This is a genomic window from Streptomyces atratus (genome assembly GCF_014648655.1).
GTDB classification, from domain to species: Bacteria; Actinomycetota; Actinomycetes; order Streptomycetales; family Streptomycetaceae; genus Streptomyces; species Streptomyces atratus.
The window spans coordinates 437,484-494,187 of sequence record NZ_BMRN01000002.1; the positions used below are offsets into that span (position 1 = coordinate 437,484).

A 56,704-nucleotide genomic window follows, 5' to 3' on the forward strand; every position below is an offset into this window, starting at 1 on the left:
CGTCAAGCCCCTCTCGTCGCCGGAACGTCGTGCCATTCACAATTTCCTCGACGGCGCGGTCGACCTCGACGATGTCGTGGGCCGCACCGTACGGCTGCTCGCGCAGCTGACCCGGCAGGTCGCCGTCGTGCAGTACCCCTCGCTGACCCGGTCGACGGTTCGGCATGTGGAGCTGCTGTCACTGGCGGCCGCCCGGCTGATGCTCGTGCTGATCACGGACACCGGCCGGGTCGAGCAGCGCATGATCGACTGCCCAGCTCCGTTCGGTGAGACCTCTCTCGCCGATCTGCGGGCCCGGCTCAACAGCCGGGTCGTCGGACGCCGTTTCGCGGATGTCCCGCAGTTGGTGCAGGATCTGCCGGATTCCTTCGAGAGCGAGGACCGGGGAACCGTGTCCACCGTGCTCTCCACCCTGCTCGAAACCCTCGTCGAGGAGACGGAGGAGCGGCTGATGATCGGCGGCACCTCCAACCTCACCCGCTTCGGGCACGACTTCCCTGTGATGATCCGGCCGGTGCTGGAGGCATTGGAGGAGCAGGTCGTGCTGCTGAAGCTGCTCGGCGAGGCCAAGGACTCGGGCATGACCGTACGGATCGGGCACGAGAACGCCCACGAGGGGCTCAACTCCACGTCCGTCGTCGCGGTCGGCTACGGTTCGGGCGACGAGGCAGTCGCCAAACTCGGCGTGGTCGGACCGACCCGCATGGACTACCCCGGAACGATGGGAGCGGTACGCGCAGTGGCACGTTACGTCGGACAGATCCTGGCGGAGTCGTAAGTGGCCACGGACTACTACGCCGTACTCGGCGTGCGCCGCGACGCATCTCAGGACGAGATCAAGAAGGCATTCCGTCGGCTCGCTCGTGAGCTGCATCCGGATGTGAACCCCGATCCGAAGACCCAGGAGCGGTTCAAGGAGATCAACGCCGCCTACGAGGTGTTGTCGGACCCGCAGAAGAAGCAGGTCTACGACCTCGGCGGCGACCCGCTGTCCGCCTCCGGCGGCGGTGGCGCGGGCGGATTCGGACAGGGTGGCTTCGGCAACTTCTCCGACATCATGGACGCGTTCTTCGGTGCGTCGTCGCAGCGTGGACCCCGTTCACGCACCCGGCGCGGCCAGGACGCGATGATCCGGCTGGAGATCGATCTCGCCGAGGCCGCGTTCGGCACCACCAAGGACATCCAGGTCGACACGGCCGTCGTCTGTACGACCTGCAGCGGCGAGGGCGCCGCACCCGGCACCTCCGCGCAGACCTGTGACATGTGCCGCGGCCGCGGCGAGGTCTCCCAGGTCACCCGGTCGTTCCTCGGCCAGGTCATGACCTCGCGGCCCTGCCCGCAGTGCCAGGGCTTCGGTACGGTCGTGCCGACCCCGTGCCCGGAGTGCGCCGGCGACGGCCGTATCCGGTCGAGGCGCACGCTCACCGTGAAGATCCCCGCCGGTGTCGACAACGGCACCCGCATCCAGCTCGCGGGCGAGGGCGAGGTCGGCCCCGGCGGCGGCCCGGCCGGCGACCTGTACGTCGAGATCCATGAGCTGGCGCACTCGGTGTTCCAACGACGCGGCGACGATCTGCACTGCACGGTCACCATCCCCATGACGGCGGGCGCGCTCGGCACGAAGGTGCCGCTGGAGACGCTCGACGGCCTGGAGGAGGTCGACATCCGGCCCGGCACCCAGTCCGGCCAGTCGGTCCCGCTGCACGGCCGCGGGATCACGCATCTGCGGGGCGGCGGACGCGGCGACCTGATCGTGCACGTCGAGGTGACGACCCCGTCGAAGCTGGACCCGGAGCAGGAGCGACTGCTGCGGGAGCTGGCGAAGCTGCGTGGCGAGGAGCGGCCCACCGGTCAGTTCCAGCCAGGGCAGCAGGGGCTGTTCTCCCGGCTGAAGGACGCCTTCAACGGGCGCTGACGGCCCCCGCACACCGTTCCCTGCCGCCGGACGGGCTCGCCTGACGAGCCCGTCCGGCGTTTGAGGACAAAGTGGACTGCAGGCCGCGCACGCCGAGGCATGCAGGACGTGACACGATGCGGTCATGTCATCCGTGTTGACCGATCTCTGCCGGTATCCGGTCGTGCAGGCCCCGATGGCGGGTGGTGCGTCCTGTCCGCAGCTCGTCGCGGCCGTCGCCGAAGCGGGCGGGCTGGGCTTCCTCGCCGCCGGGTACAAGACGGCGGACGGCATGTACAACGAGATCAAACAACTGCGCGGGCTGACCGGTCAGCCTTTCGGCGTCAATCTCTTCATGCCGCAGCCGGGTCTCGCCGACCCGAGCGCCGTCGAGGTGTACCGGCATCAGCTGGCCGGTGAGGCCGCCTGGTACGAGACCCCGCTCGGTGACCCGGACTCCAGCGGCGGCGACGACGGCTACGAGGCCAAGCTCGCCATCCTTCTGGAGGACCCGGTCCCGGCAGTCTCGTTCACCTTCGGCTGCCCGACACGCGACACCCTCGACGCGTTCGCCGGCGTCGGCACGTGCACCGTCGTGACGGTCACCACGCCCGAGGAGGCCCAGGCCGCCCAGTGGGCGGGGGCCGACGCGGTCTGTGTCCAGGGCATAGAGGCGGGCGGCCACCAGTCGACCCACCGCGACGACCCGCAGACCGACGGCACCGGGATCGGCCTGCTCTCTCTGGTCTCCCAGGTCCGCGAGACCGTACACGTGCCGATCATCGCCACGGGCGGGCTGATGCGCGGGTCCCAGATCGCCGCGGTGCTCGCCGCGGGCGCGGAGGCGGCGCAGCTCGGCACAGCGTTCCTCGTCTGCCCCGAGTCCGGGGCGAATCTGCTGCACAAGCAGGCACTGACCAACCCGCTGTTCGTACGGACCGCCCTGACCCGGGCGTTCTCCGGCCGCCCGGCCCGCGGCCTGGTCAACCGCTTCATGCGCGAGCACGGCCCGTACGCCCCCGCCGCCTATCCACAGGTCCACTATCTGACTGCCGGGCTGCGCACGGCGGCGGCAAAGGCCGGGGACGCCCAGGGCATGGCACTGTGGGCGGGGCAGGGGCACCGGATGGCACGCGAGCTGCCCGCCGGCCGGCTGATCGGACTGCTCGCCGAAGAACTGGACGCCGCACGGGCGGCAGTGAGCACAGGGAGTACGCAGTGACCGCACCGGTCTTCGTCGTCGAACAGGTCCCCGATGGGCCCGAGTTCGTCCTGGAAGGACCCGAGGGTCGACACGCCGTGTCGGTGAAGCGGCTGCACGCCGGTGAGGACGTCGTGCTGACGGACGGCCACGGCCGTTGGACGGAAGGCGTCGTCAGGGCCGCCGAGGGCAAGGACCGGCTCGTGGTCGCCGGCCTGGCGACGATTCATGAGGAGCCCTGGCCCGCACCCCGTATCACCGTCGTGCAGGCCCTGCCCAAGGGGGACCGCGGCGAGGTCGCCGTCGAGACGATGACGGAGACCGGTGTCGACGCGATCGTGCCCTGGCAGGCGTCGCGCTGCATCACGCAGTGGAAGGGCGACCGCGGCCTCAAGGCCCTCGCGAAATGGCGCAACACCGCCCGGGAAGCGGGCAAGCAGTCGCGCCGGGTGCGCTTCCCCGAGGTGGCGGACGCACTGACGACCAAACAGGTTGCCGCACTTCTGGCCACGGCGGACTTCGCCGCCGTCCTGCACGAGGACCGGGGCTACGACAGTGAGCCGCTGGCCACCGTCCAGCTCCCCACCCAGGGCGAGATCGTGCTGGTCGTCGGCCCCGAGGGCGGGGTGTCGCCGGACGAGCTGGCGGCCTTCGCCGCGGCGGGCGCCCGGACCTGCCGGCTCGGAACGTCCGTCCTGCGCACCTCGACGGCCGGCACGGCGGCGACGGCATTGCTGCTGGGGCGCACCGGCCGCTGGGCGTAAGCCCCCATCGGTGCGCCTGAGCCGCCCCATTGTGGCCGCAAGCCGTCTACCGCGTCACGGGGGAACGGTGGGAAGCTGCCCGTATGGGGACATCAAGGGCATGGGGTCAGGGAAGAACCCGTCGCTTTCTGGCCGCGTCCGCACTCGCGGGCGCGGCGGTCGCAGGTGTCGTGGCCTGTGAGCCGACGGGCAGCCTGAACTCCACATCCATCGCCGTGACCACCGACCTGACCGGCACCAGCGCCCTGGAGCGCAACGGGGTCGATGTGCGGTGGCTGAACTGCACGGCCGACGTCGTCGGGGACCGGCTCCAGGGTGCGTCGCCCTCCGCCTCCGCGCGTCGGATCGCGGACGTCGACTGCACCGGAAAGACGGGGAGCGGCAAGGACATCAAGATCACCGGCAAGGTGACCCAGGCTCTCGACGGGCGGTGTGTGCGGGGCGACCTGACCGCCAGGACCGGCGGGAAGGCCGTCTTCCGGGCAGATGTGCTCGGCAACTGCAACGCCGCCCCTTCGGCCGTCGGGGCGAATCCGCCCCGGGGCGGCAGCGGCGGCGCGCGGCCGACGGTCACCGTGACGGTCACGGTGACCGAATCGCCCGTGGGTAAGTGAGTGTGTCCGGCACCGGACCACCCGGCGGACTCCGGCCAACCCAGTTCCGTGGAGCACGCCAGCGGCCTAGGGTGATCCGTGTGACGCAGCCTGCCTACCTCCGATACCCCCATGTCCAGGGCGATTTGGTCGCCTTCACCGCCGAGGACGATGTCTGGCTGGCGCCGCTGGACGGCGGCCGAGCCTGGCGCGTCAGCGCCGACAACCGACCTGTCACCAACCCGCGGATATCTCCCGACGGAACCCGCGTCGCCTGGACGTCCACCCGGGACGGGGTGCCCGAGGTACACGTCGCACCGGTCGACGGCGGCCCCTCCACGCGGCTCACGTACTGGGGCGACGCGCGGACCTCCGTACGCGGCTGGACGCCCGAGGGCGACGTCCTGGTCATCAGCACCCAGGGGCAGGCGTCGCTGCGGCGCAGCTGGGCCAGGGCCGTCCCGGTCGACGGCGGGCCCGCGCGGACCCTGCCGTACGGGCCGGTCGGCTCCCTCGCTTTCGGGCCCGGCGGACGGGTCCTGCTGCTCTCGGCCACCATGGGGCGCGAGGCCGCCGCCTGGAAGCGCTACCGGGGCGGCACCGCGGGCAAGTTGTGGATCGCGGAGGCGGGCGCGACCGACGGCCCGGCGGAGTTCGTACGGCTGCACGAGGACCTCGACGGGAACATCGAATCCCCGATGTGGGTGGGTGACCGCGTCGCCTTCCTTTCCGATCACGAAGGCGTGGGCGCGCTCTACTCCTCGCTCCCCGACGGCTCGGATCTGCGTCGGCACACCGGCATCGAGGGGTTCTACGCCCGCCACGCGACCACCGACGGAACCCGCGTCGGCTACTCCTCGGCGGGTGAACTCTGGCTGCTGGACGATCTCGAAGGCTCCGAGCCCCGTCGTGTGGACATCCGGCTCGGCGGCCAGCGCGCCGACCTCCAGCCCCACTCGGTGCACGCCGGCAGTCACCTCGACTCCGCGTACCCGGACCGTACGGGCCGCGGCAGTGCCGTAGGGACGCGCGGCGCCGTCCACTGGGTCACCCACCGCGAGGGCCCGGCCCGGGCGCTCGCCGTCGAACCGGGCGTACGGGCCAGGATGCCCCGCACCTTCCAGGCCGACGGCGACCAGCACGTCGTCTGGGTCACCGACGCCGAGGGCGACGACGCCCTGGAGTGCGCACCCGCCACCGGCACCGCGCCGGGCGCCGTACCGCGCCGCCTCGCCGCGGGCCGTATCGGCAGGGTCCTCGACCTGGAGGCGGCCCCGGACGGCAGCCGGTTCGCCGTCGCCGCGCACGACGGGCGGGTACTGATCGTCGAGCGGGAGAGCGGCGAGGTCCACGAGGTGGACCGAAGCGAGCACGGCGACGCCTCAGGCCTTGTCTTCTCGCCCGACTCCTCCTGGCTCGCCTGGTCGCACCCCGGGCCCGATCCGCTCAGGCAGCTCAAGCTCGCGCACCTCGCCGATCTGTCGGTCGCCGAGGCCACCCCGCTGCGCTTCCGGGACTTCGCCCCCGCGTTCACCACCGACGGCAAGCACCTCGCGTTCCTCTCCGAGCGGTCCTTCGACCCGGTCTACGACGCCCATGTCTTCGACCTGGCTTTCATCGGCGCCTGCCGTCCGCATCTGCTGACGCTCGCCGCCACCACACCCTCCCCGTTCGGGCCGCAGCGCCACGGCCGCCCGACCGAGAAGGAGAAGGGCGGCGGCGAGGGCGAGGACAACCCGACCGCGCTGCCCGTCACCCGGATCGACCTCGACGGACTCGCCGACCGGATCGTGCCGCTGCCCGTCGAGGCCGCCAGCTACTCCACGCTGCGCGCCGCGAAGGACGGGCTGCTGTGGCTGAGCCACCCGGTGACCGGGGTGCTCGGTACGAGCGGCGCCACGCCCGACGCCCGCCGGCCCGAGACAGTCCTGGAACGGTACGACCTGGAGAAGCTGCGCTGCGAGGAACTCGCCTCGGACGTCGACGGCTTCGCGGTCAGCGGCGACGGCAAGCGGATCGTCCTGCACACGCGGGGCAAGCTGCGCGTCGTACCGTCCGACAGCCGTGTCCCGGCCGGCGACGACGACCACGACGGGGGCGGCGACAGCGTCACCGTCGACCTCTCCCGGATTCGCCGGACCCTCGACCCGGCCGCCGAGTGGCGTCAGATGTACGACGAGGCCGGGCGCATCATGCGGGACAATTTCTGGCGTCCCGACATGGGCGGCATCGACTGGGACGGAGTCCTGGAGCGCTACCGCCCGGTGCTGGAGCGCGTCGCCACCCATGACGACCTGATCGACCTGCTGTGGGAGGTGCAGGGCGAGCTCGGCACCTCGCACGCCTATGTGACGCCGCCCGGCGGATGGTGCGACGACTCGGCCCGGCAGGGACTGCTCGGTGCGGACATCTCCCGTACGGACGAGGGCAGTTGGCGCATCGACCGGATCCTGCCGTCGGAGACCTCCGACCCGGCGGCCCGCTCGCCGCTCGCCGCACCCGGGGTGGCGGTGCGCGTCGGGGACGCGATCCTCGCCGTCGACGGGCACCCGGTCGACCCGGTGGCCGGGCCCGGACCGCTGCTCACCGGCTCGGCCGGCAAACCGGTCGAGCTGACCGTCTCACCGGTGGACGGCGGTGACCCGCGCCATGTCGTCGTCGTACCGGTCGCCGACGAGGAGGCGCTGCGCTACCACGCGTGGGTCGCCGACCGGCGGGCCTACGTCCACGAGCACTCCGGCGGACGCCTCGGCTACCTCCATGTCCCCGACATGGTCGGCTCGGGCTGGGCACAGCTCCACCGCGACCTGCGGATCGAAGTGGCCCGCGAGGGGCTGGTGGTGGACGTCCGGGAGAACCGGGGCGGCCACACCTCGCAGCTGATCGTGGAGAAGCTCGCCCGGCGCATCGTCGGCTGGGACCTGCCGCGCGGGATGCAGCCGTGCAGCTACCCGGAGGACGCACCGCGCGGCCCCGTGGTGGCCGTCGCCAACGAGTTCTCCGGCTCGGACGGCGACATCGTGAACGCCGCGATCAAGGCGCTGCGCATCGGGCCGGTGGTCGGCACTCGTACCTGGGGCGGGGTGGTCGGCATCGACAGCCGGTACAAGCTCGTGGACGGGACGTCGGTCACCCAGCCCAAGTACGCGTTCTGGTTCGAGGGTTACGGCTGGGGTGTGGAGAACCACGGTGTCGATCCCGATGTCGAGGTCGTGATGGCGCCGCAGGACCATGCCGCGGGGCGCGATCCGCAGCTGGACGAGGCGATCCGGATCGCGCTCGCGTCGCTGGCCCGGACGCCGGCGAAGCGGGCACCGGAGCGGCCGGGGGCGTAGCGGGCGGGTGCGCCTGCGGCGGGCCCTGTCCCCAGCCGAGCGAGCCCGCCGCAGGCGTCCCGATACCATGCCGTACAACGATCACCATCGACCGAGGAGCCGACTCCATGGCGGGAGAACCGCAGCCCGACTGCCTGTTCTGCAAGATCGTCTCGGGTGACATCCCGGCAACCATCGTCCGGGAGACCGAAACCACCGTCGCCTTCAGGGACATAAACCCGCAGGCCCCCACGCACGTACTCGTCATTCCCCGCGTCCACCACCCGGACGCCGCCGCCCTCGCCGCCGCCGAGCCGGGGATCGCCGCCGACATACTGCGCGAGGCCGGACACGTCGCCGCCGACGAGAAGATCGTGGACAGCGGCTACCGGGTCGTCTTCAACACCGGCTCCGGCGCCGGCCAGACCGTCTTCCACGCGCACGCCCACGTCCTGGGCGGCCGCGGACTGCAGTGGCCCCCCGGCTAGAACGGTCGATCGCACACCGTGTCCGTACGCGAACTCGTGGTCCTCGGCACCGCCAGCCAGGTCCCGACCAGGCACCGTAATCACAACGGCTATCTGCTCCGCTGGGACGGCGAGGGCATCCTCTTCGACCCGGGTGAGGGCACTCAGCGCCAGATGCTGCGGGCCGGCGTCGCCGCGCACGACATCAACCGGATCTGCGTCACGCACTTCCACGGCGACCACTCGCTCGGCCTGGCCGGGGTGATCCAGCGGATCAACCTCGACCAGGTCCCGCACCCGGTCACCGCGCACTACCCGGCGAGCGGACAGCACTTCTTCGAGCGGCTGCGGTACGCGACCGCCTACCGCGAGTTCGTCGAACTGACCGAGGCCCCGGTCGCCACCGACGGGGTGCTCGCCGCCACGGACGCGTACACGCTCAGCAGCCACCGGCTCTCGCACCCCGTCGAGTCGTACGGCTACCGGCTCGTCGAGCCCGACGGGCGCCGCATGCTGCCCGCGAAGCTCGCCGAGCACGGCATCAAGGGGCCGGACGTCGGCCGGATCCAGCGGGAGGGCTCCCTCGGCGGCGTCACGCTCGACGACGTCTCCGAGCGCAGGCGCGGGCAGCGGTTCGCGTTCATCATGGACACAAGGCTCTGCGACGGCGTGCACGTGCTCGCCGAGGGATGCGACCTGCTGGTCATCGAGTCGACCTTCCTCGACGAGGACGAACGACTCGCCACCGACCACGGCCATCTGACCGCCGGCCAGGCGGCCCGGGTGGCCCGGGACGCGGGCGTACGGCACCTCGTGCTGACGCACTTCTCGCAGCGGTACGAGGACCCGGCCGTCTTCGAGGCCCAGGCCCGCGCCGCAGGGTTCGAGGGCGAGCTGACCGTCGCCCGGGATCTCGGCCGGGTCGCCGTGCCCACCCGGCACCTCTGAAACACATCAGCACCACCATTTGTGAGCGTGAAAAACCCGTGCACCTCCCCAAAGCCGAACTCCACCTCCACATCGAAGGAACCCTCGAACCCGAGCTGGCCTTCGCGCTCGCCGAACGCAACGGCGTGCAGCTGCCGTACGCGAACACCGAAGAGCTCCGCACCGCCTATCTCTTCGACGATCTGCAGACCTTCCTCGATCTGTACTACGCCCTGATGGCGGTGCTCCGGACCGAGGAGGACTTCGAGGAACTCGCCGACGCGTATCTCACCCGCGCCGCCGCCCAGGGCGTCCGGCACGCGGAGATCTTCTTCGACCCGCAGGCACACACCGCCCGCGGCGTCCCGATCGGCACCGTCGTCGACGGGCTCGGCCGGGCGCTGGACCGCAGCGAGGAGAAGCACGGCATCTCCACCCAGCTGATCATGTGCTTCCTGCGCGACCAGTCCGCCGAGTCGGCGCTGGAGACCCTGGAGGCCGCGAAGCCGTATCTGCACCGGATCAGCGCGGTCGGCCTCGACTCGGCGGAGGTCGGGCACCCGCCCGTCAAGTTCCGTGAGGTGTACGAGGTGGCCGGGGCGCTCGGGCTGCGCAAGGTCGCCCACGCAGGCGAGGAGGGCCCGCCCGAGTACATCCGGGAGGCCCTGGACGTCCTCGGGGTCGAGCGCATCGACCACGGGCTGCGCTGCATGGAGGACGCGGACCTGGTGAAGCGGCTCGTCGCCGAGCGGATGCCGCTCACGCTCTGCCCGCTGTCCAACGTACGGCTGCGCGCCGTCGACACCCTGGAGGACCACCCGCTGCGGGCCATGCTGGACGCCGGGCTGCTCTGCACGGTGAACTCCGACGACCCCGCCTACTTCGGCGGATACGTCGGAGACACCTTCCACGCCGTCCACGAGGCGCTCGGCCTGGAGCGTGAGCAACTGCGCACGCTGGCCCGCAACTCCTTCGAGGCGGCCTTCCTCGACCACGACGAGGAGCGCAGGGCGCGCTATCTGGCCGAGGTCGAGGCGTACGAGTTCGACTGACCGGCACCGCCCGACGGGCCGGCGGTCCGGAACGCGTTCCTGACCGGACGCCTGCGACGCAGCGCGGGCAGGCTGATCTCCGTGACGGCCTGCTCGGGCGCGCCCAGCTTGGGCACGGCACCGGGCACCGCTCCGGTGGTGACGGCGAGCAGTGCGGCCGGTGCGCCGCCCCTGCGGCGCACCGATCCCGGCACCAGCGGACGGCCGCCGGTGTGCAAAGCGACAGCCGTGACCGGGGCCGCGACCAGGAGCGTGACGGCGCCCAGGACCAGGCCCATGACCGGGTAGCCGGCCTGCTCGGACAGCACGCTGCCGAGGACCGGTCCGCAGGCCACTCCGACGGATGACGCGGAGCCCGCGAGCACCGCCCAGCGACCGCGTACGTCCAGGGAAGCGGCCAGGCCGATCAGATACGACAGGACCACCGGGTAGACGGTGTTCCACAGGATCTCGCCGGTCGCGAACGAACCGAGATCCCCCGCCGACGAACTGAGCACGATGCTCACCGCGATGATCACGGTGCCCAGGCCGATCGGCACCGCACGGCCGAGCCTGGCGCCCAGCACTCCGGCGCCCATCACCCCGAGCAGACCCGCGCCGAGCGCGGCGGCGAACACCGCACCGACGGTGACCTCGGAGAGCCCGACCTGGACCACACCGATCCGGCCGCTGACGCCCCACAGCGCGTTCTGCGCCATGGACCAGACGAGCATTCCGCCCGCCAGCACCAGACCGGAACGGCGGTGCGGCAGCCGGCCGGCGACGGGGGCGGCGGGACCGCTGGGCGCGGCACCGCCGAGCCGCGCGGTGGCGGGCCAGACGAGCAGGGCGGCCAGGGCGATCGAGGCGAACGGCAGCCGGTGGCCGCCGCCGAGGTGCGGGATCGTCAGATAGAGGGCGCCCGCCGTCGCGGAGACGCTGAGCAGACCGAGCGACGAGGTCCGGTGCGGATCGCGCTGGGCGGCGATGCCCGCCGCGGCCACCGCGGTCGCCGTACCGGAGCCGAAGCCGCCGATCATCGCGCCCATGACCACCAGCGGCACGGAGCCCGCCAGCGCTGCGCAGCCGTATCCCACCATGGCCAGCACCAGTCCGGTCCGGGCCGCCCTTCGCGGTCCGTACGTCTCGACCCGGCCCGCCAGCGTGAACCCGGCGGTGGCCGAGCTCAGCAGCAGGGCGCTGCCCACCAGACCGGCCTGGGCCGTACTGAGGCCCAGACAGACGGAGAGCCGCCCGACGATGGTGGGGAGCAGATAGGCGGCGAGGTAACCGGCGGTGAACACGGCGACCAGGGGCCACGCGGCGCGAGGGCGCGAGGACATGGGCGTTCCTGAAGACATGCCGAAGGAGGCAGAGAAGGCAGGGGAGGGCAATGCGGGAAATACGGGGGAGGCGGGGCACGCGGCGGCGACTGTTGCCGACGGGGCTCGCGGGCCAATTTGTATCAACTGCTTCAGGGTGACCGAAAGGCGCCCCTGTGTGATCTGGGCCACGCATGCGTTTACCCTTCGAGCGTCCGGGTAGCAGCTGTCGTTTATGCAGGTCAGCGTCTGTGTGTGCGGGGTCGTCGCCGACCCTCCGGAAGCGGCGGCGCGGACCCTCCGGTTACGGGGGTGAATCGGGCACACTGGCCAGATCTGCCACGACCGGGGAGTGCAAGGTGAGCACAGACATTCCAGGCATCGACCCACTGGACGGGCTGCGCGCCCCGCAGGACCCGGACTGCGACGTCTTCCTCACCGGCACGGTCTTCCTCGACATCATCTTCACCGGCCTGGACAGCGCCCCGGTGCGCGGCACCGAGTCCTGGGCGCGCGGCATGGGCTCCAGCCCCGGCGGGGTCGCCAACATGGCCACCGCGCTGGCCCGGCTGGGACTGCACACCTCGCTGGCCGCGGCGTTCGGCGACGACCACTACGGGGAGTACTGCTGGGACGCCCTGGAGCAGGGCGAGGGCATCGATCTGTCGATGTCGCACACCGTCCCCGGCTGGCACTCGCCGGTGACCGTCTCGATGGCGTACGAGGGCGAGCGGACGATGGTCTCGCACGGCCACGAGGCCCCGGGCCCCGCGGGTGCCCCCGGCGTCGCGATTCCCGCCGAGGAGCCCGCGTTCCCGAGCTGCCCGCCCCGTGCCCGGGCCGCCATTGCCTCGCTCGTCCCCGGCCGCAGCGAGCCCTGGGTCGCCAAGGCGGCCAGGAACGGCGCCCGGATCTTCGCCGACGTCGGCTGGGACGAGACCGGCCACTGGGACCTGGACGCCCTCGTCGACCTGGAGCACTGCCAGGCCTTCCTGCCCAACGCCGAGGAGGCGATGCGCTACACCCGCACCGACTGTCCGCGCGCCGCCGCCCACGCCCTGGCCGAGCGGGTGCCGCTCGCCGTGGTCACCCTGGGCGCGAAGGGCGCGTACGCGGTGGACGCGGCGACCGGGGCGAGCGCTGAGGTGCCCGCGATCGAGGTCGAGGCGCTGGACCCGACCGGGGCGGGCGATGTCTTCGTCGCCGGATTCGTCACCGGCACCCTGGCGGACTGGCCGCTGGCCGACCGGCTGGCCTTCGCCGGACTCACCGCGGCGCTCTCGGTGCAGGAATTCGGCGGATCGCTGTCGGCGCCGGACTGGGAGGAGATCGCCGCCTGGTGGCAGCAGGTCCGCACCTTCGCCGACCAGGACCCGGCGGCGCTCCAGCGATACGCGTTCCTGGAGGAACTGCTGCCCGCCGCCGCCCGGCCGTGGCCGCTGCGCCGGGCCGTCCCGACGATCGGCTTCCGCCGACCGGCGTAACCCCGGGCACATCTGTTCGCAGCGTGTGCGAAAAAGCCCTCGGTGTTGTCAGCGCGGAGTCGTACGCTTGGTAATCCAGAGGTTGTCGATCGGCGAGAACCTTGCAACGGGAGGTATGTGCAGGCCACAGAGCCGGCCCATGACTCAGACATCCACAGCCCAGACCCCCGCGCCGGGGCAGGCACGAGCTCAGTTCACCGTTCCGGCCAAGCATCCGATGGTGACCGTTCTGGGCTCAGGTGACGCCCTGCTGCGCGTGATCGAGACGGCCTTCCCGGCGGCCGACATCCATGTCCGGGGAAACGAGGTCAGCGCCGCCGGAGACGCGACGGAAGTCGCCCTGATCCAGCGCCTGTTCGACGAGATGATGCTGGTGCTCCGCACCGGTCAGCCGATGACGGAGGACGCAGTGGAACGCTCGATCGCCATGCTGAGGGCGACGGAGAGCGGCGAGGGGGACGGCCCGGAGACACCGGCCGAGGTGCTCACCCAGAACATCCTCTCCAGCCGCGGTCGCACGATCCGCCCCAAGACGCTCAACCAGAAGCGGTACGTCGACGCCATCGACAAGCACACGGTCGTCTTCGGTATCGGTCCCGCAGGCACCGGCAAGACCTATCTCGCCATGGCGAAGGCGGTCCAGGCCCTGCAGTCCAAGCAGGTCAACCGGATCATCCTGACCCGCCCCGCCGTCGAGGCGGGCGAGCGGCTCGGCTTCCTGCCGGGCACGCTCTACGAGAAGATCGACCCGTATCTGCGCCCGCTCTACGACGCGCTCCACGACATGCTCGACCCCGACTCGATCCCGCGGCTGATGGCGGCGGGCACGATCGAGGTGGCGCCCCTGGCGTACATGCGCGGCCGCACGCTCAATGACGCGTTCATCATTCTCGACGAGGCGCAGAACACCAGCGCCGAGCAGATGAAGATGTTCCTGACCCGGCTCGGCTTCGACTCGAAGATCGTCGTCACCGGTGACGTCACCCAGGTCGACCTGCCGAACGGGACCAAGAGCGGTCTGCGTCAGGTCCAGGACATCCTGGACGGCGTCGAGGACGTGCACTTCTCCCGGCTCACCTCCCAGGATGTCGTCCGGCACAAGCTGGTCGGCCGTATCGTCGACGCGTACGAAAAGTACGACAGCCGAGACAGTCACAACGGGAAGTAGTCGCAGCGCACCATGTCGATCGATGTCAACAACGAGTCCGGAACCGAGGTCGACGAGCGGGCGATCCTCGACATCGCCCGCTACGCGCTCGCGCGGATGCGGATCCACCCGCTCTCCGAACTCTCGGTGATCGTGGTGGACACCGACGCCATGGAGCAGCTCCACATCCAGTGGATGGACCTGCCGGGACCCACGGATGTCATGTCCTTCCCGATGGACGAACTCCGTCCGCCGTCCAAGGACGACGAGGAGCCCCCGCAGGGGCTCCTCGGTGACATCGTGCTCTGCCCGGAGGTCGCCAAGAAGCAGGGCGAGGACGCGGAGACACAGCACTCCATGGACGAGGAGCTCCAGCTCCTCACCGTCCACGGGGTGCTGCATCTCCTCGGGTACGACCACGAGGAGCCGGACGAGAAGGCCGAGATGTTCGGTCTCCAGGCCGCGATCGTCGACGGCTGGCGCGCCGAGCACGGTCTGACCGGCCCGTCGCCCGCGCCCACCGTGTCGTGAGCGTTCCCCTCGTCCTGGGTGCCGTCCTGCTGGTCGTCGTCGGCTGGCTGGCGGCCTGTGCGGAGGCGGGCATCGCCCGTACGTCCAGCTTCCGGGCCGCCGAGGCAGTCCGTTCCGGCCGGCGTGGCAGCCAGAAGCTGGAACAGGTCGCGGCGGATCCGACCCGTTATCTCAATGTCGCGCTGCTGGTGCGGGTCGCCTGCGAGATGTCGGCCGGTGTGCTCGTCACGTACGCCTGTCTGAAGGAGTTCCCGGAGACCTGGGAGGCCCTGGCCGTCGCCATGGCCGTGATGGTCCTCGTGTCCTACGTCGCCATCGGTGTGTCGCCGCGCACCATCGGCCGCCAGCACCCGCTGAACACGGCCACGGCAGCGGCGTACGTCCTGCTGCCGCTGGCCCGGGTCATGGGCCCCATCCCGCAGCTGCTGATCCTCATCGGCAACGCGCTGACGCCGGGCAAGGGGTTCCGCAAGGGACCGTTCGCCAGCGAGGCCGAACTGCGGGCGATGGTCGACCTCGCCGAGCAGGAGTCGCTGATCGAGGACGAGGAGCGCCGCATGGTGCACTCGGTCTTCGAGCTCGGTGACACGCTCGTACGCGAGGTCATGGTGCCGCGGACCGACCTGGTCTGCATCGAGCGCTACAAGACGATCCGGCAGGCGCTGACCCTGGCGCTGCGCTCCGGTTTCTCGCGGATACCCGTCACCGGGGAGAACGAGGACGACATCGTCGGCATCGTGTACCTCAAGGACCTGGTCCGCAAGACGCACATCAACCGCGAGTCGGAGGCCGATCCGGTCTCCACGGCGATGCGGCCGGCGGCGTTCGTGCCCGACACGAAGAACGCCGGCGATCTGCTGCGCGAGATGCAGCAGGACCGCAGCCATGTCGCCGTCGTGATCGACGAGTACGGCGGCACGGCGGGCATCGTCACCATCGAGGACATCCTCGAAGAGATCGTCGGCGAGATCACCGACGAGTACGACCGCGAACTCCCGCCCGTCCAGGAGCTGGAGAACGGCTGCTTCCGGGTGACCGCGCGCCTCGACATCGGCGACCTCGGGGATCTGTTCGGACTCGACGAGTACGACGACGAGGATGTGGAGACGGTCGGTGGACTGCTCGCGAAGGCGCTTGGCCGGGTGCCGATCGCCGGGGCGTCGTCGGTCGTCGACCTGCCGGACGGCCGCCGGCTGCGGCTGACCGCGGAGTCCCCGGCGGGCCGCCGGAACAAGATCGTCACGGTGCTGGTGGAGCCCGTGGGGCCCCAGGGGGTGGACGCGGGGTGACTCCGCAGCAGCTGAGGGCGTTCTGCCTGGAGTTCAACGCGAGCGTCGAGGAGTTCCCGTTCGGGCCGGAGACGTCCGTCTTCAAGGTGCTCGGCAAGATGTTCGCGCTCACCGCGCCGGATGCGCGACCGCTGACGGTGAACCTCAAGTGCGATCCGGACGAGGCGGTGCGGCTGAGGGAGGAGTACGACGCGGTCGTGCCGGGCTGGCACATGAACAAGCGGCACTGGAACACGGTGACGGTGTCCGGGGTGCCGGACCGGGTGCTCCGTGAGCTGATCGAGGACTCCTACGACCTGGTGGTGGCGGGGCTGCCGAAGGCGGAACGGCTGCGGCTGGACCGGGCGTAGGTCCCCGCGAAGGTGGGGCGGGGCGGGAAACGAGCCTCCCGGTTCGTATGCTCGGCACATGACTGAGAGCACCGACCTCGGCCCCGAGGACCGCAAGATCGTCACGCTGGCGCGCAGCGCCCGCGCCCGCAACGGCGTCCCGGAGGGCGCGGCCGTACGGGACGAGACCGGGCGTACGTACGTCGCGGGCACCGTGCAGCTGGAGTCGCTGAAGCTCAGTGCACTGCAGACCGCCGTGGCGATGGCCGTGGCCAGCGGCGCCACCTCGCTGGAGGCGGCCGCGGTCGTCTCCGAGGCGCAGACCCCGTCGGACGCGGACCGCGCCGCGGTACGGGACCTGGGCGGCCCGGACACGCCGGTACTGCTCGCCGGACCTGACGGCACGCTGCGGGGCAGCGTGATGGCGGGCTGACGCCGACAGAATCCACACACCGTGTACGAACGCCCCGCACCCCACCGGCGCGGGGCGTTCGCACACCATGTGAGGGGAATGGGGATCTTGACAGCATCTGATGGCCCATCAGTCGGTGCATTTCGCTTCCATTGACTTCTTTTCGGCCGGAGTCGTCAATGGGCCCCCTGTCGGCGCAGAAGAGCCGCTGCGCCGCATCCGGCAGGAGGGGGCTCCATGCGTCCGACCGTTCGAAGAATCAGCCTGCGTAGACCCGATTCCCGAAAACGTCCTGTGCGCGGCCGCCGCTGGGCCGCCGTGCTGGGCGTGGGCGCGCTCGTCGTCGCCGGGGGAGGGGGACTCGCAGGCCCCGCGCAGGCCATGGCGACGGCCTCCGTACCGGTGGACTTCCCCACCCACTGCATTCCGCCGGCCATCGCGGGCATCCCGCCGATCGACGGGACCACGAAGGCCGAGATCACCGTCGACAACGCCGCCCCGAAGGTGGGTGACACGGTCACGGTCACGTACACCGTCGTCAAACCGGCCGCGAGCAACCCGGTCGATCTGGCGCTGCCCGCCGACATCATGACGCCGACCGGCAAGGTCACCGTCGGCGGTGCGCAGTCCGCGAGCGTCACCGTCGCGGGCCCGAAGAAGAACGACCCCGTACCCGGCAAGGGCGACTTCCCGTCGTTCTCGATGACCGGCACCTTCACGGTCACCGCACCCGGTCAGATCACGCTGTCGCCCGGCGAATACAACATCCACACCAGCTACATCATGGAGCTGGACACCCCCTGCACGGTGACGAACCCGCCCGCTCCCGTCTCCGGGACGATCATCGCGACGGACGGCGGCGGCCAGGTCAACGAGCGTGCCATCCAGCTCGGGACCGCATCCGGCAAGGCGGGCGATCCGGTCACCGTGACCGGATCGAAGTTCACCGCGGGCGCGGACATCACGCTCGCGGGCCGGGCCGGTGACACCCGGACCGCCGACACGGTCACCGTCAAGGCGGACGGCTCCGGCGGCTTCAGCGGCCGGCTCACCGTCAACGATCCCGCGACCACCGGCATCGTCGCCTACGAGGGCGGCAGCTGGGACGCGGCCAAGGGCGCGGGGCCGCAGGCCTACACCGTCACCGGTGGCGGCGGCGAGATCCCGGACGGCAGTCAACAGCTCAACTCGTCCGTCAAGGCGGGCACGCTGTCCATGGTCCAGGCCGGGGACACCGTCGAGATGTCGGCGGTCGACTTCGGGAGGGGCGGTGCCTCCCGCGGCTCCCTCCAGACGGTGACGGTCGAGGACTACCGCGGCGGCCCCGCCGGCTGGTCCCTGACCGGAAAGGTCACCGACTTCAAGGGTCCCGGCGGCGCGACGATCGGCGCATCCGCACTCCGCTGGACCCCGGTCTGCGCGACGAAGGCCGGCAGCCCCAGCACCTGTGCGGCCGGTTCCGAGGGACCGGTCGGCAGCGCGGGCGCCACGCTGGCGTCCACGCCGAACGGGAACTTCACCGGCGGCGAGTTCACCGTCGACGCCCGGCTCGCGCTGAACGTACCGGCGTACACCGCCCCCGGCGCGTACTCCGGCGTGCTCACCCTCACCCTCACGTGACCGAGCAGCCCCGATCAACCGGTGGACCGGGCGCGCACCCGCCCGGACCGTCCCGGACCGAGACCGACCGACCGACCCGGAGGCCTTGCACCGTGCGCAAGCTGTACGTACTCCTCGTGGCCGGCGCCCTCATGCTGATCGGAGCCCCCGCGGTCCACGCCGCGGACAACGGCAGCTGGTCGGTCTACCCGGCCACCACACAGGCCGGTCAGCGCCCCTACTTCTACCTCTCCGCCGACCCCGGCGCCACGCTCGACGACAAGGTCACCGTCACCAACAAGACGGACCGGCCGCAGACCTTCCGGCTGTACGCGGCCGACGCCTACAACACCGCACGCGACGGCGGATTCGCCGTCCGCGCCCAGAACGAGAAACAGCGCTCGATCGGCGCCTGGGCGAGGACCGACCGCGAACGGGTCACCGTGCGCCCGCACGGCTCGGTCACCGTCCCGGTCACCATCACCGTCCCGAAGGATGCCGAGCCGGGCGACCACCCCGGCGCACTCGTCGCCCTCGACGAACGCATCGACCCCGCCGACGCGGGAGCCGTCGCCGTCGGCATCCAGAAGGCGGTGGGTGCCCGGATCTATCTGCGGATCAACGGACCGACCATGCCCGCGCTCTCCGTCGACGACGTCGAGGTCGAGCACACCCAGCCGCTGGTCCCGGGTACCGGCAGAAGCCGGGCCGTCATCTCGTACACGCTCCACAACCGGGGCAATGTCACCCTCAACCCCAAGGTCGCTCTCAAGGCCGAGGGCCTCTTCGGCCGCACCCTGCTCGCCCGGGATCTCAAGAAGATCCCCTCCGAACTGCTGCCCCGCCAGCAGGTCAGGCTGACCGAACAGTGGGCCGACGCGCCCCAGCTGGAATGGGGCGAGATAGAGCTGACCGCGAGCGCCCGCGACACCCGCGAGTCCGCCGCCGTCTCCTACTTCGCACTGCCCTGGCTGGTGGCCGGGGTCCTGCTGGTGATCGTCGGCGGGGGTACGGGGATGTGGATTCGGGCCCGTCGGAATCGTATCCGCAGGGCCTGAGACGACACGCGACAGGGCGCGCCGGGCCCTTGGTGCGATGGGGCCGCCAGGATCGGGGACAATAGGCGCCATGAGCGTTCGACCTGACACAGAAGCCGCTGCACAGCAGGCTGCGAACAACGCCCCCCACCGGGCCGGCTTCGCCTGCTTCGTGGGCCGCCCCAACGCGGGCAAGTCCACCCTCACGAACGCTCTGGTCGGCCAGAAGGTGGCGATCACCTCCAACCGGCCCCAGACCACCCGGCACACCGTGCGCGGCATCGTGCACCGCGAGGACGCGCAGCTGATCCTCGTCGACACCCCCGGCCTCCACAAGCCGCGCACGCTGCTGGGCGAGCGTCTCAACGACGTCGTGCGGACCACCTGGGCCGAGGTCGACGTCATCGGCTTCTGCCTGCCCGCCGACCAGAAGCTCGGCCCGGGCGACAAGTACATCGTCAAGGAACTCGCGGGCATCAAGAAGACCCCGAAGATCGCCGTCATCACCAAGACCGACCTGGTCGACTCCAAGCAGCTCGCCGAACAGCTGCTCGCCGTCTCCCGCCTCGGTGAGGAGCTCGGCTTCGAGTGGGCGGAGATCGTCCCGGTCTCCGCGGTCAAGGCGGAGCAGGAGGCGGGACGCGCTCCCGTGAACAAGGGTGGTGGCGGGAGAGGGGCCGGCCAGGTCGGCCTGCTGGCCGATCTGATCGCCCCGCTGCTCCCGGAGAGCCCGCCGCTCTACCCGGAGGGTGACCTCACCGACGAGCCCGAGATGGTCATGGTCGCGGAGCTGATCCGCGAGGCCGCGCTCGAAGGCGTACGGGACGAGCTGCCGCACTCCATCGCGGTCGTCGTCGAGGAGATGCTGCCGCGCGAGAACCGCCCGGCGGACAAGCCGCTGCTCGACATCCACGCCAACGTCTACATCGAGCGCCCCAGCCAGAAGGGCATCATCATCGGCCCGAAGGGCAAGCGGCTGAAGGACGTCGGCACGAAGTCGCGCAAGCACATCGAGGCACTGCTCGGCACGCCGGTCTTCCTGGACCTGCATGTGAAGGTCGCCAAGGACTGGCAGCGCGATCCGAAGCAGCTGCGGAAACTGGGGTTCTGACCGCTGCCCGAGTCTGCCGGCCGGCGCCGCTGCTCGAAGCCGCCGAGGCCCCGGGGGCCGAGGGGCCGAGGGGCGCGAGGGCGGCCGTGTGGATGGGGCCCGAAGCAGCTGCGGAAGCCGGGGTTCTGACCGCCGCCTCGGTGGATTCAGCGGTACGCCCGTCTCACGCGCCCTCCTTCAGGACGCGTGAGACCAGTGCGCGCTGGGCTTCGGTCAATTTCGGGTCCGCGCAGTGGACCGTCCGGTCGCCGACCGTGATCCGGTAGCGGAAACCGTCCGGTACGCCCTGGGGCGGGGTGGGGTGGCCCGCGGCGAGCGCCGATTCGGCCAGGGCCTCCCACTCCGAGGCGTCGGCCCGTCCGGTGGTGTCGACCTCGCGGTGGCGTGCGATGCCGGCGAAGCCGCCGGTCCTGCTGACCTGAATCCGCATACGGTGTCCTCCATCGCCGGACGGGCCGGAACTGTTCTACGCGGTCGGGACGCCCACCTCCGACCATGCCTTCAGGACCGCCTCCGCCTCGTCGCCCTCCCCGAAGCGGCTGCGGGCCGCGGCCACCGTGAGCCGGGCGAAGGACGCGAAGTCCGCGTCCACGGCCAGTTGACCACCTGTGAGCACATCGAACCAGAGCTGACCGGCCCGCTCCCACGCATTGCCGCCGAGCGCCGTCGCCAGCAGATAGAACGCGCGGTTCGGGATGCCCGAGTTGAGGTGCACTCCGCCGTTGTCCTCGCTGGTGTGGACGTAGTCCTCCATCGACGCGGGCTGCGGGTCCTTGCCGAGTACATCGTCGTCGTACGCGGTTCCCGGCGCCTTCATCGAGCGCAGGGCGTCGCCCTGGACCCGGGGCGCCAGCAGCCCGGCGCCGATCAGCCAGTCGGCCTGGTCGGCGCTCTGGCCCAGCGAGTACTGCTTGACCAGGGAGCCGAAGACGTCGGACACCGATTCGTTGAGTGCGCCGGACTGGCCGTAGTAGCTCAGATTGGCGGTGTGCTGGGTCAGGCCGTGCGCCAGCTCATGGGCGATCACATCGATGGCGACGGTGAAGTCCAGGAAGATCTCCCCGTCCCCGTCGCCGAAGACCATCTGCTCGCCGTCGAAGAAGGCGTTGTTGTACTTCTCGTCGTAGTGCACGGAACCGATCAGCGGCAGCCCGTTGCCGTCGATCGAACGGCGGCCGTACGCCTTGAGCAGCAGTTCGAAAGTGGCGCCGAGTCCCGCGTACGCGCGGTTGACGCTTGCGTCCTTCGTCGGCTCCTGGCCCTCGGCGCGGACCTCGGTGCCGGGCAGCTGGGTGCGGTGACGGCAGTCGTACAGCGTCCGGTCGGGCTTGTCGGATGCCTCCCCCTCGGTCGCGGGGGCGACAGGCACGGTGACGACCGTTGCCATCTGGCGGCGGGTGCGGCGGGCGGCGTCGCTCTCCAGGGTGCGGCGGGCGGGGCCCGCGAGATCGGGGTTGTCGGACTGCGACAGCTTGTCGAGGACATGGGGCGGCACGATGGTGCAGAAGACGGGGTGGAACCCGTACTGAGACTGAGGCTGCATGGAGCCGACTGTGGCACCGGGTAATCGTTGTGTCACCGGTTGCGACCTGAATTGATGAAATGGAGTGATTGATCACTCTTGGGCGTTTCCGGCGTCCGGTCCCGCATACTGATACGGGACGGCCGCATCAGACGCCTCTCGGCTACTCTCGTCGCATCATGCGTTTCGGGCTGCTTCTTCTTAGCTGCCGCGGCGAGGGCCTGTAGTCGTAGGCCGACCCCCTCCCCGCGGAGTCTGGTGTTGCAGCGACACAGTCGGCCGTCCCATTGGTTGGACCCCCGAGGAGCCGTACGCCATGACCGCCGCAAATCCCGCTCAGAGCCCCGCCGAGAACGCCGTCGGTCGCCCCACGCCGATCACCAACGCGACTCAGCTGCAGAAGCCGTCCGGGATGCCGATCCACAAGTACGGCCGCTACGAGGCCGTCGAGATCCCCGACCGCACCTGGCCGGACAACCGGATCACCGTCGCGCCCCGCTGGCTGTCCACCGATCTGCGCGACGGCAACCAGGCGCTGATCGACCCGATGTCGCCGGCCCGCAAGCGCGAGATGTTCGATCTGCTCGTACGCATGGGCTACAAGGAGATCGAGGTCGGCTTCCCGTCCTCCGGCGAGACCGACTTCGCGTTCGTCCGTTCCATCATCGAAGAGGGCGCGATCCCCGAGGACGTGACGATCTCCGTACTGACGCAGGCCCGCGAGGACCTGATCGAGCGGACCGTCGAATCCATCGTCGGCGCCCGCCGCGCGACCGTGCACCTGTACAACGCGACGGCACCCACCTTCCGCCGGGTCGTCTTCCGCGGCTCGAAGGACGACATCAAGCAGATCGCCGTGGACGGCACCCGGCTGGTCATGGAGTACGCGGAGAAGCTGCTGGGCCCGGAGACGGTCTTCGGCTACCAGTACAGCCCCGAGATCTTCACCGACACCGAACTGGACTTCGCCCTGGAGGTCTGCGAGGCGGTCTGTGACGTCTGGCAGCCGGAGGAGGGCCGCGAGATCATCCTCAACCTGCCCGCCACCGTGGAGCGTTCGACCCCGTCCACGCACGCGGACCGGTTCGAGTGGATGTCGCGCAACCTGTCGCGCCGCGAATTCGTCTGTCTGTCGGTCCACCCGCACAACGACCGCGGCACCGCCGTCGCCGCCGCCGAACTGGCCATCATGGCCGGTGCGGACCGGATCGAGGGCTGCCTGTTCGGCCAGGGCGAGCGCACCGGCAACGTCGACCTGGTCACCCTGGGCATGAACCTGTTCTCGCAGGGAGTCGACCCACAGATCGACTTCTCGCAGATCGACGAGATCCGCCGCACCAGCGAGTACTGCAACCAGATGGAGGTCCACCCGCGCCACCCCTACGCGGGCGACCTGGTCTACACCGCCTTCTCCGGCTCCCACCAGGACGCCATCAAGAAGGGCTTCGACGCCATGGAGGCCGACGCGGCCGCCCAGGGCAAGACGGTCGACGACATCGAGTGGGCAGTGCCGTACCTGCCGATCGACCCGAAGGACGTCGGCCGCAGTTACGAGGCCGTCATCCGGGTCAACTCGCAGTCCGGCAAGGGCGGAATCGCCTACGTCCTGAAGAACGACCACAAGCTGGACCTGCCGCGCCGGATGCAGATCGAATTCTCCCGGATCATTCAGGCCAAGACCGACGCCGAGGGCGGCGAGGTCACGCCGACGCAGATCTGGTCCACGTTCCAGGACGAGTACCTGCCCAACCCGGAGAACGCTGCGGCTCAATGGGGTCGCGTACAGATCCGCTCGGGGCAGACGACGACCGGTTCCGACGGCCAGGACACGATCACCGTCGAGGCGACCGTGGACGGCGCGGACACCGTACTGACCGGTACCGGCAACGGCCCGATCTCCGCGTTCTTCGAAGCGCTGCAGGCCATCGGCATCGATGCCCGTCTGCTGGACTACACCGAGCACACCATGAGCGAGGGCGCCAGCTCCCAGGCCGCCTCGTACATCGAGTGCGCGATCGACGGAAAGGTCCTGTGGGGCATCGGCATCGACGCCAACACCACGCGTGCCTCGCTGAAGGCGGTCGTCTCCGCAGTCAACCGCGCCACCCGCTGACCCGGCGCCCGCGAGGGCGCGCGTCCGCACGGCCGAAAACCCCGTCCACCCGCTTCCGGGGGGCGGGGTTCGGCCATCTCCGGGCGGTTGTGACGAGCGAGGTACTGACGTCACATCACGACTGTGGTTAACATCACGTCCACACGGCAATGTTGCCGGAGGGGGCACCTCCCGTGCTTTTAGGGCTACGGGGGAGTTACGGAGGTGTGCGACGTGCGGCCAGGCCAGGGACAACGCGCCATGAAGCTGCGTATCTGCGGCATCCGCACCATCTGGGACACCGTCGCTGACGGCGAGTTCTTCTGCCCCGGCTGCGGCGGCGACCGCAACTACCGTCGGCTCACCGGCCGTCGCCGCTTCGCGGTGCTCGGCGTGCCGATGCTGCGGCGCGGCACCGCGGGCCCCGTCGTCGAATGTGCCGCCTGCCGGGCGCACTTCGACACCGATGTGCTCGACCACCCCACCACCACCCGGTTCTCCGCCCTGCTCCGGGACGCCGTCCACACGGTCGCGCTCGGCGTCCTCGCGGCCGGCGGCACCACCTCCCGTACGGTTCTGGAGACCGCGGCCGCCACCGTGCGCGACGCCGGATTCGACGACTGCACGGAGGAACAGCTCTCCACCGTCGTCGAGGTCCTCTCCGCCGACATCGGCAACGGCTCCGCCTTCGACCCGGCGGCCGAGGCCTGCGGAGCGGCCCTCGCCATCGAACTGCACGAGGCGCTGGAACCCCTCGCCCCGCATCTGGCCCCCGCCGGACGCGAGTCGATCCTGCTGCAGGGCGCCAGGATCGCCCTCGCCGACGGCCCGTACGGTCCGGCGGAGCGCGAGGTGCTGGCCACGGTCGGCGCGGCGCTGCAGCTCTGCGCCGAGGACACGGCCCGGCTGCTCGTCGCAGCGGCACGTACCCCCTCCTGAACGGCCCCGTCCGCACCGGGCGCGTACTCCCTCGGGAGTAATCGGCCCCGTGCGCCCACCGTGGCAGTAGCCGCGAAGTCGGCCCCTGGCGCGACGTACCGTCCGCCTTCCGCCGGGAGTCTGGAGAGGAACCAGACACCCGGCGGAAAGGGGGGCCCGTCATGAGGGCCGCAGCGAAACCAAGTGGCACGCGGTCACGGCCACGCAGCCGGCGGCGCGTGCTGCCCTGGGCGATCCTTGCCCTCTGGGTCGCCGCGATCGCGCTCGCCGGGCCGCTGGCGGCCAAGCTCGGCGGCGTACAGACCAACCGCGCCGTCGACTACCTCCCGGCGAGCGCCGACTCCACCCAGGTGGCGAAGATCCAGGACGCGCTGCCCGGCGGCGAGGCCACCGAACTCGTCCTCGTCTACCACCGCGACGGCGGACTGACCGCCGCCGACCGGACCCTGGCCGCCGAGCAGACCGCCGAGGTCGCCCGCGGCCACGCACTCACCAGGACACCGAGCCCCGTCCAGTCCGAGGACGGCACGACCCTGATGTACCCGGTCTCCTCCACCGAGCCGGGACAGGACGACGACGCCAGGACCGCCTTCGTCGACGAGGTGCGGGCGGTCGCCGAGGGCGGCGGCGGACTGAGTGTCGACGTCGGCGGCCCGGGGGCGCTGAACACCGACGCGCAGAAGGTCTACAAGTCCCTCGGCGGCCCACTGCTCTACACGACCGTCGCCGTCGTGGCGATCCTGCTGATCCTCATCTACCGCAGCCCGCTGCTGTGGCTGGTGCCGCTCGTCGTCGCGGGCGTCGCCGACGCCCTGTCCATGGCCGTCGTGTACGGACTCGACCGAGGCTTCGACGTCACCGTCACCGGCCAGAGCTCCGCCGTGATGACCATCCTCGTCTTCGGCGCGGGCACCGACTACGCGCTGCTGCTCGTCTCCCGCTACAGGGAGGAACTGACCCGCATCGACCGGCCGTACGACGCCATGGTGGCCGCCCTGCGCGGCTGCGGGCCCGCGGTCATCGCCTCCTCCGGCACCGTCGCCGCCGGTCTGCTGTGCCTCCTCGCCGCCGACCTCACCAGCAGCCGGGGCATGGGCCCCATCGCCGCCGTCGGGGTGCTCTGCGCACTGCTCGCCATGACGACACTGCTGCCGGCGCTCCTGGTGCTGCTGGGCCGCCGGGTGTTCTGGCCGCTCGTCCCCGCGTACGGGAGCCTGCCCAAGCAGCGTCGTTCGCTGTTCGCCGCGATGGGCGGCTCGGCCGGGCGCAGGCCGTTGGCCGTGCTCGCCTGCGGGGGCGTGCTGCTGGGCGCGCCGGCCCTCGGTGCGTTCAACCTGCCCGGCGATCTCAAGCAGCAGGACTCCTTCTCCAGCAAGCCGGACTCGATCGTGGCCATGGAGACCCTCGCCACCGCCTACCCGGGACGCTCCACCCAGCCGATCACCGTGATCACCCCCACCGAACGGGCCGGGACGGCCCTGGCGAAGGCCCGTGCCACCGAGGGCGTCGCCGCCGTCGAACGCGGCCGCAGCGGCGGCGGCTGGACCGAACTGTCCGTCGTCGCCACCGACCGGCCCGAGTCCGCGGGGGAGCGGGCGACCATCGAGGCCCTGCGCGACTTTCTGGACGGCAGCCACGTCGGCGGGCCCAGCGCCCAGCAGATGGACGCGGAGACGGCCAACGCCCGTGACCTCAGGATCGTCGTACCGCTCGTCCTGATCTCCGTCCTGCTGATCCTGATCGCACTACTGCGCAGCCTCGTCGCTCCGCTGCTGCTGGTCGCCGCCGTCGTCGCGGTGTGGGGCGCCTCGCTCGGCATCGGCGGACTCGTCTTCGAGCCGCTCCTCGGAATGAAGGGCACCGACCCCGGGCTGCCGCTGCTGTCCTTCGTCTTCCTGGTGGCACTCGGCGTCGACTACGGCATCTTCCTGATGCACCGGGTCCGCGAGGAGACCCTCTCCGGCGCCGCACCGACAACCGCCGCACTCACCGCACTGCGCACCACGGGCGGGGTGATCGCCTCGGCGGGCCTGGTGCTCGCGGCCACCTTCGCGGTCCTGATGAACATGCCGATGGTGAGCCTGGTCCAGATGGGCTTCGTCATCGCCGTCGGCGTACTCCTCGACACCTTCCTCGTCCGCACCTATCTGGTGACCTCGGCGAGCGTGGCACTCCAGCGGAAGATCTGGTGGCCCGGCGCACTCAGCCGGACCCCCACCGCACCCGACGGCCCCCGCGAACCCGAACTCCTCACAACCGCCTGACGGTTTCCCCACCCGTACCGGAGGATGGCAAGCGTGTCCCGAACCACGCGCCGTCGCGAGCGCATCCTGGCCGTCGTCAACCGCGACCCCATGGAAGCACCGCACAAGACGCGCACCGACGCCCTCATAGCGGGGGGCGCCGGTGCGCTCTCCGCCGTGCTCGCCCTTCTCACCGACCCCGCCCGGACGCCCGACGCGCTCGGCTGGGTGCTGCTCATCGCGAGCGCCGTGCCGGTCGTCTGGCGGCGGCGCAACCCGCTGCTCGCGCTGCTCGCCATGATCCCGCTCCTCATGCCGTACCACGCGCTCGACAACGCGCACACGGCGCCCATGCCGCAGACCTGGATCGCCCTCTACACCGTGGCGGCGACCGGCCGGCCGCTGCGCACACTGCTGACCGGGATCGGCGTCCTGTCCGTCATGGTGACGGTGGTGCTCACCATCAACGCCCATGAGGGCATGGAACTGCTGCGCATCTCCGGCTGGATCGTCGCCGTGCTGTTCTGCGGCGTCGACGTGCGCGTCTACCGCCAGTACATGGCCTCCGTGCTGGAACGCGCCGAACGCGCCGAGCGCACCCGTGAGGAGGAGGCCCGGCGGCGGGTCGTCGAGGAACGGCTGCGGATCGCCCGCGATCTGCACGATCTGCTGGCCCACAGCATCACCCTCATCGGCGTCCAGACCTCGGTGGCGTCGCACATCCTGACCGTCGACCCGGACCGGCTCGACCGGCGCGCGATCGCCGCATCGCTGGAGGACATCGCCGATACCTGCCGGGAGGCCCGGACCGAGCTGCGCACCACCCTGGAGGTGTTGCGCGACGGCCGGCACGACAGTCACGGCCGGCACGACGCGGAAGGCCCGCTGCCCGATCTGGCGGCGCTGCCCGGTCTCGTACGGGCCGCCGAGGCGGCCGGGGCACACGTCGACCTCGCGGTACGCGCCCCGGCCGGCCGGCTCGCCCCGGCAACCGGCGCGGCCGCGTACCGCATCGTGCAGGAGTCGCTGACCAACGCGGTACGGCACGCGGGAGCCGGTGTACAGGTCAGGGTCGCCGTGGCACCGGACGGCGGCAACGCGCTGCGGGTCACCGTCATCGACGACGGCACAGGACCCCCGAAGGACGGTTCCGCACCGGGGTTCGGCATTGTGGGCATGCGGGAACGGGCCCGCAGTACGGGCGGCACACTGGACGCGGGACCCCGCCCCGGCGGCGGCTTCGAGGTCTCGGCGCTGCTGCCGTTCCAGGAGGTGGAGGCCACACCATGATCCGCGTACTGCTCGCCGACGACCAGACCCTGGTACGGGCGGCCTTCGCGATGCTCGTCGAGTCCGACCGGGACATGGAGGTCGTCGGCCAGGCGGGCAACGGTCTCGAAGCCGTCGAGCTGACCCGCGCGCACCGGCCCGACCTCGTCGTCATGGACATCCGGATGCCCGAGCTCGACGGCATCGAGGCGACCCGCCGCATCGCCGCCGACGAACACCTCGCCGGAGTGAAGGTGCTGGTCCTGACCACGTACGACACCGATGAACACATCGTCGACGCACTGCGTGCGGGCGCCTCCGGCTTTCTGGTCAAGGACACCAGGCCCGCCGAGCTCCTGGCCGCCATCAGGACCGTGGCGGCGGGCGAGTCCCTGCTCTCGCCCGGACCGACCGCCCGGCTCATCGCCAGGGTGCTGAGCAGCCCCCGGACCCCGCCCGCCGGAGTGCCGGGCGGTCCGGACCGCCTCTCCGAACGGGAGCGTCAGGTGCTCTGCCTCGTCGGGCGCGGGCTGAACAACGCCGAGATCGCGGAGACCCTCGGCCTCAGCCCGCTCACCGCGAAGACCCATGTCAGCCGGATCATGGGCAAGGTCGGCGCCCGCGACCGGGCCCAGCTGGTGATCGTCGCGTACGAATCGGGGCTGGTCGTACCGGCCGCCGGTGGGGCGGACGGAAGGTGAGCGGCCCCGGCCCGGGGGCGGGCCCGATGAGCTGTTCCCGTACCGGACAATGGACGCATGAGCTTGTTCCGGGACGACGGCGTGGTGCTGCGCACGCAGAAGCTGGGCGAGGCCGACCGGATCATCACGATCCTGACCCGCGGCCACGGCCGGGTGCGGGCCGTCGCGCGCGGCGTGCGGCGTACGAAGTCCAAGTTCGGGGCACGGCTGGAACCTTTCTCCCACGTCGATGTGCAGTTCTTCGCCCGGGGCAGCGAGCTGATCGGCCGCGGTCTGCCGCTCTGCACCCAGAGCGAGACGATCGCCCCGTACGGCGGCGGTATCGTCACCGACTACGCCCGCTACACCGCGGGCACCGCGATGCTGGAGACCGCCGAGCGGTTCACCGACCACGAGGGCGAGCCCGCGGTTCAGCAATACCTGCTGCTCGTCGGAGGGCTGCGCACCCTTGCCCGCGGCGAACACGAGCCGCATCTCGTCCTCGACGCCTTCCTGCTGCGTTCGCTCGCTGTCAACGGCTACGCACCCAGCTTCGAGGACTGCGCGAAGTGCGGAATGCCCGGACCGAACCGGTTCTTCTCCGTCGCGGCGGGCGGCGTCATATGCGGCGACTGCCGGGTGCCCGGCAGCGTCGTACCCTCGGCTGAGGCCGTCACCCTGCTGAGCGCACTGCTCACCGGCGACTGGGAGACGGCGGACGCGTGCGAGGCGCGTCATGTCAGGGAGGGCAGCGGACTGGTGTCCGCCTATCTGCACTGGCATCTGGAGCGCGGACTGCGCTCACTGCGGTACGTAGAGAAGTGACACAGGCAGATCAGGCACAGGGAGCGAGACAGTTCATGGCAGTACGCGGGATTCTCGGCGGCCGTAACCGGCGCGACTACAAGACCCCGGAGCCGCACCCTTCCGGTGCCACGCCCCCGAAGATCCCCGGCGAGCTGGTGCCCAAGCACGTCGCCGTCGTGATGGACGGCAACGGCCGCTGGGCCAAGGAACGCGGCCTCCCGCGCACCGAGGGCCACAAGGTCGGCGAAGGCGTCGTCATGGACGTCCTCAAGGGCTGCATCGAGATGGGCGTCAAGAACCTCTCGCTGTACGCGTTCTCCACCGAGAACTGGAAGCGGTCCCCGGAGGAAGTGAAGTTCCTGATGAACTTCAACCGGGACGTCATCCGCCGCCGCCGCGACGAGATGGACGAACTGGGCATCCGCATCCGCTGGGTGGGACGCATGCCGAAGCTGTGGAAGTCCGTCGTCCAGGAGCTCCAGGTCGCCCAGGAGCAGACGAAGGACAACGACAGGATGACGCTGTACTTCTGCGTCAACTACGGTGGCCGGGCCGAGATCGCCGACGCCGCGCAGCGCATTGCCGAAGACGTCGCGGCCGGGAAGCTGGACCCGGCCAAGGTCAATGAGAAGACGTTCGCGAAGTACATCTACTACCCGGACATGCCGGACGTCGACCTCTTCGTCCGCCCCAGCGGCGAGCAGCGCACGTCCAACTACCTGATCTGGCAGAGCGCATACGCCGAGATGGTCTTCCAGGACGTGCTCTGGCCGGACTTCGACCGCCGTGACCTGTGGCGGGCATGCCTGGAGTTCGCCCAGCGGGACCGGCGCTTCGGCGGTGCGGTGGAGGCGGCCCAGGAGCCGAAGGGCTGAGGAAGGAGGGTCCGGGGGCGCCGCCCCCGGACCGTCATTCCTTCGCGCTCGCGCACTCCGCGCACGTCCCGAAGATCTCCACCGTGTGGGCCACGTTCACATACCCGTGCTGCGTGGCGATCATCTCCGCCCACTGCTCCACCGCGGGCCCCTCGACCTCCACGGCCTTGCCGCACATCCGGCACACCAGATGGTGGTGGTGGTCGCCGGTCGAGCAGCGCCGGTACACGGACTCGCCGTCCGTGGTGCGCAGCACATCGACCTCGCCCGCATCGGCAAGGGACTGAAGCGTGCGGTAGACGGTGGTCAGCCCGACCGAGTCACCGCGGTGCTTGAGTACGTCGTGCAGATCCTGGGCGCTGCGGAACTCGTCCACTTCGTCGAGCGCCGCCGCCACAGCCGCCCGCTGCCGGGTCGACCGGCCGCGTACCGGGGCCGCGTTCGTTCCACTGATCGGCGCCGTCGCCACAGCAGCCTCCTCGTGTCGCCCGTACCTGTGTCGGGCCATTGTGCCAGCCCGTCCGGGCTTCACGGTCAAACCCGGAGCTCGTCCGTGGCCGGGCGGGAGGCCGATACCTCAAGAGTGCACTCCTCGGACGCCGCTTCGCTCCGGCGGGCGCGCCTTCTGGCCAGCGGGGTCGCGAGCAGCGTCAGGACGACGAAGACCACGATGGCCAGCAGCACGATCGTCGCGCCGGGCGGGACGTCCTGGTAGTACGAGGTCACGGTGCCGGCCAGGGTCACCGCCGTACCGATGACGACGGACAGTACGAACGTCACCTTGAAGGACCTGGAGATCTGCTGCGCGGCCGCGACCGGCACCACCATCAGCGCGCTGACCAGCAGCAGCCCGACGACCCGCATCGCCACGGTGACCGTCACCGCCGCCGTCACGGCGACCAGCAGATTCAGTGCGCGCACCGGCAGCCCGGTGACCCGGGCGAACTCCTCGTCCTGGCTGACCGCGAACAACTGCCGTCGCAGCCCCAGCGTCACCAGCAGCACGAAGGCGGCCAGCAGACAGATCGCGGTGATGTCCTCGGTGGAGACCGTGGAGAGGGAACCGAAGAGATATGAGGTGAGGTTGGCGTTGGAGCCGGTGTCGGAGAGGTTGATCAGCAGGACACCGCCCGCCATACCGCCGTAGAACAGCATGGCCAGCGCGATGTCGCCGCGGGTGCGTCCGTACCAGCGGATCAGCTCCATGACGACGGCGCCGACGACGGCGACCGCCGTGGCCATCCACACCGGGCTGGTGGAGAGCAGGAAGCCGAGGCCGACACCGGTCATCGCGATATGGCCGATGCCGTCGCCCATCAGGGCCTGGCGGCGCTGGACGAGATAGATGCCGACGGCGGGGGCGATGACGCCGACCAGTACGGCGGCGAGCAGTGCCCGCTGCATGAACGGAGGGTCGAGGAATTCCATGATCAGCTCAGCAGTCCCGTCCGGACGGGCTCGGAGGCCGCGTGGGGGTGTACATGGTCGTGTCCGGGCAGGGCGTGCTGGCCCAGCGCCTTCGGGGGCGGCCCGTCGTGCATCACACAGCCGTCGCGCAGCACGATCGCGCGGTCGATCAGTGGCTCCAGCGGGCCGAGCTCATGCAGCACGAGCAGCACCGTGGTGCCGGCCGCGACCTGTTCGCGGAGCGTCGCGGCGAGGATCTCCTGGCTGGCCAGGTCGACGCCGGCCATCGGCTCGTCCATGATCAGCAGCTCCGGTTCGGCGGCCAGCGCCCGGGCGATCAGCACCCGCTGGTGCTGCCCGCCGGAGAGCGCGTTCACGGAGTCCTTGGCCCGGTCGGCGAGGCCCACGAGGTCGATGGCCCGGTCGACGGCGGCCCGGTCGGCCTTGCGGAGCAGTCCCAGCTTCGTACGGGACAGGCGCCCGGAGGAGACGACCTCACGGATCGTGGCGGGCACTCCGCCGGCCGCCGTGGTGCGCTGGGGTACGTAGCCGATCCGCGCCCAGCTGCGGAAGCGGCGCAGCGGGGTGCCGAACAGCTCGATGGAGCCGCCGGTGAGCGGGACCTGGCCGATGACGGAGCGTACGGCGGTCGACTTGCCCGAGCCGTTGGCGCCGAGCAGGGCGGCGACCTCGCCGCGGCGGACGGTCAGGTCGATGCCGCGCAGCACGGGGCGTGCGCCGAGCGTGGCCGTGGCGCCGCGCAGGGCTATCACGGGTTCGGTCGTGGTGCTCCCGGGCTCGGGCATGAGCGCCTCCGATGCTGCTGTGGCGGGTGTTACGAGGGTCACTTCGCGCCGAGCGCCTTCTGGAGGGCGGCGAGGTTGGACTGCATGACCTCGAAGTAGTTGTCGCCCTTGGACTTGTCGGTGATTCCCTCGAGCGGGTCGAGGACGTCGGTCCTCAGGCCGGTGTCCGCCGCGACGGTCTTCGCGGTCTTGTCGCTGGCGAGGGTCTCGAAGAAGACGGTGGTGGCCTTGCTCTTCTCCGCGATGGTGTGGATCTCCTGGATCCGGGCGGGGCTGGGCTCGGCCTCGGGGTCGATGCCGGCGATGCCCTCCTGGACCAGGCCATAGCGCTCGGCGAGGTAGCCGAAGGCGGAGTGGGTGGTGACGAACGTCTTGGTGGCGGTGTTCCGCAGGCCCGTCTCGTACGCCGTGTTCAGCGTGTCGAGCCTCTTGACCAGGGCGTCCGTGTTCTTGCGGTAGTCCGCGGCGTGGCCGGGGTCGGTCTTCTCCAGGGACGCGCCGACGCCCTTGGCGACCTCGGCGTACTTCACCGGGTCCAGCCAGATGTGCGGGTCGGCCCCGGCGCCCTCGCCCTCGTGCTCGTGCTCGTGGCCGTGTTCGTCGCCGCCGGTCTCGGTGCCGTGGTCCTCCAGCGTGGTCAGCTTCGCCGCGTCGACGCTGTGGGTCGACTCGGACAGCTTGATCGCGTCGTCGACGGCGGGCTGGATGCCCTTGAGGTAAAGGATGTAGTCGGCGTCGCCGAGTCCGCCGATCTGCCGCGGGGTGAGCTCCAGATCGTGCGGCTCGACGCCCGGCTTGGTCAGCGTGGTGACGGAGACGTGGTTTCCGCCGATCTGCTCGGCCAGGAACTGCATCGGATAGAACGAGGCCACCACGTTCAGCTTGTCGCCGTTCTTGTGGTCGGCGGCATCCGAGGCGGAGCAGGCGGTGAGGCCGAGGACGACTGCTCCGGCGACGGCGGTCGTGGGTATGAGGCGGCTTACGTTCATGACAGTCATTTTCAACAAAACTGGAAACGATTGTCAACAAGGCTGATGGGATGACCCCTCGGCCGACTGCGCCGATACCGATTTGATCCAAGGGGCGTGCCCGCCGGTAATCTGAAGCATTCGCCCGCCCGTCTCCCGACCACCACCCCCCACCGAGGCGCTTCGCGCCACCCTTGTCCAATTTCGTCGTCGTAATGAAGAGAGCACCGTGGCCGCCGACAAGATCGACTCCATCGTCAGCCTGAGCAAGCGCCGTGGCTTCGTCTATCCCTGCAGTGAGATCTACGGTGGTCAGCGCGCCGCCTGGGACTACGGGCCGCTGGGCGTCGAGCTGAAGGAGAACCTCAAGCGCCAGTGGTGGCGCTACATGGTCACCTCGCGCGAGGACGTGGTCGGACTCGACTCGTCGGTCATCCTGGCCCCCGAGGTCTGGGTCGCCTCCGGCCATGTCGCCACGTTCACCGACCCGCTGACCGAGTGCACCTCCTGTCACAAGCGCTTCCGCGCCGACCACCTGGAGGAGGCGTACGAGGAGAAGCACGGCCACGCGCCCGCGAACGGCCTGAGCGAGCTCAACTGCCCCAACTGCGGCAACAAGGGCACCTTCACCGAGCCCAAGCAGTTCTCGGGTCTGCTCTCCACCCACCTCGGCCCGACCCAGGACTCCGGCTCGGTCGCCTACCTGCGTCCCGAGACCGCCCAGGGCATCTTCACCAACTTCGGCCAGGTGCAGCAGACTTCGCGCAAGAAGCCGCCGTTCGGTATCGCCCAGATGGGCAAGTCCTTCCGGAACGAGATCACTCCGGGCAACTTCATCTTCCGCACCCGCGAGTTCGAGCAGATGGAGATGGAGTTCTTCGTCAAGCCGGGCGAGGACGAGAAGTGGCAGGAGTACTGGATGGAGCAGCGCTGGAACTGGTACACCGGCCTGGGCCTGCGCGAGGAGAACATGCGGTGGTTCGAGCACCCGCAGGAGAAGCTCTCGCACTACTCCAAGCGCACCGCTGACATCGAGTACCGCTTCCGCTTCGGCGGCAGCGAGTGGGGCGAGCTGGAGGGCGTCGCCAACCGCACGGACTACGACCTCAAGGCGCACTCCAAGGCCTCGGGCACGGACCTGTCCTTCTTCGACCAGGAGGCCGGCGAGCGCTGGACTCCGTACGTCATCGAGCCGGCAGCCGGTGTCGGCCGCGCGATGCTCGCCTTCCTCCTCGACGCCTACATCGAGGACGAGGCGCCCAACGCCAAGGGCGTCATGGAGAAGCGCACCGTGATGCGCCTCGACCCGCGCCTCGCGCCGGTCAAGGTCGCCGTCCTGCCGCTGTCCCGCAACCCGCAGCTGTCGCCGAAGGCCAAGGGCCTCGCGACCGACCTGCGGAAGAACTGGAACATCGAGTTCGACGACGCGGGTGCCATCGGCCGGCGCTACCGTCGTCAGGACGAGATCGGTACGCCGTTCTGCGTCACCGTCGACTTCGACACCCTCGATGACAACGCGGTGACCGTGCGCGAGCGCGACACCATGAAGCAGGAGCGCGTCTCCCTGGACCAGATCCAGGCCTACCTCGGCGCCCGACTGCTGGGCTGCTGACGCACCACGGTTTCACGGCGAAGCCCCCGGTTCCTCGTACGGAACCGGGGGCTTCGTTGCACACTGTCCACGCTGAGCAGTTGCGTCAATGCGTCAACAGGAGGCTCGGATGCCGTCCATGACCACGAGCAAGGTCAGCAGATGGGATCAGCACGGCCGTGAACATGTCGTCCACGTACGGAAGTCGGGGATGCAGCGGCAGCTGAGCTGCGACACCTGCGGCTGGGGCAAGGGCGTCCAGTTCCTGCCCTGGCTCAAGGCCGAGGAACATCTCGCCGAGGCCCACCGGGCGACGGTCGACCCGACCGCCTGAGCGGGCCTCCCACGCCCACTCCCGTCATGCGTGGGGCCGTTACGCGCGCAGGCCGCGCAGCAGCAGGTCCGACACGGTGGTGAACTCGGCCGTGATGGCGGGGCTCTGCCACTCCGCCGCATACGCCGGGTCGTGGAAACGTGCCGTCGCGTCGAAGACCGACTGCGCGGCGACCGCCGGATCGTCCACGGCGAACTGCCCGCAGCGCACGCCCTCCTCGACGATCTCCCGCAGCCGGCAGCGGCCGGTCACGGCCTCGCGCAGGGCCACCTTCGTGATCCGTCAGTCCATGGTCGCGACGCTTCACCCGGCCGCGCCGAAAACCGGGTGCGGTGGCCGACACGGCCGAGGTACGGTTCCGGCATGTCTTCGTTCTTCCAGATCTACGAGTGAGAGCGCGGCGGGTCCGACCACCCGCCGCCCACCGGATCGATTCCAGGTCGCTTCAGACCTCACTTCTCACTACGAATGGGAGAACGCCGTGGCCAAGAGCCGCAACAACCTCCTCGGCGTGGGCGGACAGCGCAAGAAGCTGTCCCGCGCCGAGCAGCAGGGCGCGGGCCCTGCGCGCAATGCCGACCGCAAGACGGCTGCCGACCAGAAGCAGGAGCTGCTGCGCAAGATGCGTGAGCGCGCGCAGTCGGGACCGGCCTCCGCACAGGCGGCCGAGTCAGCCGCGCAGGCCGGGCCGCCGTCGGACGACTCCGCGCAGCCGAGTACGTCCGAGCAGGACACCTCGGCACAGAGCTGACGCTCCCTCGTCACCCGTACGACCGTGGGCCCGGATCACCTGGAGTGATCCGGGCCCACGCCCTTGTCCGTGTCCCGTTGCCGCCCTGCGCTCACGCCACCTCGCGCGGCAGCCGCAGACTCAGCAGCACCGTCAGCACCACCGCGGCCGACTGCGCCAGCAGCGTCACGGGCAGCGCGTCCCGTATTCCCGAGCCCGGGACCAGGGAGAGGAACAGCGTGCCGAGCGTGGCCACACCCGGCGCGCGGCAGTGGGTCCCGGACCCACTGCCGCGCGCCGGGCGCATCCCAGCAGCTCGCACCCCCGCCGCCCACACCGGCACGCACGGCCGGTATGCCGCGCAGAGCACGATGCGGAACAGGACGAGACCGGGCGGCGGCTGCGGCGCCTTCAGGCCCTGGAGCTCGCCGACGCCTGATCCTCGGCGGGGACACCCGTCGGCACCTCCAGCCGCTGCGCGGTACGGCGCGCCGTCTCCAGCGCCCAGCGCCCACTGGTCAGCGCCCCCACCAGCAGGACGCACAGCCCGCACCCGGCGAGGATCCACCAGGCGGGCTTGCTCGCGTCCACGAAGGCGGCCGCGTACTCGGCGCCGCGCGGCGAACCGGTACCGGCCACGCCCGCCGCCAGCACCGCACCGATCACGGCGACCCCGAGCGTTCCGCCGATCTGCCGGCTGGTCGAGGCGACCGCCGCCGCCACACCGGCCTGTGAGCGCGGCATCCCGGAGACGGCCGTGTTGGTGATCGGCGCGTTCACCATGCCGAAGCCGAGACCGAACAGCACATAGCCGGTGAACAGCAGGACGTCGTCCGTCTCCGCGTCGAACGCGGCGAACAACAGCCCGCACGCCGTCATGGCCACGCCCGCCACCAGCAGCGACAGCCGCGGCCCCCGGCTGCCGACGAGCCGGCCCGACAGCGGTGCGCAGACAAAGGTCAGGGCCGCCATCGGCAGCATGTACAGACCGGCGTGCAAAGCGCTCAGACCGCGCACGTTCTGCAGATACAGCGTGTTGAGGAAGAGGAACCCGCTCAGTGCGGCGAAGGCGCAGACCGCGATGGCGGTGGCACCGCTGAACGGGGCGCTGCGGAAGAACCTCAGATCGATGAGGGGCTCGGCGCGCCTGGGCTCGTACAGCAGCAGCCCGACGAGCGAGCACACGGCGAGCACCGCGAACACCAGGATCCGTGGCGAGGTCCAGCCCGCCGAGGGCGCCTCGATGATCGCGTACGTCAGCGAACCGAGCAGTCCGACGACCAGCAGCTGCCCCACGGGATCGGGGCGGCGCGGCTTCGGGGCGCGGGACTCCGGGACGTACCGCCAGGTGAGCAGCAGCGCGACGAGACCGACCGGCAGATTGATCCAGAAGATGGACCGCCAGCCGACCGAGTCCACCAACAGGCCGCCGACCACCGGGCCCGCCGCCATGGAGATGCCGACGACACCGCCCCACACTCCGATGGCGCGGGCCCGCTCGCGCGGGTCGGTGAAGGTGTTGGTGATGATCGACATCGCGACAGGGTTGAGCATCGAGCCGCCCACCGCCTGCACCATCCGGAACGCCACCAGCGACTCCAGGTTCGGCGCCAGGGAGCAGAGCACCGAGCCGAGGGTGAAGAGGACGAGCCCGATCTTGAAGATCTTCCGGCGCCCTATCCGGTCGGCGGTGGAGCCCGCGAGCATCAGCAGCGAGGCGAGAACGAGGGTGTAGGCGTCGATCGTCCACTGCATGCCCGCGACGGTGGCGTGCAGTTCCTTCTGCATGGAGGGCAGGGCGACATTGAGGACGGTGTTGTCGAGACTGACGATCAGCAGGCTCATGCAGCAGATCGCCAGCACCAGCTGCCGTCGACGGGGGCTCAGCTCGGGCATACATGGATAGTACGGTTAACTAACGAACTCTGCTGGCGGGCCGCTCCGCGCCGTACGCGACAATGGAGCAATGACCACGCTCGCCCCTTCGCTCCCGCTGCTCCGGATCGGCCCCCACACGGTGCAGCCGCCGGTGGTGCTCGCCCCCATGGCCGGCATCACCAACGCCCCGTTCCGCACCCTGTGCCGGGAGTTCTCCGGCGGCAAGGGGCTGTTCGTCAGCGAGATGATCACCACGCGGGCGCTGGTCGAGCGCAATGAGAAGACCATGCAGCTCATCCACTTCGACGCGAGCGAGACCCCGCGCTCGATCCAGCTGTACGGAGTGGACCCGGTCACCGTCGGCAAGGCCGTCCGCATGATCGTCGACGAGAACCTCGCCGACCACATCGACCTGAACTTCGGCTGCCCGGTCCCCAAGGTGACCCGCAAGGGCGGCGGCTCGGCGCTCCCGTACAAGCGGCCGCTGCTGCGCGCGATCCTCAACCAGGCGGTCTCCAACGCGGGCGATCTGCCGGTCACCATCAAGATGCGCAAGGGCATCGACGACGACCACACCACTTACCTCGACGCGGGCCGGATCGCGGTCGAGGAGGGCGTCACGGCCGTCGCCCTGCACGGCAGGACGGCCGCCCAGCACTACGGCGGCACCGCGGACTGGGAAGCCATCGCCCGCCTCAAGGAGCACGTCCCGGAGATCCCCGTCCTCGGCAACGGGGACATCTGGTGCGCGGACGACGCCCGCCGGATGATGCGCGAGACCGGCTGCGACGGCGTGGTCGTGGGCCGGGGCTGCCTGGGCCGCCCCTGGCTCTTCGGTGACCTGGTGAGCGCGTTCGAGGGTACGCGGACGAGGCGGGCGCCGGCGCTCCGGGAGGTCGCCACCGTCATGCTGAGGCACGCGACGCTGCTGGGGGAGTGGATCGGTGACGAGACCCGTGGCGTGATCGACTTCCGTAAGCACGTGGCCTGGTACCTCAAGGGCTTCTCGGTCGGCTCCGAGATGCGCAAGAAGCTGGCGGTCACCTCGTCGCTGGAGGAGCTGGGCGGTCAGCTGCAGGAGCTGGACCTGGACCAGCCGTGGCCGGACGGCGCGGACGGGCCGCGCGGGCGCACCTCGGGCAACAACCGGGTGGTCCTGCCGGACGGCTGGCTGAAGGACCCGTACGACTGCGCGGGCGTGAGCGCCGACGCGGAGCTGGACACCTCGGGCGGCTGATTACGCTCCCCGGGACCTGACAGGGGTCCGACGGGGGCTCTCCACAGCTTCCCCGGCCCTCCTGGGCCCTTCAAGAGGCACGCGGCATCACAGGCACCGCGTGCCTCTTCCTTTACCTCGCTCATCTGAGCGCTGTGTCGAGCCGGATTTGGCGATATCCGGCCAAGGGTGAGCCTAAATGAGCCCGCACGGGGGCATCGCGCGTCGAATCTGCTCACAGTCGGCTGCATCTTGATGATCAAAGGGTGACCATCGGCCGTCTCTCGCTCGTCCGGATGGTGACATCTGAGCGCCGATCGTAGAGTGATTCTCGCCACCCTGAGAACCGTTGCGCTCAAATGAGCGCAAATTTGGGAGCTGCATTTCTCAAATGGTGGCACTGGGTGCCAAGGGGCTTCACTTTGATCGATCGACGCTTCCGCTGCGCTGCGTGGCCGACTTGGGGTCATCTGGTTGCACTGAGTGCTTATTCATTCAAGAAGTGAAGGCATCCTTCGATCGAGGGACAGGCCATGTCACTTTCGATCTGCTGGCGGACGGGTGGTTGAGGCCTCATGACGCGCAAGTGGACGTACCCAGACACCTTCGATCTGGGTATGTTCCTCGCCGTCAGGGCAGCCACAGCGTCCTCGAGGAGTCGAGACCCGTGTCGGAAAACAAAGATCCCCACGTATCCACCCCGGAATCCCGGGAGCCCCAGGGCGAGAAGTTCGTCTATGACTTCACCGAGGGCAACAAGGATCTGAAGGACCTGCTCGGCGGGAAGGGTGCCAACCTCGCCGAGATGACCAATCTCGGGCTCCCCGTCCCTCCGGGCTTCACCATCACCACCGAGGCGTGCAAGGTCTACCTCGACAGTGGTGAGGAGCCGACGAAGCTGCGCGACGAGGTCAGCGCGCATCTCGACGCCCTTGAGGCGCAGATGGGCAAGAAGCTCGGCCAGGCGGACGACCCGCTCCTGGTCTCGGTCCGCTCCGGCGCGAAGTTCTCGATGCCCGGCATGATGGACACCGTCCTCAACATCGGCCTCTCCGACGAGTCCGTGGTCGGTCTCACCGCCCAGGCCGGCGACGAGCGGTTCGCGTGGGACTCCTACCGCCGCCTCATCCAGATGTTCGGCAAGACCGTCCTCGGTGTCGACGGCGACCTCTTCGAGGAGGCGCTGGAGGCGGCGAAGGAGGCCAAGGGCGTCACGGTCGACGTGGACCTCGACGCGGCCGACCTGAAGAAGCTGGTCAAGCAGTTCAAGAAGATCGTCTCGCGGGACGCCGGACGTGACTTCCCGCAGGACCCGCGCGAGCAGATGGACCTGGCCATAAAGGCCGTCTTCGACTCGTGGAACACCGACCGGGCCAAGCTCTACCGCCGCCAGGAGCGCATCCCCGGCGACCTCGGCACAGCCGTCAACATCTGCTCGATGGTCTTCGGCAACCTCGGTCCCGACTCCGGTACGGGTGTCGCGTTCACCCGCGACCCGGCCAGCGGCCACCAGGGCGTCTACGGCGACTACCTGCAGAACGCGCAGGGCGAGGACGTGGTCGCCGGTATCCGCAACACAGTGCCGCTCGCCGAGCTGGAGTCGATCGACAAGAAGTCGTACGACCAGCTGATGCAGATCATGGAAACCCTCGAAACGCACTACAAGGACCTGTGCGACATCGAGTTCACCATCGAGCGCGGCCAGCTGTGGATGCTCCAGACCCGCGTCGGCAAGCGCACCGCCGGTGCCGCGTTCCGGATCGCCACGCAGCTGGTCGACCAGGGGCTCATCGACGAGGCCGAGGCGCTCCAGCGGGTCACCGGGGCGCAGCTGGCGCAGCTGATGTTCCCGCGCTTCGACGAGGATGCCAAGACGCGGCTGCTCGGCCGTGGCATCGCCGCGTCGCCGGGTGCCGCGGTCGGCAAGGCGGTCTTCGACTCGTACACCGCCGTCAAGTGGTCCCGCTCCGGCGAGAAGGTCATCCTCATCCGCCGGGAGACCAACCCCGACGACCTCGACGGCATGATCGCGGCCGAGGGCATCCTGACCTCCCGCGGCGGCAAGACCTCGCACGCCGCCGTCGTCGCCCGAGGCATGGGCAAGACGTGTGTCTGCGGCGCCGAGGAGATCGAGGTCGACACCAAGCGGCGTCGGCTGACCGTCGGCGGGACCGTCGTCGAGGAGGGCGACACCGTCTCGGTGGACGGCTCCACCGGCAAGGTGTACCTCGGAGAGGTCCCCGTCGTCCCGTCCCCGGTCGTCGAGTACTTCGAGGGCCGGATGCACGCGGGCGCCGACGACGCCGACGAACTGGTCGCCGCCGTGCACCGGATCATGGCGTACGCGGACCGGGTGCGCCGGCTGCGGGTACGGGCCAACGCCGACAACGCCGAGGACGCGCTGCGCGCCCGCCGCTTCGGCGCCCAGGGCATCGGCCTGTGCCGTACCGAGCACATGTTCCTCGGCGAGCGCCGCGAGATGGTCGAGAAGCTGATCCTCGCGGACACCGACGCCGAGCGCGAGACCGCGCTGGACGAGCTGCTTCCGCTCCAGAAGTCCGACTTCATCGAGCTGTTCGAGGCGATGGACGGACTGCCCGTCACCGTACGGCTGCTCGACCCGCCGCTGCACGAGTTCCTGCCCGACATCACCGAGCTCTCGGTACGGGTCGCGCTCGCCGAGTCCCGCAAGGACGCCAACGAGAACGACCTGCGTCTGCTCCAGGCCGTGCACAAGCTGCACGAGCAGAACCCGATGCTCGGTCTGCGCGGGGTCCGTCTCGGTCTCGTCATCCCCGGCCTGTTCGCCATGCAGGTACGGGCGATCGCCGAGGCCGCGGCGATGCGCAAGAACGCCAAGGGTGACCCGCGCGCCGAGATCATGATTCCGCTCGTCGGCACGGTCCAGGAGCTGGAGATCGTCCGCGAGGAGGCCGACCAGGTCATCGCCGAGGTCGAGGCCGCCACCGGCACGCAGCTGAAGCTCACCATCGGCACGATGATCGAGCTGCCCCGCGCCGCGCTGACCGCCGGTCAGATCGCCGAGGCCGCAGAGTTCTTCTCCTTCGGTACGAACGACCTGACCCAGACGGTGTGGGGCTTCTCCCGTGACGACGTGGAGGCCTCGTTCTTCACCGCGTACCTGGAGAAGGGCATCTTCGGGGTGTCGCCGTTCGAGACGATCGACAAGGACGGTGTCGGCTCGCTGGTCCGCAGTGCCGTCGCAGCCGGCCGGGCCACCCGCCCGGATCTGAAGCTCGGCGTCTGCGGCGAGCACGGCGGCGACCCGGAGTCGGTGCACTTCTTCCACGAGGCGGGCCTGGACTACGTGTCCTGCTCCCCGTTCCGTATCCCCGTCGCCCGCCTGGAAGCGGGCCGTGCGGCGGCGGACTCGAAGGGCAGCGACAGCCGCTGATCCGACACCACACCCCCTGACTCCGGAGTTGCCGTCGGCTCACCCGTACCCTCACCGACTCGACGGCGACTCCGGAACTTCCAGAGGCGGCGGCACCCTGTGCGGGGATGCCGCCGCTTCGTTTTGTTCTGGGGAAAATGGTTGTTCGACGTTGTGCCTTTTCTTCGTTCAATACGCAAAGTTCGTTCAATGCGCAAAGACATGGGCCGGGAACGGACCGGGGTGCGGCCCACGGATCCCCATCCATGGACCGCACCCGGCTTACCCCCGTCGGGTACGGAGCCGCACCGTCGCCGACCGCCGCCGAACGAGCAAAACCCCCCACGGCCTTCACTCGCTCTTCCGGTGGCTCCGGATTCGTACCCGACGTCGTACAGCTTTTCGGGAGACGGCATGTGGAGGCGAGACGTTTCACCTCTGGCCGAAACCCCGTGGTGACGTGCTGTTACGGATCGCATACCCTTGGGTGGGGGTAATTGCAGGTGCAACAGGTGGGGGTTCGGTGCTGCGTATCCATATGTCCGGAGTGGACCTTTCCAGGGTGCGGATGGCCACTCGGCCGGATGCGCTGTGGGAAACCATTCTGAGTTTCCATCGGCTGAGGGACCGGCGCGGTTCCACGGTGTTCGGGAAATGGCGTACGGAAACCCGGCCCCGGTTGAATGGTGAAGTACGCCTGCTCGCCACCGTGATTCCACCGCGCGGCTATTTCCCGGACTTTCTGACGCCTTCTCGGGAAAGCGGCGAACCGTACGGCATCGACGCCGGAATTGAAGCGCTGCGCGAGACCCCGCCCCGGCGGATCCGCGCCGAACTCGCCCTGCTGGCTACCGAGCGCCGCGAGGCGGGCCGCGCCCCGGACGGGCACGCCGAGTTGCTCGACCGGCTCATCGGCGCCCTGCGCGGATACCACCGCGCCGCGATCGAACCGTGCTGGCCGCACATCCAGGCCAGCGTCGAGGCCGACCGTGCCGTCCGCGGTCGCGCCCTCCTGGACGGCGGGGCGCACGAGCTGCTCGCCTCACTCCCGCCCATGATCCGCTGGCGGGCCCCCGTGCTGGAGGCGGACTACCCCGTCGACCGCGAACTCCATCTGGACGGGCGGGGGTTATTGCTCCAGCCGTCCTACTTCTGCCGCGTCACCCCGGTCGTCTACCGCGACCCGCAGCTCCCGCCGGTCCTCGTCTACCCGGTCACCCACTCCCGCGCCCCGGTCTTCGCCGAACCGGGGCCTTGGCTCGGCCGGCTCCTCGGCAATACCCGCTCGACGGTTCTGAGGGCCATCGGCAACGGCTGCACGACCAGCGAACTCGCCCGCCGGGCAGGAGTCTCCCTCGCCTCGGCGAGCCAGCACGCCTGTGTGCTGCGCGAGGCCGGCCTGATCCACACCCTGCGGCACGGCGGCTCGGTCCTGCACACGCTGACCCCGCTGGGCGGATCGCTGCTCCGGGGCGGCGCGCCGCTCGCCATGTCCTGACGCCGGAGGGCCAAGGTTTTCTTCGCGGGACCGATGAGTTCTGCGCAGCCCAGCCGTCTACCTGTCGAAACGTTCGAACAACAGAGAGCGAAACGGCCATGCCTCAGATGATCTTCGTGAACCTGCCGGTCAAGGACCTCGAGACGACCAAGAGCTTCTTCGGCAAGCTCGGCTTCTCGTTCAACCCGCAGTTCAGCGACGAGAACACCGCATGCCTCGTCATCAGCGACACCATCTTCGCCATGCTCCTCACGGAGCCCCGCTTCAAGGAGTTCACCAAGAAGGAGATCGCCGACGCCTCGAAGTCCACCGAGGTCATCCTCGCCCTGAGCGCCGAGAGCCGCGAGAAGGTGGACGAGCTGGTCGACACCGCCCTCGCCTCCGGGGGATCGCCCGCCAACGAGCCGATCGACCACGGCTTCATGTACGGCCGTTCCTTCCAGGACCCGAACCACCACATCTGGGAGGTCATGTGGATGGACCCCTCCGCCGTCGAGGGCCGGCAGGGCTGAGCCCGTGGACGAGGGGGGGCGGGGGAGCGGTCCTCAGGGTGTCAGGCCCGGATACGCCACCCCCGTGAGCTGCTCGGACGCCACCCAGAGCCGTTCGCTCGCCACATCGTTCAGCGTCCAGCCCGCCCGCCAGGACGGAGCGGGCGCGCCGCGCCAGCCCAGCAGCCTCGGCCCGGTGAACGAGTCGGGGCGCACGCCGGGCGCGGTGGCCGCGTACAGGATGGGCAGCGCACCGGACGACGCGGGCTGGGCGATGATCCGGTTACCGAGCTCGACCACCCGTTCCGCCGCCTTGCGGTTCTCCATCCGGACGCCCGCCGTCTGCAGATTGGTCGCCGCGTAACCGGGGTGCGCTGCGGCGGCCACCACCTCGCAACCGGCTGCCGACAGCCGCCGCGCCAGCTCGTGGATGAAGAGCAGATTGGCGGTCTTCGAGCGGCCGTAGGCGATCCATCGGCGGTAGTTCCGCTCGCTGTTGAGATCCCCGATGTCGATGTTGGACAGGGCGTGCATGCCGCTGGAGACGCTCACCACGCGCGCCCCGGGGGTGTCGAGGAGCTTGGGGAGCAGCAGTCCGGTGAGCGCGAAGTGCCCGAGGTGGTTGACGCCGAACTGCCTCTCGAAGCCGTCGGCCGTCTTCCCGTAAGGAAGGGCCATCACGCCCGCGTTGTTGATCAGCAGATCGATCCGGTCGGGCGTGTGGGTCGCGGCGAACTTGCGTACGGAATCCAGATCGGCCAGATCGAGCGGTACGAACTCCACGTCCGCGCCGGTCACGGCCGTCCGGATGCGGGACTCGGCCTCCTTGCCGCGCGTCTCGTCGCGGCAGGCGAGCAGCACTCGCGCGCCGTGCCGGGCCAGCTCCCGCGCCGTGATCAGTCCGATGCCGCTGTTGGCTCCGGTGACCACGGCCGTACGGCCGTTCTGATCGGGGATGTCGCTCGCGTTCCAGCCCTGGCTCATGGACCAAAGCGTACGGCCACGGCGCACCGGCCGGACGGGCCGGTCCGGTCCGGATTCCGCCGGGCTCGCGAGGGCCCGGGCGGGCTCGGAGGCCCGGGAACCTCAGAGTTGGCTCAACTTTCCCGCGATCCGGCCGAGGCAGTTGGACGGGGCACGTATCGCCTCCTTATGGTCGCGACCATGCCCGACATAGCACTCACCACTCTGGTTGTCCTCTGCCTCGCCGCAGCCGCGGCCGGCTGGATCGACGCGGTGGTCGGCGGCGGCGGACTGCTGTTGCTGCCGGCCCTGCTGCTCGGACTGCCGCACGTCCCTGCCGCGCACGTCCTCGGCACGAACAAGGCGGTCGCGATCGTCGGTACGTCGGGCGCCGCCGTGACGTACGTACGCAAGGCACCGGTGAAGGTCGGGACGGCCCTGCGGATCGGGCTCGCGGCGCTGGCCGGATCGATGGCCGGTGCGTTCTTCGCCGCCGGGATCAGCAGCGAGGTGCTGCGCCCGGTCATCATGGTGGTGCTGCTGGCGGTCGCGGCGTTCGTGATGCTGCGGCCCTCGTTCGGCAGGGCGACGGACGACGGCACGCGGCGCAAGGTCACCCGGGCCCGCACCGTCACCGCGATCGTGCTGGTCGGCGGCGGCATCGGCTTCTACGACGGGCTGTTCGGTCCCGGCACCGGAACGTTCCTGGTGCTGGCGCTGACCGCGGTGCTCCACCTCGATCTGGTGACGGCGTCCGCCACCGCCAAGATCGTCAACGTCTGCACCAACGGCGGGGCGCTGGCGATGTTCGCCTACCAGGGCAGCGTGCTGTGGCAACTGGCCGCACTGATGGCCGTGTTCAACCTGGCGGGTGGGCTGATCGGGGCGCGGATGGCGCTCAGGAAGGGCAGCGATTTCGTCCGCGGGGTACTGCTGGTCGTGGTGTTCTCGCTGGTCGCCAAGTTGGCGTTCGATCAGTGGGCGGCATGAACGACGGGCGTCGGGGCAGGTTCACCGCACCTCGGTGAGGTGTGCGTACGCCACCACATTGCCCTGGTAACCCGTCGTCTTCGAGAATCCGCCACCACAGGTGATCAGCCGCAGCGAGGCGTAGGGCGAGGCGCCGTACACCCGCTTGTCGGGGAAGTTCTTGCTCTCGTAGACCTCGATCGCGTCGAGCGAGAAGACGGCGGTACGCCCGTCCTGGCGGACCACCTCGACCGTGCTGCCCTTCTGCAGGGTGCCCAGGTTGTAGAAGACCGACGGCCCCTGTGCGTTGTCGACATGACCGGCGACGATCGCGCTGCCCCTGGAGCCGGGCGGAGTGCCGTCCCGGTACCAGCCGACGACGTTCCGGTTCCCGGCCGGAGGCACATCGAGACTGCCGTCGGCCCCGAGTCCCAGTCGCATCATCGGTGCGTCCACCCGGATGCTCGGGATCCGGATGCGTACGGGCGCCGAGGGCTTCAGCGGTTCGGCGACCGGAGACCCCGGCTGCAGCCCCGGGCCGCCCGCGAACGCCTGGGCGGCGGTCGGCTGGGGCGGGATCAGCTCGGCACCGGCGCCGTGATGGATCAGCCAGGTACCGGCCAGCGCTGCGACAACCAGCAGCCAGCTCTTGGCCTTCTGGGACACGGGCGTCCTCCGGATGACGAAAGTGGGGACGGTACGGGGACGATCCCGTCCCGGTGGCGCGCGGCCACCGGGACGGAAACCAGGCGGTACGGAGACGTGAATCCGTCTCCGTCAGCCGGCTCCTTGCGTGCCGCTCGCCCGGCGACGCAGGAGCCAGGCTCCGCCGACGGCGGTCGCGGCGAGTACGCCGGCGCCCGCCGCGATCTGGGTGGTGTCGGGCCGGACGCTGCCGCCGACGCCTGTTTTGACGTGCCCGCTGGGGGCGTTCGGCACGGACGAGTCGTCGCGCCCGGACGAGGAGTTGTCGCGTTCGGACGAGTTGTCGCCTCCGGACTGGTTGTCGCGTCCGGACTGGTTGTCACGCCCGGACGAGGAGTTGTCGCGTCCGGACTGGTTGTCACGCCCGGACGAGGAGTTGTCGCGCCCCGACTGGTCGTCGCGCCCGGACGACCAGCTGTCGCGCCCCGACTGGTTGTCGCGCCCGGACGACGAGCTGTCGTGCTTTGCCGAGCCCTCGTCCCCGGAGGGGATGGGAAGCCTTGAGAGAGCGTCGAGCCCGCCGACGGAGTCGAGCAACGAGGGGACATTGAGGCCGGAAGGGTTGTTGAGGCGGAAGGGGGTGTTGTTTCCGGACCCGGAGGGGTCGTCCGCCCCGCCATCGTCGGTCTGCGCCTCCGGGGCGCCATTGGCCCGCGATGCGGCAGCCGAGCCGGCCCGCAGCGCGCCGGCATCACCTGCGTACGCGGACGGCCCGGCGGTGAAGAGGACGAGCGCGGCTATGGTGACCGCGGAAGCGGCGATACCGGTCACTGGGCGAGCAGGACGCATGGGGTGTTCCTCCGGCAACTGCGCGAGTGGGTGAGTCCTGATCTCGAGCTAACGGGCGGTCCGCCACCCATGCCTGCTGACATGAAGTCAGCTTTCACCCGGATGGCGCGGCGCGGCATCCTTGCCAATCCGCATGTGTGCAGGTCACAGCGTTGATCGAAGCGAAGGTGGCCGGTCCGGTACCGCCCGGTGCCGATTGGGTGATGCCACCCGGGAGGAGAGTGGCGTACATCACATGCATGACCTTGTGGGTGTCGGGCACACGTCTGACACCCCCCACGGGACGGTGAACCAGGCCGCCCCAGGCCGCCGCCCTGACCCGGCCCATTCCCCCCGGGCCCGGTCAGGGCGGTTTTGTGCCGCGGCATCCCGCGGTGCGGCGTTCTCAGGCCGGAGCGGCGGCGGACCATTCGACGGTCGGCGGCCGCACCCGGGCGCAGAGCGGCTGCCCCTTGGTGTCGGAGAGAGACAGCCGCGCGGTGAGATGCCCGGAGCGCACGGCGGCTTCGAGCACGGCCGGATCGATGTCGCCCAGCATCAGCTTGGCCCGCCGGAACATGGTGAAGAGGCCGTTCTCGTCGACCGTGCCCCAGGACAGGTAGACGAAGCGCCCGCCCAGCCGGTTCTGCACGTAAGGCCCCTTGATCTCGACACCGTCCTCGGCCGGGGCGACGGTGCAGTCCAAGGTCCACGAGGCCGACGGGGCGTCGCCCGGGTGCAGGTCGAGCAGTTCACCGGGCCTGTCCTTGCGCTGCACGCCCACGTGGATGTTGTGGGCGCCGGGGAAGTCGCTGTCGGGCCCACAGGCGAGGCCGGGGAGATGCGAGCCTTCGATATGGATCTGCATGTCCCCATGCTCCCCTCCCTCCGTGCACCTTCGGACCGCCGTCCGCGGCAGGGCGTGGAGTTCGCCGTGCAGGCAGGTGTGACGCCGGGACGCGTCAGATGGTGTCCCACGGCGCACCGTCGTAGGCCTGTCCGATCCGTTTCATCAGCTCCTCGTCCACCGTGAATTCGGTGTCGTCGATGCGCCGGACCGGCGCGATGCCCTGCGAGTTGGTGATGAACGCCGACCGGAACGCGGCCAGCCCGTCCAGCGTCACCGGGCGCCGTACCGACTCCAGCCCCGCGCCGGGCAGCTCCTGCTCCAGCAGCGCCATGGTGATGCCGAGCAGGGAGGGGGCTTGTGGCCAGACGACCGAAGTGCCGTCCCAGAAACCGATGTTGGTGATCGAACCCTCGGTCACCGCGCCGTCCGGCGTGGTCAGCAGGGCCTCGTCGAAACCGGCGCGTGCCGCGAGCCTTGCGTAGTACGTCTGCCCGAACTCGCCGGGACGTTTGATGTGCGGCACGGTCCGGGCGTACGGAACGGACATCAGGTCGTGCGGTTCGGGGGACTTCCGTGCCGGCTCGCGCACCGTGACCATCACGGTCGTCCCCGTGCCGACCGGCGACGGAAAGCCGTACACCCGGGTCGAGGCGTCCCGTACCCCGGCACTGTCCAGCGCGTGTCGGATCAGCTCGCGGACCCGCTCCCCGTCGAGACCGTGCTCGAACAGCTCCTGATTGGCGGAGTCCAGCCGGGCCAGATGCAGGGCGAGGCCGCGCACCTTTCCGTCCCTGACCTGCATGGCCGTGAAATGGCCGTAGTTGAGGAAGGTCGGAATCCGCAGATCCGCCTCGGTGGCCGGGTGCCCGTCGAACTCGGCGTAGGGGAAGGGTGCGGGAGGGGGAGTCGTCATGCGATCCACCGTATGCCGCGGCGCGCGACGACGGCCCCCGACGGACAGGACTTGACCTCAACCATGGTTGACATATGAGCCTCTCCGTATGGACCTCACCGCGACATCCTCATCCATCGCATCCACGACCGCCGCCACCGCACCTCTGAAGGTCGCGGTCATCCTCGCCAGCAATCGCGAAGGGCGGTTCGCCCCCGTCGTCTCCGACTGGTTCCTCTCGCGCACCACCGGTCATCCCGGCATCGAGACCGATCTGATCGACATCGCGGAACTCGACCTCCCGATCGCCCTCTCCTATCGGCCCGACGCCGATGCGCAGGCCCAACTGGCGGCCGTGTCGACCAGATTGGCGGAGGCCGATGCCTTCGTCGTCATCACCCCCGAGTACAACCACTCGTACCCGGCCCCGCTGAAGAACCTCATCGACCGGCATCACGCCGAGTGGCAGGCCAAACCCGTCGCCTTCGTCTCGTACGGCGGAGTTTCCGGAGGTCTGCGCGCCGTCGAGCATCTGAGGCAGGTCTTCGCGGAGCTGCACAGCGTCGGCATCCGGGAAACGGTGTCGTTCCACAACGCGGGCGCCCTGTTCGACGACGAGGGCAGGCACAAGGACCCGGCGGGCTGCGACGCGGCGGCCAAGACGCTGCTCGACCAGCTGGTCTGGTGGGGGCGCACGCTGCGCGACGCCAAGGCCGTTCATCCCTACGGCGTCTGACCACCAGGCACTGCGCCGCGCCGCGACGCCCCCGACCACCGATGATGGGAGCAGGGACACTCCGTAACCGACCCCCGAGGAGCCCGAAGGTGACGACGCCGACAGTGCTGACCGTACTGACCACGACGGACAGCGAGGAGAAGGCCCATTCCCTGGCGCAGAGCGCGGTGGAGGCGCGGCTCGCCGCCTGCGTACAGATCTGCGCGCCCGTCACCTCGGTCTACCGCTGGCAGAACGCCATCGAGACCACCGAGGAGTGGCAGCTGCTGTTCAAGACGACGGCCGAGCGGTACGACGAACTGGAGGCCCATCTCCTGGCGGCGCACGACTACGAAACTCCGGAGATCGTCGCGATCCCGGTGGTACGGGGCAGCGCCCGTTACCTCGACTGGGTCTTTGCCGAGACCGCCCCGGTCATCTCTCTGTAGAGCCGGCACCCGCCCGGGGGTGCCGGCCCTCAGCGCCCGTCCGCCGCCAGAGCCTCTTCGACCCCGGGCTCCTTCGGCCCCAGGAAGTGCGGGTCGGGCCTGAACACGGCATCCAGCGCCGCCTTCCCGGCCGCGAACATCTCCCGTGTCCCGCCGTAGTACCAGGTCGCATCGTGTACGGCGTCGACGCCGACCCCGTACGCATCGATCCCCGCGGTCCGGCACAGCGCGATCGCCCGCCGGATGTGGAACCCCTGGCTCACCAGCACCGCGCGGTCGACGCCGAAGATCTTCTTGGCCCGAACGCACGAGTCCCAGGTGTCGAACCCGGCGAAGTCGCTCACGATCCGCTCGTCCGGCACCCCGTGCGCCCTGAGATACGTGCGCATGGCGTCGGGTTCGTCGTACTCCTTCCGGCTGTTGTCACCGGTCACGAGCACGACCTTCACCTTCCCGTCCCGGTACAGCTCGGCGGCGGCGTTCAGCCGGTTCGCGAGATACGGCGACGGCTTGCCCTTCCAGAGACCGGCCCCGAACACCATGGCGACCTGCTGCGCGGGCGCGTCCGCGGTCGTCCTGACGCGGGCGTCGGCCACGGAGTACATCCAGGTCGCGGGCGCCAGCGCCGCCACACAGGCGACCATCACCCCCTGCACGAGCCGCCGCTGCCCGCGCCGCGTCCGCGGCCATCGCGGCCGCAACCGCCCGAGCCGCCCCAGCCGTCCCGGCTGCTTCTCCCGCATGGGTGTCCCCCCGTCCGCGCCCTGTGTTGTGCCGTGCTGTCCCACATGATCGGACGAGCGATGGGGGGAAACGGTTCTCCATCTCCCGATTTCATTGATTTCGTAACCGTTTCCGATCTTGCCGCAGACGCTTCGGGCATGATGTCCGCATGAACCGACCTGGAACCGGGACGGGCGACTGGGTGACCGTCGCCGCGTACGAGAATCTGAAGGGCCGACCGCATCCCGCGGCTGCCGTCCGCGCTTGACTGCGGGACCGGGGCATCGACTGGATGCCGTTCGCCGTCGACGACCTGCACGTCGACCTGGCCTGCGGCCCGGGCCCGGACGGTCGCTGGCACGGCTGGATCACCGTCCGCGTCCGGGCTTCGGTGCTGATTCCGCTCGGCCTCCATCCCGACCAGCCGACCTCGCGGCCAGGATTCCCGCCCGCCCCGGCGTGGTGGCACGCGGCAGCCGAACGGGCGGCCCGGAAAACCCATTGAGTACGCGCCCGCCGCCCGCCACGCCGACCCCATGCCTTCCCCACGCCATGTGTTCCTCGACCCCGATGGTGCGGCCACCGACCGGCTGTATGTGGTGGTGACGGCTCCCATCAGGGGCGTTTACCAGCAGCAGTACGGCGGTACGGCCTGCCGGCAGGGCGAGGCGGAGGGGTTCCTCGTCCCGGTGCGCTCGCCGATGAACTCGGCGCGCTGCGGCAGCTCTTCGAGCAGCACTTCCGCGGTGCGGACACGAGGAACCGCCCCTGGACGCCGGACGAGCGGGCCACCCTGCGCAGCGCGGTCGGGGACATCCTCTGCCGGCTCGGCGACGGCGTGGACCACCAGCCCCGCGAACTGCTCCGGGACGAGAGCCGGTTGGACGAGACGGACGAGGCATGGAGTGCCGGTGCTCACTCCGGACGGGCCGGGCATGCTGCTCCGGTGCACCTCGGACTGAGACCGGCGATTGTCCGGAGGATGCCCAGTAGCATCGGGCAATGTTGCTTCCACGGCTGATCGCCTCCGATCTCGACGGCACACTCCTGCGCAACGACGGAACCCTCTCGCCCCGCACCCTGCGCGCCCTGCGCACGGCCGAGAGCGCCGGTGCGGAGGTCGTCCTCGTCACCGCCCGGCCGCCCAGATTCGTCGACCGGCTCGCCGAGGCCGCCGGCCTCGTCGGGACGGCCGTGTGCAGCAACGGGGCGCTGGTGTACGACATCGGGACGCGCACCGTCGTCTCCTCCCGCGCCCTGCCCCTCGCCACCGCCCGGCGCGTGGCCACCGCACTCGCCGCCGCCGTGCCCGAGATCGGCTTCGCCCTGGAGACCGGCAGCCACGTCCTGTACGAACCCGCCTACCGGCTGCGGCTCTCCGAGGACATCGACGCCGAGCTGCCCGTACCGTCGCTGGCGGATCTGTGGCTGACCGACCTCCCCGTCACCAAGCTGCTCGCCTGGTCGGACCGGCTCGACGCGGACGCCCTGCTGGCCGCTGCCGAGGAAGGGGCGGGCGGCGAGGTACAGCTCACCCACTCCGGCGGGCGCGGGCTGCTGGAGATCAGCGCGTCCGGCGTCACCAAGGCCGGCACCCTCTCGATGCTGTGCGCCGGGCGGGGCATCGACGCCACGGAGGTCATCGCCTTCGGCGACATGCCCAACGACCTGACCGTCCTCGACTGGGCCGGCACCGGCTACGCGATGGGCAACGCCCACCCGAGCGTGCTGGCCGCCATAAGGACGCACACGCTCTCCAACGAGGAGGACGGGGTCGCGCACGTCATCGAGCGGCTCTTCGGCAACACAGCCTGATATCGAGACCTCGCCCGGCACCGGGACCTCGCCCGGCACCGGGACCTCGCCCGGAACCGGGACCTCGCCCGGCACCGGGACCCGGCCCGACACCGAGACTCCGCCCGGAACCGAGACCCCGGCTGAACCGATACCGCGCCCGCCGCCGCCCCGACCGCTCGATGCGCCCGCGGAAAGCACCCGTCACCCTCACGCAACGGTGCGGCAATCCCGGCCCCGCACCATCGGTTCATGACGGAGTCGGCACCGGCACATCCCGATGAGTCCCTGCCCCTCGACAGCACGGCGCAACTGTTGACCCGCATCACCGCACAGCTCGGCACCCAGCTCAGCCGCGTCTCCCTGAACGGAACCCGACGGGCCGCGCAGGCCCCCGCCTCAGGGGCTGTCCGGCGGTTCGCGGCCGGGGTCGCGACGACCGAACAGCGCCTTCCCCGAGCCGCCCGCCGCGCATCCGCCTGAGCCCTCCTGTCGGCCCGGCCGTTTACTGTCGGAACCATGGACGGCATGGACGGTACGCAGGGAACACAGGACCACGGCATGGCCCCCTACGGTGCGGCCGACGCCGAGCGCTGGGACACCGAGCCGGACAAACGGCCCGGTCGTACCGCATTCCAGCGTGACCGCGCAAGAGTGCTGCACTCCGCCGCGCTGCGCCGTCTCGCCGGGAAGACCCAGGTCGTCACCCCCGGCACCCGCAGCCACGCCTGGGACGCCAGCCCGCGTACCCGGCTCACGCACTCCCTGGAATGCGCACAGGTCGGCCGCGAACTCGGGGCGGCGCTCGGCTGCGACCCCGATCTGGTCGAGACGGCCTGCCTCGCCCATGACCTGGGCCACCCGCCGTTCGGACACAACGGGGAGCAGGCGCTCAACGACTTCGCGTCGGACTGCGGGGGCTTCGAGGGCAACGCCCAGTCGCTGCGCCTGCTGACCAGGCTCGAACCGAAGCGGTTCGTGCCCGACACCCGGACCGGCGAGCTGGTCAGCGTCGGACTCAACCTGACCCGTGCCGCTCTGGACGCGGCCACCAAGTACCCGTGGCCGCGTGGCGGGCACCCCTTTGACCCCGGATCGCCGAAATTCGGGGTGTACGAGGACGACCTGCCGGTCTTCGAGTGGGCCCGCCAGGGCGCTCCGAAGGACCGCAAGTGCTTCGAGGCCCAGGTCATGGACTGGTCCGACGATGTCGCGTACTCGGTGCACGACTTCGAGGACGGGCTGCACGCCGGGCACATCGACCCCAATTGTCTCTACGCCGAGCCCGAGCGGAACGAGATCTGGGCGGTCGCCATCGGCCGCTACGTCCCGGTGGACACCGAGCCCGAGGAACTGGCCGACGCTCTGGACCGGCTCATCGGTCAGGATTGGTGGCCGCACGGCTACGACGGATCCGCCGTCGCCCAGGCCCGGCTGAAGGACGCGACGAGCCAGCTGATCGGCCGGTTCTGTCTCGCCGCCGAGAGCAGTACCCGGCTGGCGTACGGGACGGGCCGGCTCGGCCGCTACGGCGCCGACCTCGTCGTCCCGCGCGAGGCACGCAACGAATGCGCCGTGCTCAAGGCAGTCGCAGACCGGTACGTCATGCAGCGCGCCGAGCAGGAGGCCATCCGCGCCGACCAGCGGATCGTCATCGCGGAACTGGCCGCCGCGCTGACCGCACGTGCCCCGGAGGGGCTGGAGCCGCAGTTCCGGGCGCTGTTCTACGCCGCCCACGACGACGACAGGGCCCGCAAGCGGGTCCTGGTCGACCAGATCGCCGCCCTGACCGACGCCTCCGCACGCTCCCTGCACGCATCGCTCACCGGCCGCCGCCGCTGACCGGGGTCCCGTCCCCGGCCGGTCGTGTCCGCGAGCCGCACGGCGCGGTATCGACCGAGCCGCGCGGAGCGGCCTGTGACCACTGGGTGTGACCTGATCGGTGTACACCCTCTTTCGCCATCACGCTGCGTGCGGGACGCTCGCAGTTGGGCCCCGCGCAGCAAGCACCGAGGAGGCATCACGTGGTCGACGCACATCGGACGTTCGTCATCGTCGGCGGAGGACTGGCAGGAGCGAAGGCAGCCGAGACACTCCGGGCGGAAGGTTTCAGCGGCCGGGTGATCCTTCTCGGCGATGAACGCGACCATCCGTACGAACGGCCGCCGCTCTCCAAGGGCTATCTGACCGGCAAGGAGGAGCGGGACAGCGTCTTCGTCCACGAGACCGCCTGGTACGCGGGCGCCGACATCGAGCTCCACCTGGGCCAGCCCGTCACCAGCCTCGACCGGGAGGCCCGCTCCGTACAGCTCGGCGACGGCACCGTCGTCCACTACGACAAGCTGCTGCTCGCCACCGGGGCCGAGCCGCGCCGTCTCCCCATTCCGGGTACGGACCTGGCCGGAGTCCACCATTTGCGCCGTCTCGCCCACTCGGACCGGCTGCGCAACGTACTAGCCTCCCTCGGCCGCGACAACGGCCATCTGGTGATCGCCGGGGCCGGCTGGATCGGCCTGGAGGTCGCGGCGGCGGCACGCGGTTACGGCGCCGAGGTCACCGTCGTCGAACCGGAGCCGACGCCACTGCATCAGGTCGTCGGGCCCGAACTGGGCCAGATCTTCACCGATCTGCACAGCGACCACGGTGTCCGCTTCCACTTCGGCGTCCGCCTCGCCGAGATCATC

At 70.2% G+C, this 56,704-nt stretch carries 57 protein-coding genes (2 of these 57 only partly in view); 41 read left to right on the forward strand and 16 right to left on the reverse strand.

The features are described from left to right. The 9 genes from hrcA to IEZ15_RS04955 form a co-directional block, all read left to right on the forward strand. Positions 1-778, forward strand: the 3' portion of a protein-coding gene (hrcA, locus tag IEZ15_RS04915) for a heat-inducible transcriptional repressor HrcA (protein ID WP_114244436.1). Its footprint begins 239 nt before the window's first position; the window shows 778 of its 1,017 coding nt (coding positions 240-1,017); its start codon lies beyond the left edge, outside the window; the stop codon is at positions 776-778. Continuing rightward, a complete protein-coding gene (dnaJ, locus tag IEZ15_RS04920) occupies positions 779-1,915 on the forward strand; it encodes a molecular chaperone DnaJ (RefSeq protein WP_114244435.1) in 1,137 nt (378 codons plus the stop codon). A gap of 124 nt (positions 1,916-2,039) precedes the next feature. Further along, positions 2,040-3,116 carry a nitronate monooxygenase gene (locus IEZ15_RS04925; RefSeq protein WP_189274496.1) on the forward strand — a complete coding sequence of 359 codons (1,077 nt, stop codon included), beginning with the start codon at positions 2,040-2,042 and terminating at the stop codon, positions 3,114-3,116. Further along, the gene (locus IEZ15_RS04930; protein WP_189274498.1) at positions 3,113-3,859 is read left to right on the forward strand and encodes a 16S rRNA (uracil(1498)-N(3))-methyltransferase; all 747 of its coding nucleotides are present in this window, start codon (positions 3,113-3,115) and stop codon (positions 3,857-3,859) included. The genes IEZ15_RS04925 and IEZ15_RS04930 overlap by 4 nt, the downstream gene beginning before the upstream one ends. 83 nt (positions 3,860-3,942) lie before the next feature. Continuing rightward, positions 3,943-4,473 (forward strand): hypothetical protein, encoded by a 531-nt coding sequence (locus tag IEZ15_RS04935; protein WP_229845742.1) that lies wholly within the window; start codon positions 3,943-3,945, stop codon positions 4,471-4,473. A gap of 80 nt (positions 4,474-4,553) precedes the next feature. After that, the gene (locus tag IEZ15_RS04940) at positions 4,554-7,787 is read left to right on the forward strand and encodes a S41 family peptidase (RefSeq protein ID WP_189274501.1); all 3,234 of its coding nucleotides are present in this window, start codon (positions 4,554-4,556) and stop codon (positions 7,785-7,787) included. 107 nt (positions 7,788-7,894) lie between these two features. After that, a complete protein-coding gene (locus IEZ15_RS04945) occupies positions 7,895-8,254 on the forward strand; it encodes a histidine triad nucleotide-binding protein (protein WP_093897094.1) in 360 nt (119 codons plus the stop codon). 18 nt (positions 8,255-8,272) lie between these two features. Beyond that, a complete protein-coding gene (locus tag IEZ15_RS04950; protein ID WP_114244433.1) occupies positions 8,273-9,181 on the forward strand; it encodes a ribonuclease Z in 909 nt (302 codons plus the stop codon). Between the two features lie 38 nt (positions 9,182-9,219). Beyond that, complete coding sequence (locus tag IEZ15_RS04955) at positions 9,220-10,212, forward strand: adenosine deaminase (protein ID WP_189274503.1); 993 nt, start codon at positions 9,220-9,222, stop codon at positions 10,210-10,212. Here IEZ15_RS04955 and IEZ15_RS04960 read toward each other — a convergent pair. After that, a complete protein-coding gene (locus tag IEZ15_RS04960) occupies positions 10,176-11,534 on the reverse strand; it encodes an MFS transporter (protein ID WP_114244431.1) in 1,359 nt (452 codons plus the stop codon). The genes IEZ15_RS04955 and IEZ15_RS04960 overlap by 37 nt on opposite strands. 338 nt (positions 11,535-11,872) lie before the next feature. Here IEZ15_RS04960 and IEZ15_RS04965 point away from each other — a divergent pair, with 338 nt between their 5' ends. From IEZ15_RS04965 to IEZ15_RS05005, 9 genes are all read left to right on the forward strand, one after another. Beyond that, the gene (locus IEZ15_RS04965) at positions 11,873-12,997 is read left to right on the forward strand and encodes a carbohydrate kinase family protein (RefSeq protein ID WP_189274505.1); all 1,125 of its coding nucleotides are present in this window, start codon (positions 11,873-11,875) and stop codon (positions 12,995-12,997) included. Positions 12,998-13,136: 139 nt separating this feature from the next. Then, on the forward strand, positions 13,137-14,165 hold the full coding sequence (locus IEZ15_RS04970; RefSeq protein WP_114244429.1) for a PhoH family protein: 1,029 nt from the start codon (positions 13,137-13,139) through the stop codon (positions 14,163-14,165). 12 nt (positions 14,166-14,177) lie between these two features. Beyond that, a complete protein-coding gene (gene ybeY / locus IEZ15_RS04975; RefSeq protein ID WP_114244428.1) occupies positions 14,178-14,675 on the forward strand; it encodes an rRNA maturation RNase YbeY in 498 nt (165 codons plus the stop codon). After that, a complete protein-coding gene (locus tag IEZ15_RS04980; RefSeq protein ID WP_114244427.1) occupies positions 14,672-15,964 on the forward strand; it encodes a hemolysin family protein in 1,293 nt (430 codons plus the stop codon). The genes ybeY and IEZ15_RS04980 overlap by 4 nt, the downstream gene beginning before the upstream one ends. After that, positions 15,961-16,314 (forward strand): MmcQ/YjbR family DNA-binding protein, encoded by a 354-nt coding sequence (locus IEZ15_RS04985; protein WP_114244426.1) that lies wholly within the window; start codon positions 15,961-15,963, stop codon positions 16,312-16,314. The genes IEZ15_RS04980 and IEZ15_RS04985 overlap by 4 nt, the downstream gene beginning before the upstream one ends. 58 nt (positions 16,315-16,372) lie before the next feature. Continuing rightward, on the forward strand, positions 16,373-16,726 hold the full coding sequence (locus IEZ15_RS04990) for a cytidine deaminase-like protein (RefSeq protein WP_189274507.1): 354 nt from the start codon (positions 16,373-16,375) through the stop codon (positions 16,724-16,726). Between the two features lie 216 nt (positions 16,727-16,942). After that, complete coding sequence (locus IEZ15_RS04995; protein WP_373302492.1) at positions 16,943-18,325, forward strand: WxL domain-containing protein; 1,383 nt, start codon at positions 16,943-16,945, stop codon at positions 18,323-18,325. A gap of 92 nt (positions 18,326-18,417) precedes the next feature. After that, complete coding sequence (locus IEZ15_RS05000; protein ID WP_189274509.1) at positions 18,418-19,362, forward strand: WxL protein peptidoglycan domain-containing protein; 945 nt, start codon at positions 18,418-18,420, stop codon at positions 19,360-19,362. Between the two features lie 70 nt (positions 19,363-19,432). Next, the gene (locus tag IEZ15_RS05005) at positions 19,433-20,452 is read left to right on the forward strand and encodes a GTPase Era (RefSeq protein WP_189274511.1); all 1,020 of its coding nucleotides are present in this window, start codon (positions 19,433-19,435) and stop codon (positions 20,450-20,452) included. A 163-nt stretch (positions 20,453-20,615) separates the two neighbouring features. Here the strand turns inward: IEZ15_RS05005 and IEZ15_RS05010 are convergent, their stop codons facing one another. Both IEZ15_RS05010 and IEZ15_RS05015 read right to left on the reverse strand, forming a co-directional pair. Continuing rightward, complete coding sequence (locus tag IEZ15_RS05010; protein ID WP_114244423.1) at positions 20,616-20,882, reverse strand: protealysin inhibitor emfourin; 267 nt, start codon at positions 20,880-20,882, stop codon at positions 20,616-20,618. Positions 20,883-20,918: 36 nt separating this feature from the next. Continuing rightward, positions 20,919-21,995 (reverse strand): M4 family metallopeptidase, encoded by a 1,077-nt coding sequence (locus tag IEZ15_RS05015; protein ID WP_114244422.1) that lies wholly within the window; start codon positions 21,993-21,995, stop codon positions 20,919-20,921. Between the two features lie 295 nt (positions 21,996-22,290). On the opposite strand from IEZ15_RS05015, the gene leuA reads away from it, so the two are divergent. The 7 genes from leuA (at position 22,291) to IEZ15_RS05050 (ending at position 30,879) form a co-directional block, all read left to right on the forward strand. Next, positions 22,291-24,087 (forward strand): 2-isopropylmalate synthase, encoded by a 1,797-nt coding sequence (gene leuA, locus IEZ15_RS05020; protein WP_189274513.1) that lies wholly within the window; start codon positions 22,291-22,293, stop codon positions 24,085-24,087. A gap of 213 nt (positions 24,088-24,300) precedes the next feature. Next, positions 24,301-25,005: a TerB family tellurite resistance protein gene (locus IEZ15_RS05025; protein WP_373302493.1), complete on the forward strand. Its 705-nt coding sequence runs from the start codon at positions 24,301-24,303 to the stop codon at positions 25,003-25,005. A gap of 161 nt (positions 25,006-25,166) precedes the next feature. Beyond that, positions 25,167-27,269 (forward strand): MMPL family transporter, encoded by a 2,103-nt coding sequence (locus tag IEZ15_RS05030; RefSeq protein WP_189274518.1) that lies wholly within the window; start codon positions 25,167-25,169, stop codon positions 27,267-27,269. Positions 27,270-27,293: 24 nt separating this feature from the next. Then, positions 27,294-28,538, forward strand: coding sequence for a sensor histidine kinase (locus IEZ15_RS05035; protein WP_229845743.1), 1,245 nt, complete (start codon positions 27,294-27,296; stop codon positions 28,536-28,538). Beyond that, positions 28,535-29,218, forward strand: coding sequence for a response regulator transcription factor (locus IEZ15_RS05040; RefSeq protein ID WP_189274520.1), 684 nt, complete (start codon positions 28,535-28,537; stop codon positions 29,216-29,218). Before IEZ15_RS05035 ends, IEZ15_RS05040 begins: the two co-directional genes overlap by 4 nt. A gap of 57 nt (positions 29,219-29,275) precedes the next feature. Further along, a complete protein-coding gene (gene recO, locus IEZ15_RS05045) occupies positions 29,276-30,022 on the forward strand; it encodes a DNA repair protein RecO (protein ID WP_093897111.1) in 747 nt (248 codons plus the stop codon). A 35-nt stretch (positions 30,023-30,057) separates the two neighbouring features. Continuing rightward, positions 30,058-30,879 (forward strand): isoprenyl transferase, encoded by an 822-nt coding sequence (locus tag IEZ15_RS05050; protein WP_114244419.1) that lies wholly within the window; start codon positions 30,058-30,060, stop codon positions 30,877-30,879. Positions 30,880-30,913: 34 nt separating this feature from the next. Here the strand turns inward: IEZ15_RS05050 and IEZ15_RS05055 are convergent, their stop codons facing one another. The 4 genes from IEZ15_RS05055 to IEZ15_RS05070 all read right to left on the reverse strand — a co-directional run bounded on the left by IEZ15_RS05055 (position 30,914) and on the right by IEZ15_RS05070 (position 34,081). Next, a complete protein-coding gene (locus IEZ15_RS05055) occupies positions 30,914-31,348 on the reverse strand; it encodes a Fur family transcriptional regulator (protein WP_189274522.1) in 435 nt (144 codons plus the stop codon). Positions 31,349-31,413: 65 nt separating this feature from the next. Next, positions 31,414-32,307, reverse strand: coding sequence for a metal ABC transporter permease (locus IEZ15_RS05060; protein ID WP_189274524.1), 894 nt, complete (start codon positions 32,305-32,307; stop codon positions 31,414-31,416). Between the two features lie 2 nt (positions 32,308-32,309). Beyond that, positions 32,310-33,092: a metal ABC transporter ATP-binding protein gene (locus IEZ15_RS05065; RefSeq protein ID WP_189274526.1), complete on the reverse strand. Its 783-nt coding sequence runs from the start codon at positions 33,090-33,092 to the stop codon at positions 32,310-32,312. Between the two features lie 38 nt (positions 33,093-33,130). Beyond that, positions 33,131-34,081, reverse strand: a complete 951-nt coding sequence (locus tag IEZ15_RS05070) for a metal ABC transporter substrate-binding protein (RefSeq protein WP_189274528.1) — start codon at positions 34,079-34,081, stop codon at positions 33,131-33,133. 208 nt (positions 34,082-34,289) lie between these two features. Here IEZ15_RS05070 and IEZ15_RS05075 point away from each other — a divergent pair, with 208 nt between their 5' ends. Beyond that, entirely contained in the window at positions 34,290-35,672 is a 1,383-nt protein-coding gene (locus IEZ15_RS05075) for a glycine--tRNA ligase (RefSeq protein ID WP_114244414.1), read from the forward strand. A gap of 109 nt (positions 35,673-35,781) precedes the next feature. Beyond that, positions 35,782-35,985, forward strand: coding sequence for a hypothetical protein (locus IEZ15_RS05080; RefSeq protein ID WP_114244413.1), 204 nt, complete (start codon positions 35,782-35,784; stop codon positions 35,983-35,985). Between the two features lie 39 nt (positions 35,986-36,024). On the opposite strand, the gene IEZ15_RS05085 is transcribed toward IEZ15_RS05080, so the two are convergent. After that, positions 36,025-36,255, reverse strand: a complete 231-nt coding sequence (locus IEZ15_RS05085) for a hypothetical protein (protein WP_308427383.1) — start codon at positions 36,253-36,255, stop codon at positions 36,025-36,027. Positions 36,256-36,466: 211 nt separating this feature from the next. Here IEZ15_RS05085 and IEZ15_RS05090 point away from each other — a divergent pair, with 211 nt between their 5' ends. Further along, on the forward strand, positions 36,467-36,736 hold the full coding sequence (locus IEZ15_RS05090) for a DUF6243 family protein (RefSeq protein ID WP_189274530.1): 270 nt from the start codon (positions 36,467-36,469) through the stop codon (positions 36,734-36,736). A gap of 91 nt (positions 36,737-36,827) precedes the next feature. Here the strand turns inward: IEZ15_RS05090 and IEZ15_RS05095 are convergent, their stop codons facing one another. Both IEZ15_RS05095 and IEZ15_RS05100 read right to left on the reverse strand, forming a co-directional pair. Continuing rightward, on the reverse strand, positions 36,828-37,022 hold the full coding sequence (locus tag IEZ15_RS05095; protein ID WP_373302494.1) for a hypothetical protein: 195 nt from the start codon (positions 37,020-37,022) through the stop codon (positions 36,828-36,830). Between the two features lie 104 nt (positions 37,023-37,126). Then, positions 37,127-38,611, reverse strand: coding sequence for an MFS transporter (locus tag IEZ15_RS05100; RefSeq protein WP_189274532.1), 1,485 nt, complete (start codon positions 38,609-38,611; stop codon positions 37,127-37,129). 70 nt (positions 38,612-38,681) lie between these two features. On the opposite strand from IEZ15_RS05100, the gene dusB reads away from it, so the two are divergent. The 4 genes from dusB to IEZ15_RS05120 all read left to right on the forward strand — a co-directional run bounded on the left by dusB (position 38,682) and on the right by IEZ15_RS05120 (position 45,213). Then, complete coding sequence (gene dusB / locus IEZ15_RS05105; protein ID WP_114244409.1) at positions 38,682-39,830, forward strand: tRNA dihydrouridine synthase DusB; 1,149 nt, start codon at positions 38,682-38,684, stop codon at positions 39,828-39,830. A gap of 646 nt (positions 39,831-40,476) precedes the next feature. Further along, on the forward strand, positions 40,477-43,224 hold the full coding sequence (gene ppdK, locus IEZ15_RS05110; RefSeq protein WP_189274534.1) for a pyruvate, phosphate dikinase: 2,748 nt from the start codon (positions 40,477-40,479) through the stop codon (positions 43,222-43,224). Positions 43,225-43,726: 502 nt separating this feature from the next. Next, positions 43,727-44,701 carry an ArsR/SmtB family transcription factor gene (locus IEZ15_RS05115; RefSeq protein WP_189274536.1) on the forward strand — a complete coding sequence of 325 codons (975 nt, stop codon included), beginning with the start codon at positions 43,727-43,729 and terminating at the stop codon, positions 44,699-44,701. A 98-nt stretch (positions 44,702-44,799) separates the two neighbouring features. Next, on the forward strand, positions 44,800-45,213 hold the full coding sequence (locus tag IEZ15_RS05120) for a VOC family protein (RefSeq protein WP_189274538.1): 414 nt from the start codon (positions 44,800-44,802) through the stop codon (positions 45,211-45,213). A gap of 33 nt (positions 45,214-45,246) precedes the next feature. On the opposite strand, the gene IEZ15_RS05125 is transcribed toward IEZ15_RS05120, so the two are convergent. Continuing rightward, entirely contained in the window at positions 45,247-46,176 is a 930-nt protein-coding gene (locus tag IEZ15_RS05125; RefSeq protein ID WP_189274541.1) for an oxidoreductase, read from the reverse strand. 180 nt (positions 46,177-46,356) lie between these two features. Here IEZ15_RS05125 and IEZ15_RS05130 point away from each other — a divergent pair, with 180 nt between their 5' ends. Beyond that, on the forward strand, positions 46,357-47,145 hold the full coding sequence (locus IEZ15_RS05130) for a sulfite exporter TauE/SafE family protein (RefSeq protein ID WP_189274543.1): 789 nt from the start codon (positions 46,357-46,359) through the stop codon (positions 47,143-47,145). A 21-nt stretch (positions 47,146-47,166) separates the two neighbouring features. Here the strand turns inward: IEZ15_RS05130 and IEZ15_RS05135 are convergent, their stop codons facing one another. From IEZ15_RS05135 to IEZ15_RS05150, 4 genes are all read right to left on the reverse strand, one after another. Next, positions 47,167-47,790, reverse strand: a complete 624-nt coding sequence (locus IEZ15_RS05135; protein ID WP_114244403.1) for a class F sortase — start codon at positions 47,788-47,790, stop codon at positions 47,167-47,169. A gap of 111 nt (positions 47,791-47,901) precedes the next feature. After that, complete coding sequence (locus tag IEZ15_RS05140; RefSeq protein ID WP_189274724.1) at positions 47,902-48,618, reverse strand: GVDTG sorting domain-containing protein; 717 nt, start codon at positions 48,616-48,618, stop codon at positions 47,902-47,904. Positions 48,619-49,003: 385 nt separating this feature from the next. Beyond that, positions 49,004-49,465 (reverse strand): DUF5990 family protein, encoded by a 462-nt coding sequence (locus IEZ15_RS05145; protein WP_189274545.1) that lies wholly within the window; start codon positions 49,463-49,465, stop codon positions 49,004-49,006. 94 nt (positions 49,466-49,559) lie between these two features. Beyond that, on the reverse strand, positions 49,560-50,360 hold the full coding sequence (locus IEZ15_RS05150) for an aminotransferase class IV family protein (protein ID WP_189274547.1): 801 nt from the start codon (positions 50,358-50,360) through the stop codon (positions 49,560-49,562). A gap of 88 nt (positions 50,361-50,448) precedes the next feature. Here IEZ15_RS05150 and IEZ15_RS05155 point away from each other — a divergent pair, with 88 nt between their 5' ends. Both IEZ15_RS05155 and cutA read left to right on the forward strand, forming a co-directional pair. Then, positions 50,449-51,075 (forward strand): NADPH-dependent FMN reductase, encoded by a 627-nt coding sequence (locus tag IEZ15_RS05155; protein WP_189274549.1) that lies wholly within the window; start codon positions 50,449-50,451, stop codon positions 51,073-51,075. A gap of 44 nt (positions 51,076-51,119) precedes the next feature. Beyond that, entirely contained in the window at positions 51,120-51,503 is a 384-nt protein-coding gene (gene cutA / locus IEZ15_RS05160; protein ID WP_189274551.1) for a divalent-cation tolerance protein CutA, read from the forward strand. A 29-nt stretch (positions 51,504-51,532) separates the two neighbouring features. On the opposite strand, the gene IEZ15_RS05165 is transcribed toward cutA, so the two are convergent. Further along, positions 51,533-52,246 (reverse strand): SanA/YdcF family protein, encoded by a 714-nt coding sequence (locus tag IEZ15_RS05165; RefSeq protein WP_189274553.1) that lies wholly within the window; start codon positions 52,244-52,246, stop codon positions 51,533-51,535. A gap of 272 nt (positions 52,247-52,518) precedes the next feature. Between IEZ15_RS05165 and IEZ15_RS05170 the strand changes: the two genes are divergently transcribed. From IEZ15_RS05170 to IEZ15_RS05195, 6 genes are all read left to right on the forward strand, one after another. Then, entirely contained in the window at positions 52,519-52,731 is a 213-nt protein-coding gene (locus IEZ15_RS05170) for a hypothetical protein (RefSeq protein ID WP_189274555.1), read from the forward strand. A 31-nt stretch (positions 52,732-52,762) separates the two neighbouring features. Continuing rightward, positions 52,763-53,188, forward strand: coding sequence for a DUF6210 family protein (locus IEZ15_RS46985; RefSeq protein WP_373302495.1), 426 nt, complete (start codon positions 52,763-52,765; stop codon positions 53,186-53,188). A gap of 55 nt (positions 53,189-53,243) precedes the next feature. Then, positions 53,244-54,041 (forward strand): Cof-type HAD-IIB family hydrolase, encoded by a 798-nt coding sequence (locus IEZ15_RS05180; protein WP_189274716.1) that lies wholly within the window; start codon positions 53,244-53,246, stop codon positions 54,039-54,041. Between the two features lie 231 nt (positions 54,042-54,272). After that, positions 54,273-54,503 carry a hypothetical protein gene (locus tag IEZ15_RS46990; RefSeq protein ID WP_373302496.1) on the forward strand — a complete coding sequence of 77 codons (231 nt, stop codon included), beginning with the start codon at positions 54,273-54,275 and terminating at the stop codon, positions 54,501-54,503. Between the two features lie 45 nt (positions 54,504-54,548). Beyond that, complete coding sequence (locus IEZ15_RS05190; RefSeq protein ID WP_373302503.1) at positions 54,549-55,862, forward strand: deoxyguanosinetriphosphate triphosphohydrolase; 1,314 nt, start codon at positions 54,549-54,551, stop codon at positions 55,860-55,862. Positions 55,863-56,044: 182 nt separating this feature from the next. Further along, positions 56,045-56,704, forward strand: the 5' portion of a protein-coding gene (locus tag IEZ15_RS05195) for an NAD(P)/FAD-dependent oxidoreductase (protein WP_114244394.1). It continues 600 nt past the right edge of the window; only the first 660 of its 1,260 coding nucleotides appear in the window; the start codon lies at positions 56,045-56,047; its stop codon lies off the right edge, out of view.

What these genes read in the sequence shown, in the direction of transcription:
- IEZ15_RS04925 (WP_189274496.1), top strand. Translation starts at nt 2,040, where the DNA reads ATGTCATCCGTGTTGACCGATCTCTGCCGGTATCCGGTCGTGCAGGCC.
- IEZ15_RS04935 (WP_229845742.1), top strand. Translation starts at nt 3,943, where the DNA reads ATGGGGACATCAAGGGCATGGGGTCAGGGAAGAACCCGTCGCTTTCTG.
- IEZ15_RS04945 (WP_093897094.1), top strand. Translation starts at nt 7,895, where the DNA reads ATGGCGGGAGAACCGCAGCCCGACTGCCTGTTCTGCAAGATCGTCTCG.
- IEZ15_RS04960 (WP_114244431.1), bottom strand. Translation starts at nt 11,534, where the DNA reads ATGTCCTCGCGCCCTCGCGCCGCGTGGCCCCTGGTCGCCGTGTTCACC.
- IEZ15_RS04970 (WP_114244429.1), top strand. Translation starts at nt 13,137, where the DNA reads ATGACTCAGACATCCACAGCCCAGACCCCCGCGCCGGGGCAGGCACGA.
- ybeY (WP_114244428.1), top strand. Translation starts at nt 14,178, where the DNA reads ATGTCGATCGATGTCAACAACGAGTCCGGAACCGAGGTCGACGAGCGG.
- IEZ15_RS04990 (WP_189274507.1), top strand. Translation starts at nt 16,373, where the DNA reads ATGACTGAGAGCACCGACCTCGGCCCCGAGGACCGCAAGATCGTCACG.
- IEZ15_RS04995 (WP_373302492.1), top strand. Translation starts at nt 16,943, where the DNA reads ATGCGTCCGACCGTTCGAAGAATCAGCCTGCGTAGACCCGATTCCCGA.
- IEZ15_RS05005 (WP_189274511.1), top strand. Translation starts at nt 19,433, where the DNA reads ATGAGCGTTCGACCTGACACAGAAGCCGCTGCACAGCAGGCTGCGAAC.
- IEZ15_RS05010 (WP_114244423.1), bottom strand. Translation starts at nt 20,882, where the DNA reads ATGCGGATTCAGGTCAGCAGGACCGGCGGCTTCGCCGGCATCGCACGC.
- IEZ15_RS05015 (WP_114244422.1), bottom strand. Translation starts at nt 21,995, where the DNA reads ATGCAGCCTCAGTCTCAGTACGGGTTCCACCCCGTCTTCTGCACCATC.
- leuA (WP_189274513.1), top strand. Translation starts at nt 22,291, where the DNA reads ATGACCGCCGCAAATCCCGCTCAGAGCCCCGCCGAGAACGCCGTCGGT.
- IEZ15_RS05030 (WP_189274518.1), top strand. Translation starts at nt 25,167, where the DNA reads ATGAGGGCCGCAGCGAAACCAAGTGGCACGCGGTCACGGCCACGCAGC.
- IEZ15_RS05035 (WP_229845743.1), top strand. Translation starts at nt 27,294, where the DNA reads ATGGCAAGCGTGTCCCGAACCACGCGCCGTCGCGAGCGCATCCTGGCC.
- IEZ15_RS05040 (WP_189274520.1), top strand. Translation starts at nt 28,535, where the DNA reads ATGATCCGCGTACTGCTCGCCGACGACCAGACCCTGGTACGGGCGGCC.
- recO (WP_093897111.1), top strand. Translation starts at nt 29,276, where the DNA reads ATGAGCTTGTTCCGGGACGACGGCGTGGTGCTGCGCACGCAGAAGCTG.
- IEZ15_RS05050 (WP_114244419.1), top strand. Translation starts at nt 30,058, where the DNA reads ATGGCAGTACGCGGGATTCTCGGCGGCCGTAACCGGCGCGACTACAAG.
- IEZ15_RS05060 (WP_189274524.1), bottom strand. Translation starts at nt 32,307, where the DNA reads ATGGAATTCCTCGACCCTCCGTTCATGCAGCGGGCACTGCTCGCCGCC.
- IEZ15_RS05065 (WP_189274526.1), bottom strand. Translation starts at nt 33,092, where the DNA reads ATGCCCGAGCCCGGGAGCACCACGACCGAACCCGTGATAGCCCTGCGC.
- IEZ15_RS05070 (WP_189274528.1), bottom strand. Translation starts at nt 34,081, where the DNA reads ATGAACGTAAGCCGCCTCATACCCACGACCGCCGTCGCCGGAGCAGTC.
- IEZ15_RS05080 (WP_114244413.1), top strand. Translation starts at nt 35,782, where the DNA reads ATGCCGTCCATGACCACGAGCAAGGTCAGCAGATGGGATCAGCACGGC.
- IEZ15_RS05095 (WP_373302494.1), bottom strand. Translation starts at nt 37,022, where the DNA reads ATGCGCCCGGCGCGCGGCAGTGGGTCCGGGACCCACTGCCGCGCGCCG.
- IEZ15_RS05100 (WP_189274532.1), bottom strand. Translation starts at nt 38,611, where the DNA reads ATGCCCGAGCTGAGCCCCCGTCGACGGCAGCTGGTGCTGGCGATCTGC.
- dusB (WP_114244409.1), top strand. Translation starts at nt 38,682, where the DNA reads ATGACCACGCTCGCCCCTTCGCTCCCGCTGCTCCGGATCGGCCCCCAC.
- IEZ15_RS05120 (WP_189274538.1), top strand. Translation starts at nt 44,800, where the DNA reads ATGCCTCAGATGATCTTCGTGAACCTGCCGGTCAAGGACCTCGAGACG.
- IEZ15_RS05125 (WP_189274541.1), bottom strand. Translation starts at nt 46,176, where the DNA reads ATGAGCCAGGGCTGGAACGCGAGCGACATCCCCGATCAGAACGGCCGT.
- IEZ15_RS05130 (WP_189274543.1), top strand. Translation starts at nt 46,357, where the DNA reads ATGCCCGACATAGCACTCACCACTCTGGTTGTCCTCTGCCTCGCCGCA.
- IEZ15_RS05140 (WP_189274724.1), bottom strand. Translation starts at nt 48,618, where the DNA reads ATGCGTCCTGCTCGCCCAGTGACCGGTATCGCCGCTTCCGCGGTCACC.
- IEZ15_RS05145 (WP_189274545.1), bottom strand. Translation starts at nt 49,465, where the DNA reads ATGCAGATCCATATCGAAGGCTCGCATCTCCCCGGCCTCGCCTGTGGG.
- IEZ15_RS05150 (WP_189274547.1), bottom strand. Translation starts at nt 50,360, where the DNA reads ATGACGACTCCCCCTCCCGCACCCTTCCCCTACGCCGAGTTCGACGGG.
- IEZ15_RS05155 (WP_189274549.1), top strand. Translation starts at nt 50,449, where the DNA reads ATGGACCTCACCGCGACATCCTCATCCATCGCATCCACGACCGCCGCC.
- cutA (WP_189274551.1), top strand. Translation starts at nt 51,120, where the DNA reads ATGGGAGCAGGGACACTCCGTAACCGACCCCCGAGGAGCCCGAAGGTG.
- IEZ15_RS05165 (WP_189274553.1), bottom strand. Translation starts at nt 52,246, where the DNA reads ATGCGGGAGAAGCAGCCGGGACGGCTGGGGCGGCTCGGGCGGTTGCGG.
- IEZ15_RS05170 (WP_189274555.1), top strand. Translation starts at nt 52,519, where the DNA reads ATGCCGTTCGCCGTCGACGACCTGCACGTCGACCTGGCCTGCGGCCCG.
- IEZ15_RS46985 (WP_373302495.1), top strand. Translation starts at nt 52,763, where the DNA reads ATGCCTTCCCCACGCCATGTGTTCCTCGACCCCGATGGTGCGGCCACC.
- IEZ15_RS46990 (WP_373302496.1), top strand. Translation starts at nt 54,273, where the DNA reads ATGACGGAGTCGGCACCGGCACATCCCGATGAGTCCCTGCCCCTCGAC.
- IEZ15_RS05190 (WP_373302503.1), top strand. Translation starts at nt 54,549, where the DNA reads ATGGACGGTACGCAGGGAACACAGGACCACGGCATGGCCCCCTACGGT.